Annotated in this window: 52 protein-coding genes and 4 tRNA genes (1 of these 56 running past the window's edge); 34 read left to right on the forward strand and 22 right to left on the reverse strand. The window is 53.7% G+C overall.

Translation table 11 applies throughout. From position 1 onward, the window contains the following. The 3 genes from INT20_RS13505 to INT20_RS13515 form a co-directional block, all read right to left on the reverse strand. Positions 1 to 356: FAD-binding oxidoreductase (locus tag INT20_RS13505; protein ID WP_193057095.1), on the reverse strand; the 356-nt coding region annotated here is incomplete at its 3' end. A gap of 90 nt (positions 357 to 446) precedes the next feature. Further along, positions 447 to 1,028: a DUF4202 domain-containing protein gene (locus INT20_RS13510; protein ID WP_193054872.1), complete on the reverse strand. Its 582-nt coding sequence runs from the start codon at positions 1,026 to 1,028 to the stop codon at positions 447 to 449. Positions 1,029 to 1,102: 74 nt separating this feature from the next. After that, complete coding sequence (locus INT20_RS13515) at positions 1,103 to 2,353, reverse strand: dicarboxylate/amino acid:cation symporter (protein ID WP_193054873.1); 1,251 nt, start codon at positions 2,351 to 2,353, stop codon at positions 1,103 to 1,105. 292 nt (positions 2,354 to 2,645) lie between these two features. Here INT20_RS13515 and serS point away from each other — a divergent pair, with 292 nt between their 5' ends. Continuing rightward, complete coding sequence (gene serS / locus INT20_RS13520) at positions 2,646 to 3,923, forward strand: serine--tRNA ligase (protein WP_193057096.1); 1,278 nt, start codon at positions 2,646 to 2,648, stop codon at positions 3,921 to 3,923. On the opposite strand, the gene INT20_RS13525 is transcribed toward serS, so the two are convergent. After that, entirely contained in the window at positions 3,868 to 4,695 is an 828-nt protein-coding gene (locus INT20_RS13525) for an SIMPL domain-containing protein (RefSeq protein ID WP_193057097.1), read from the reverse strand. The genes serS and INT20_RS13525 overlap by 56 nt on opposite strands. Positions 4,696 to 4,890: 195 nt before the next feature. On the opposite strand from INT20_RS13525, the gene INT20_RS13530 reads away from it, so the two are divergent. Further along, positions 4,891 to 6,042, forward strand: a complete 1,152-nt coding sequence (locus tag INT20_RS13530) for an AI-2E family transporter (RefSeq protein WP_193057098.1) — start codon at positions 4,891 to 4,893, stop codon at positions 6,040 to 6,042. Positions 6,043 to 6,093: 51 nt separating this feature from the next. On the opposite strand, the gene trxA is transcribed toward INT20_RS13530, so the two are convergent. Next, positions 6,094 to 6,477 (reverse strand): thioredoxin, encoded by a 384-nt coding sequence (gene trxA / locus INT20_RS13535; RefSeq protein ID WP_140398967.1) that lies wholly within the window; start codon positions 6,475 to 6,477, stop codon positions 6,094 to 6,096. 256 nt (positions 6,478 to 6,733) lie between these two features. Between trxA and cysB the strand changes: the two genes are divergently transcribed. After that, positions 6,734 to 7,708 (forward strand): HTH-type transcriptional regulator CysB, encoded by a 975-nt coding sequence (cysB, locus tag INT20_RS13540; RefSeq protein WP_172117087.1) that lies wholly within the window; start codon positions 6,734 to 6,736, stop codon positions 7,706 to 7,708. Between the two features lie 225 nt (positions 7,709 to 7,933). Here the strand turns inward: cysB and INT20_RS13545 are convergent, their stop codons facing one another. Then, positions 7,934 to 8,569, reverse strand: a complete 636-nt coding sequence (locus INT20_RS13545; protein ID WP_193057099.1) for a phosphoadenosine phosphosulfate reductase domain-containing protein — start codon at positions 8,567 to 8,569, stop codon at positions 7,934 to 7,936. A gap of 117 nt (positions 8,570 to 8,686) precedes the next feature. Continuing rightward, positions 8,687 to 10,057, reverse strand: coding sequence for an aminodeoxychorismate synthase component I (gene pabB, locus INT20_RS13550; protein WP_193057100.1), 1,371 nt, complete (start codon positions 10,055 to 10,057; stop codon positions 8,687 to 8,689). 233 nt (positions 10,058 to 10,290) lie between these two features. Here pabB and INT20_RS13555 point away from each other — a divergent pair, with 233 nt between their 5' ends. From INT20_RS13555 to prpD, 6 genes are all read left to right on the forward strand, one after another. Then, entirely contained in the window at positions 10,291 to 11,064 is a 774-nt protein-coding gene (locus tag INT20_RS13555) for a GntR family transcriptional regulator (protein ID WP_193057101.1), read from the forward strand. Further along, positions 11,064 to 11,957 (forward strand): methylisocitrate lyase, encoded by an 894-nt coding sequence (prpB, locus tag INT20_RS13560; protein WP_087106685.1) that lies wholly within the window; start codon positions 11,064 to 11,066, stop codon positions 11,955 to 11,957. Before INT20_RS13555 ends, prpB begins: the two co-directional genes overlap by 1 nt. 70 nt (positions 11,958 to 12,027) lie before the next feature. Next, complete coding sequence (gene prpC / locus INT20_RS13565; RefSeq protein WP_193057102.1) at positions 12,028 to 13,155, forward strand: bifunctional 2-methylcitrate synthase/citrate synthase; 1,128 nt, start codon at positions 12,028 to 12,030, stop codon at positions 13,153 to 13,155. A 68-nt stretch (positions 13,156 to 13,223) separates the two neighbouring features. After that, positions 13,224 to 15,833 (forward strand): Fe/S-dependent 2-methylisocitrate dehydratase AcnD, encoded by a 2,610-nt coding sequence (gene acnD / locus INT20_RS13570; protein ID WP_193057103.1) that lies wholly within the window; start codon positions 13,224 to 13,226, stop codon positions 15,831 to 15,833. A gap of 29 nt (positions 15,834 to 15,862) precedes the next feature. Then, positions 15,863 to 17,059 carry a 2-methylaconitate cis-trans isomerase PrpF gene (gene prpF, locus INT20_RS13575; protein WP_193057104.1) on the forward strand — a complete coding sequence of 399 codons (1,197 nt, stop codon included), beginning with the start codon at positions 15,863 to 15,865 and terminating at the stop codon, positions 17,057 to 17,059. A 28-nt stretch (positions 17,060 to 17,087) separates the two neighbouring features. After that, entirely contained in the window at positions 17,088 to 18,572 is a 1,485-nt protein-coding gene (gene prpD / locus INT20_RS13580) for a 2-methylcitrate dehydratase (RefSeq protein WP_193057105.1), read from the forward strand. A 165-nt stretch (positions 18,573 to 18,737) separates the two neighbouring features. Here prpD and INT20_RS13585 read toward each other — a convergent pair whose 3' ends face one another. Beyond that, entirely contained in the window at positions 18,738 to 19,022 is a 285-nt protein-coding gene (locus tag INT20_RS13585; RefSeq protein WP_172117079.1) for a ComEA family DNA-binding protein, read from the reverse strand. Between the two features lie 216 nt (positions 19,023 to 19,238). On the opposite strand from INT20_RS13585, the gene pyrF reads away from it, so the two are divergent. Continuing rightward, the gene (gene pyrF, locus INT20_RS13590; RefSeq protein ID WP_193057106.1) at positions 19,239 to 19,931 is read left to right on the forward strand and encodes an orotidine-5'-phosphate decarboxylase; all 693 of its coding nucleotides are present in this window, start codon (positions 19,239 to 19,241) and stop codon (positions 19,929 to 19,931) included. A gap of 22 nt (positions 19,932 to 19,953) precedes the next feature. On the opposite strand, the gene lapB is transcribed toward pyrF, so the two are convergent. The 3 genes from lapB to INT20_RS13605 form a co-directional block, all read right to left on the reverse strand. After that, positions 19,954 to 21,153 carry a lipopolysaccharide assembly protein LapB gene (lapB, locus tag INT20_RS13595; protein WP_193057107.1) on the reverse strand — a complete coding sequence of 400 codons (1,200 nt, stop codon included), beginning with the start codon at positions 21,151 to 21,153 and terminating at the stop codon, positions 19,954 to 19,956. Beyond that, positions 21,154 to 21,459, reverse strand: coding sequence for a lipopolysaccharide assembly protein LapA domain-containing protein (locus INT20_RS13600; RefSeq protein ID WP_087106669.1), 306 nt, complete (start codon positions 21,457 to 21,459; stop codon positions 21,154 to 21,156). It abuts the gene before it with no gap. A gap of 112 nt (positions 21,460 to 21,571) precedes the next feature. Beyond that, positions 21,572 to 21,868, reverse strand: a complete 297-nt coding sequence (locus tag INT20_RS13605) for an integration host factor subunit beta (RefSeq protein WP_172117076.1) — start codon at positions 21,866 to 21,868, stop codon at positions 21,572 to 21,574. 213 nt (positions 21,869 to 22,081) lie between these two features. On the opposite strand from INT20_RS13605, the gene INT20_RS13610 reads away from it, so the two are divergent. Together INT20_RS13610 and INT20_RS13615 are read left to right on the forward strand one after the other, a co-directional pair. Then, complete coding sequence (locus tag INT20_RS13610) at positions 22,082 to 22,375, forward strand: FAD assembly factor SdhE (RefSeq protein WP_087106665.1); 294 nt, start codon at positions 22,082 to 22,084, stop codon at positions 22,373 to 22,375. Beyond that, positions 22,335 to 22,733: a hypothetical protein gene (locus tag INT20_RS13615; RefSeq protein WP_226912177.1), complete on the forward strand. Its 399-nt coding sequence runs from the start codon at positions 22,335 to 22,337 to the stop codon at positions 22,731 to 22,733. Before INT20_RS13610 ends, INT20_RS13615 begins: the two co-directional genes overlap by 41 nt. Here INT20_RS13615 and nadB read toward each other — a convergent pair. From nadB to uvrY, 7 genes are all read right to left on the reverse strand, one after another. Continuing rightward, complete coding sequence (nadB, locus tag INT20_RS13620) at positions 22,710 to 24,308, reverse strand: L-aspartate oxidase (RefSeq protein ID WP_193057108.1); 1,599 nt, start codon at positions 24,306 to 24,308, stop codon at positions 22,710 to 22,712. The genes INT20_RS13615 and nadB overlap by 24 nt on opposite strands. Positions 24,309 to 24,465: 157 nt before the next feature. Continuing rightward, a tRNA-Leu gene (locus INT20_RS13625) sits at positions 24,466 to 24,552 on the reverse strand. 36 nt (positions 24,553 to 24,588) lie between these two features. After that, positions 24,589 to 24,662: transfer RNA gene (locus tag INT20_RS13630), tRNA-Cys, on the reverse strand. Positions 24,663 to 24,747: 85 nt separating this feature from the next. Next, a tRNA-Gly gene (locus INT20_RS13635) sits at positions 24,748 to 24,822 on the reverse strand. An 83-nt stretch (positions 24,823 to 24,905) separates the two neighbouring features. Further along, positions 24,906 to 25,454, reverse strand: a complete 549-nt coding sequence (gene pgsA, locus INT20_RS13640; protein WP_087106661.1) for a CDP-diacylglycerol--glycerol-3-phosphate 3-phosphatidyltransferase — start codon at positions 25,452 to 25,454, stop codon at positions 24,906 to 24,908. A 97-nt stretch (positions 25,455 to 25,551) separates the two neighbouring features. After that, positions 25,552 to 27,366, reverse strand: coding sequence for an excinuclease ABC subunit UvrC (gene uvrC / locus INT20_RS13645; RefSeq protein WP_193057109.1), 1,815 nt, complete (start codon positions 27,364 to 27,366; stop codon positions 25,552 to 25,554). A gap of 42 nt (positions 27,367 to 27,408) precedes the next feature. Further along, positions 27,409 to 28,059, reverse strand: coding sequence for a UvrY/SirA/GacA family response regulator transcription factor (gene uvrY, locus INT20_RS13650; protein WP_087106657.1), 651 nt, complete (start codon positions 28,057 to 28,059; stop codon positions 27,409 to 27,411). A 180-nt stretch (positions 28,060 to 28,239) separates the two neighbouring features. Between uvrY and INT20_RS13655 the strand changes: the two genes are divergently transcribed. Further along, positions 28,240 to 28,315 (forward strand) — tRNA-Ala (locus tag INT20_RS13655). Positions 28,316 to 28,472: 157 nt separating this feature from the next. Here INT20_RS13655 and argF read toward each other — a convergent pair. Next, positions 28,473 to 29,393, reverse strand: a complete 921-nt coding sequence (argF, locus tag INT20_RS13660) for an ornithine carbamoyltransferase (protein ID WP_193057110.1) — start codon at positions 29,391 to 29,393, stop codon at positions 28,473 to 28,475. A gap of 209 nt (positions 29,394 to 29,602) precedes the next feature. On the opposite strand from argF, the gene grxD reads away from it, so the two are divergent. The 8 genes from grxD (at position 29,603) to INT20_RS13700 (ending at position 35,739) form a co-directional block, all read left to right on the forward strand. Next, a complete protein-coding gene (gene grxD / locus INT20_RS13665; protein WP_172117071.1) occupies positions 29,603 to 29,953 on the forward strand; it encodes a Grx4 family monothiol glutaredoxin in 351 nt (116 codons plus the stop codon). A gap of 140 nt (positions 29,954 to 30,093) precedes the next feature. Further along, on the forward strand, positions 30,094 to 32,193 hold the full coding sequence (gene dnaX, locus INT20_RS13670; protein ID WP_193057111.1) for a DNA polymerase III subunit gamma/tau: 2,100 nt from the start codon (positions 30,094 to 30,096) through the stop codon (positions 32,191 to 32,193). A gap of 60 nt (positions 32,194 to 32,253) precedes the next feature. Further along, positions 32,254 to 32,580, forward strand: coding sequence for a YbaB/EbfC family nucleoid-associated protein (locus INT20_RS13675; protein ID WP_172117069.1), 327 nt, complete (start codon positions 32,254 to 32,256; stop codon positions 32,578 to 32,580). A gap of 3 nt (positions 32,581 to 32,583) precedes the next feature. Beyond that, positions 32,584 to 33,189 (forward strand): recombination mediator RecR, encoded by a 606-nt coding sequence (gene recR, locus INT20_RS13680; RefSeq protein ID WP_172117068.1) that lies wholly within the window; start codon positions 32,584 to 32,586, stop codon positions 33,187 to 33,189. 51 nt (positions 33,190 to 33,240) lie between these two features. Next, positions 33,241 to 34,374: a ribonuclease D gene (gene rnd / locus INT20_RS13685; protein ID WP_172117067.1), complete on the forward strand. Its 1,134-nt coding sequence runs from the start codon at positions 33,241 to 33,243 to the stop codon at positions 34,372 to 34,374. Next, positions 34,371 to 34,673 carry a YcgL domain-containing protein gene (locus INT20_RS13690; RefSeq protein ID WP_193057112.1) on the forward strand — a complete coding sequence of 101 codons (303 nt, stop codon included), beginning with the start codon at positions 34,371 to 34,373 and terminating at the stop codon, positions 34,671 to 34,673. The genes rnd and INT20_RS13690 overlap by 4 nt, the downstream gene beginning before the upstream one ends. An 8-nt stretch (positions 34,674 to 34,681) precedes the next feature. Then, positions 34,682 to 35,281, forward strand: a complete 600-nt coding sequence (locus INT20_RS13695; RefSeq protein ID WP_193057113.1) for an acyl carrier protein phosphodiesterase — start codon at positions 34,682 to 34,684, stop codon at positions 35,279 to 35,281. Between the two features lie 2 nt (positions 35,282 to 35,283). Then, on the forward strand, positions 35,284 to 35,739 hold the full coding sequence (locus INT20_RS13700) for a YcgN family cysteine cluster protein (RefSeq protein ID WP_172117064.1): 456 nt from the start codon (positions 35,284 to 35,286) through the stop codon (positions 35,737 to 35,739). Between the two features lie 396 nt (positions 35,740 to 36,135). Here INT20_RS13700 and INT20_RS13705 read toward each other — a convergent pair whose 3' ends face one another. Beyond that, positions 36,136 to 38,238 (reverse strand): S9 family peptidase, encoded by a 2,103-nt coding sequence (locus tag INT20_RS13705; RefSeq protein ID WP_193057121.1) that lies wholly within the window; start codon positions 38,236 to 38,238, stop codon positions 36,136 to 36,138. A 62-nt stretch (positions 38,239 to 38,300) separates the two neighbouring features. On the opposite strand from INT20_RS13705, the gene INT20_RS13710 reads away from it, so the two are divergent. The 8 genes from INT20_RS13710 (at position 38,301) to INT20_RS13745 (ending at position 49,486) form a co-directional block, all read left to right on the forward strand. Beyond that, positions 38,301 to 38,729, forward strand: a complete 429-nt coding sequence (locus INT20_RS13710) for a hypothetical protein (RefSeq protein ID WP_172117063.1) — start codon at positions 38,301 to 38,303, stop codon at positions 38,727 to 38,729. A gap of 33 nt (positions 38,730 to 38,762) precedes the next feature. Next, a complete protein-coding gene (locus INT20_RS13715) occupies positions 38,763 to 39,542 on the forward strand; it encodes a class II glutamine amidotransferase (RefSeq protein WP_172117062.1) in 780 nt (259 codons plus the stop codon). A 272-nt stretch (positions 39,543 to 39,814) separates the two neighbouring features. Then, the gene (locus INT20_RS13720) at positions 39,815 to 41,500 is read left to right on the forward strand and encodes an AMP-binding protein (RefSeq protein WP_193057114.1); all 1,686 of its coding nucleotides are present in this window, start codon (positions 39,815 to 39,817) and stop codon (positions 41,498 to 41,500) included. 168 nt (positions 41,501 to 41,668) lie between these two features. Next, the gene (hrpA, locus tag INT20_RS13725) at positions 41,669 to 45,673 is read left to right on the forward strand and encodes an ATP-dependent RNA helicase HrpA (protein WP_193057115.1); all 4,005 of its coding nucleotides are present in this window, start codon (positions 41,669 to 41,671) and stop codon (positions 45,671 to 45,673) included. A 112-nt stretch (positions 45,674 to 45,785) separates the two neighbouring features. Then, positions 45,786 to 46,907 (forward strand): beta-ketoacyl-ACP synthase III, encoded by a 1,122-nt coding sequence (locus INT20_RS13730; protein ID WP_172117059.1) that lies wholly within the window; start codon positions 45,786 to 45,788, stop codon positions 46,905 to 46,907. 47 nt (positions 46,908 to 46,954) lie between these two features. Then, positions 46,955 to 47,779: an MlaA family lipoprotein gene (locus INT20_RS13735; RefSeq protein ID WP_193057116.1), complete on the forward strand. Its 825-nt coding sequence runs from the start codon at positions 46,955 to 46,957 to the stop codon at positions 47,777 to 47,779. Positions 47,780 to 47,787: 8 nt separating this feature from the next. Beyond that, on the forward strand, positions 47,788 to 48,978 hold the full coding sequence (locus tag INT20_RS13740; RefSeq protein WP_193057117.1) for a PP2C family protein-serine/threonine phosphatase: 1,191 nt from the start codon (positions 47,788 to 47,790) through the stop codon (positions 48,976 to 48,978). Next, a complete protein-coding gene (locus INT20_RS13745) occupies positions 48,968 to 49,486 on the forward strand; it encodes an STAS domain-containing protein (RefSeq protein WP_193057118.1) in 519 nt (172 codons plus the stop codon). The genes INT20_RS13740 and INT20_RS13745 overlap by 11 nt, the downstream gene beginning before the upstream one ends. A 97-nt stretch (positions 49,487 to 49,583) precedes the next feature. On the opposite strand, the gene tal is transcribed toward INT20_RS13745, so the two are convergent. Both tal and INT20_RS13755 read right to left on the reverse strand, forming a co-directional pair. Further along, positions 49,584 to 50,522 carry a transaldolase gene (gene tal, locus INT20_RS13750; RefSeq protein ID WP_193057119.1) on the reverse strand — a complete coding sequence of 313 codons (939 nt, stop codon included), beginning with the start codon at positions 50,520 to 50,522 and terminating at the stop codon, positions 49,584 to 49,586. Between the two features lie 26 nt (positions 50,523 to 50,548). Further along, a complete protein-coding gene (locus tag INT20_RS13755; RefSeq protein WP_193057120.1) occupies positions 50,549 to 52,213 on the reverse strand; it encodes a methyl-accepting chemotaxis protein in 1,665 nt (554 codons plus the stop codon). 166 nt (positions 52,214 to 52,379) lie between these two features. On the opposite strand from INT20_RS13755, the gene INT20_RS13760 reads away from it, so the two are divergent. The 5 genes from INT20_RS13760 to pstB form a co-directional block, all read left to right on the forward strand. Beyond that, positions 52,380 to 53,567 carry a multidrug effflux MFS transporter gene (locus tag INT20_RS13760; RefSeq protein ID WP_172117053.1) on the forward strand — a complete coding sequence of 396 codons (1,188 nt, stop codon included), beginning with the start codon at positions 52,380 to 52,382 and terminating at the stop codon, positions 53,565 to 53,567. Between the two features lie 179 nt (positions 53,568 to 53,746). Beyond that, complete coding sequence (locus INT20_RS13765; protein ID WP_172117052.1) at positions 53,747 to 54,757, forward strand: substrate-binding domain-containing protein; 1,011 nt, start codon at positions 53,747 to 53,749, stop codon at positions 54,755 to 54,757. 107 nt (positions 54,758 to 54,864) lie between these two features. Then, complete coding sequence (gene pstC / locus INT20_RS13770; protein ID WP_172117051.1) at positions 54,865 to 56,244, forward strand: phosphate ABC transporter permease subunit PstC; 1,380 nt, start codon at positions 54,865 to 54,867, stop codon at positions 56,242 to 56,244. Positions 56,245 to 56,250: 6 nt separating this feature from the next. Then, the gene (gene pstA / locus INT20_RS13775) at positions 56,251 to 57,609 is read left to right on the forward strand and encodes a phosphate ABC transporter permease PstA (RefSeq protein WP_193054902.1); all 1,359 of its coding nucleotides are present in this window, start codon (positions 56,251 to 56,253) and stop codon (positions 57,607 to 57,609) included. 36 nt (positions 57,610 to 57,645) lie between these two features. Then, positions 57,646 to 57,671, forward strand: partial view of a phosphate ABC transporter ATP-binding protein PstB gene (pstB, locus tag INT20_RS13780; protein ID WP_172117307.1) — the 5' end (the start) only. 778 nt of this gene lie beyond the right edge of the window; the window shows 26 of its 804 coding nt (coding positions 1–26); its start codon is at positions 57,646 to 57,648; its stop codon lies beyond the right edge, outside the window.

A 57,671-nucleotide genomic window follows, 5' to 3' on the forward strand; every position in this document is an offset into this window, starting at 1 on the left:
ACATCAATGTCCAGCACCTGATTCATGTGCCTGGAGATATCCACCACGATGCCATCGGTAAGCGACTGACCGTTGGTGCCGGTGCCGCCGCCTCTTGGCGTTAACACTACCTCGCGGTAAGGCGCTTCAGCGGCCAGTTTGGCCAGGCATTCCAGGTCTTCTGCATGGCGGGGAAACACCGCCGCCTGGGGCAGACGCTGATAGATCGAGTTGTCGGTTGCCAGCACCGTACGGTGGGCATAGTCAGGGGCAATCTCACCATCGAAGCCGCGTGTTTTAAGGGCTTCCAGAAAGCGCAGGTAGTGGGAGGCCAAGCGTTTAAACGGGGCGGTCCGAGAGTCCAGCGATGCAATCATAATCGTTCAAGCCGTCAGTGCCGGGGCATCAAAAAAAGAGAGCGCTACTTTACCTCAGTGCCTGCCTGGCTGCACCCTGCGCTAAACATGCTAGCTCAAAGCTTCTTTTACCAGGGCGGCAGAAGCAGGTGACATGGGCAGTGTCAGGGCTAATTCATGAGCTTGGGGTGACATCTTGCGCCAGGTTTTTTGAATAATTCGCACCATATGGTCATGTTCGACCTTGCGCGAGAAATCGGCAAAATAGTTTTCCAAAAATACCAGGCAGGCGCAGTCTTCAAGTGTCTGTACATCGGCATCACGGCCCAACCCCTTTTTGGTGATGAGTGTGATAACCCGCTCGGCGTCCTCAGTGCTATAGCCTGCTTCACGCATTAATTGGGCAGTTGTGTCGCCCGCGCGGATACCCTGGTCGCGCCGCCAGGTTAAGTAGCCTACTCGACCTTCAGGGTACGCTTCGCGTGCTACCTGCCAGCGCTGCAAGTGCTGGGCGCGGACAGCAATCTGTAAGCACTCGCTGGGTGCCTGGTTAAGGTGAGCAAGCCATTTGCTCATGCGCTGTGCGTAAAGCAGCTCGGCGGGGAGCGGCTCATCGGCCACGTTGACTGTTTTGGGGTCTTCGCTATGAAGCTGGTCCAGCGCGGTTAATACCTGTTCAAGGGGGTGGGACATGGTGCTCTCCTGGTTAGCTGTCGCGATACTCTGCAACGGTCTCGTCGCAGAGTATTCTGGCGTGGGGCGGGCGGTCAGGCTTTATTATCGGCGTTATAAACGTCGAGGTTCAATTCGCCTTCGCTTTTACCTACCAGGGTGGTGACCATAATGTCGCCCGCCACGTTAACGCTGGTGCGCGCCATATCGAGAATACGGTCGATGCCTGCGACGACGGCGATGGCCTCAAGCGGTAAGCCAATTTGAGCCATCACGATAGAGAGCATGATAAGACCCGCACCGGGTACGCCCGCGGTGCCAATGGAAGCAAGCGTGCCGGTGGCGACAATCATGCCGTAGTCGACCAGGCTCAGCTCAATACCCAGCATTTGGGCAATAAACAGTACGACGACGCCTTGGTAAAGCGCTGTACCATCCATATTAATGGTCGCACCCACAGGCAGTACAAAGCTTGAAACGCCTTCAGATACGCCCAGGTTTTTCTGTGCACAGCGAATCGATACTGGCAGTGATCCTGCCGAAGAGGCGGAGGAGAACGCTATCATCATGGCGTCGAGGCTGCCCTGGAGATAACGCACTGGATTAAGCCGCCCCAACAGGCGAATAAAGCCTGAGTAAATCACCAGAACATGCAGCGCACAGGCTAAATACACCACGCCAATCAGCTTGGCGAGTGGTAACAGGATTTCCAGCCCGTATTGGCCAGATACATGCGCCATTAGGCCAAACACCCCAAAAGGTGCAAAGGCCATGACGATGCCCGTGAGCTTGTACATTGCCTCGGCAAAGCTATCGAACACCACGACCAGTGCTTCACCCTTTTCACCAATCAGAGTCAGTGAAATGCCCAAGCCAATCGCAAATACAATAATTTGCAAAATGTTGCCGTTGGCCAGCGCATCAATGGGGTTGCGGGGCACCAGGTTAATCAAAATGGACGCCAGGGTAGGCGCCTCGTTTGCATTCACGCCGCTATCAAAACTGATGTTAACGCCTGCTCCAGGCTGTAGCAGTGTCGAAAGCAGCAACCCGATACTGATAGCAAAGGCCGTGGTCAAAAGATAAAGGCCGATGGTACGGGCGCCAATGCGACCCATTTTTTGCGGGTCGCGCATCGACGTAATGCCGACCACCAGCGTTGAGAACACTAGCGGTACGATCAGCATCATGATCGCGTTGATAAAAATATCGCCCAGTGGCTTAAAGATGCTGGCGTTTTCACCCAATAGCGCGCCCGCCGCTATCCCTAGCGCTAAACCTGCGAGAATTTTCTTCCAGAGGGCGATGCCTCTCCACCAGCCGAAGGCGCCTTGTGATGTGCTCACGGATCTCTCTCCTTGGAGTTTTATTTACGGTTGATCAATAGCAGGATTACGATTCGGCGCGCACTTTATCACTTTTTAGTAAGAAGGGCGGGGGCTTGTAATGGGCGAAGTGAGCGCTTACGGGCAGCCGCGGCTTCGAAGCAGTCTCTGGTTATTTAATCGCCGATGTGAGTTGCCGGGCACGTTGCTATAACGCCCCCATAGCTCCCCGCCGTGCTTTTGCCTACAATAGGGGCCTTTGATACTGGCGTTTGGCGCCGTGTTTAACTGAATACAGGCCAAGGAATAACTCATGCTCGATCCGAAACTGCTGCGCGGTGATCTGGACGCGCTAGCGCAACAACTAGCTCGTCGCGGCTTTGTACTGGATAAAGAGGGGCTTCAGACGCTGGAGTCGCGCCGCCGTGAATTGCAAACGCAGACCGAGCAACTGCAAAGCGAGCGTAATACGCGCTCAAAAGCCATTGGCAAGGCCAAAGCCAGTGGCGAAGATATCCAGCCGCTGTTGGATGAAGTCAGCGATTTAGGCGATCGTCTGGATAACGCCAAGTGTGAGTTGGCCAAGGTGCAAGAGGCCTGGGATGACGCGGTCAGCGGTATTCCTAACCTGCCTCATGAAAGCGTGCCGGAAGGTGAAAAAGAAGAAGACAACGTTGAACTGCACCGTTGGGGTACACCACGTGAGTTCGATTTTGACGTGCTCGATCATGTCGATTTAGGCAAAAAATCCGGTTATCTGGATTTTGAATTGGCCGTTAAACTGACCGGTGCCCGCTTTGCCGTTATGCGTGGGCCCATTGCTCGACTGCACCGTGCGCTGGCTCAATTTATGCTGGATATCCAAACCGAAAAGCACGGCTATGAAGAGTGCTACGTGCCCTATATGGTGAATCGCGACTCACTAACGGGCACCGGCCAGCTGCCGAAGTTTGGCGAAGACCTGTTCAAGCTGGATGATGAGCGCGAGTACTACTTGATTCCTACTTCTGAAGTGCCGCTCACCAACTTTGTGCGTGATGAGATTGTGGATCAAGCGGCATTGCCGATGAAGCTTACGGCGCACACGCCGTGTTTTCGTAGCGAGGCCGGTTCGCACGGGCGTGATACTCGCGGCATGATCCGTCAGCATCAGTTTGATAAAGTGGAAATGGTGCAGATTGTAGAACCAGAGAAGAGCTATGAAGCGCTGGATGAAATGCGTGGTCATGCAGAGGCGATCTTACAAGCGTTAGAGTTGCCGTACCGGGTAGTGACACTTTGCACGGGCGATATGGGCTTTGGAGCATCGAAGACCTACGACCTGGAAGTCTGGCTGCCCAGTCAGAGCACTTATCGGGAAATTTCGTCTGTTTCCAACTGCGAAGACTTTCAGGCGCGACGTATGCAGGCGCGCTTCCGTCAACCGGATGTGAAAAAGCCACAGCTCCTGCATACGTTAAATGGTTCTGGCTTGGCCGTTGGCCGTTGCCTGCTGGCAATACTTGAAAATCACCAGCAGGCAGACGGCTCGGTGGTTATTCCTGAGCCGCTACGTCCCTATCTTGGTGGTCAGGAGCGTCTGGCCCTTTAAGCGTCCATTCGACGTTAACCCCGGCATCAATACGGATGGTGCCGGGGCTGTAATCGCTTTGTGATCCGCTACTGGCCATATCACTCTCAGCCCGCATGGCCATCATGCGGGGCTGAAACATAGGCGCTTGCGTCTCTTCAATACGCTGAACGTGGCCGAGTTCGGTTTCCAGCGTGCTGGCCATCAGGTTGGCTTTGTGGCGAGCTTTCTCCAGTGCTTTTACCAGCGCTTCATCGGTGGCGGCTTCTCTGTCCTGTAAATCAAATTGGACGCCGTCCATTGCATTCACACCCACCCCGATCAGCGCGTTGAGCACATCGCCCAATTGATCAAGGTCGGTTAGCTCTATGCTGAACGGGCGTTCAAGACGCGTGCGTTGGAGCATCTCCTGGTCGCCATTTTCGCTGCGTGGCGCAGCGACATGGTCAGGATAAACGTTCAGCGACCCGGCATTAATAGCGCGTCGCTCAATTCCCAGGGCTTCAATGGCTTCGATCAGTTCGCTGGCGCGATTCTCAAGGCGTTCACGTGCTTCTCCTAACGCTTCGCTGTCGGTATCTTCCAGTGAAGAAACGGCAGGCGTGTTTTCCCAGAGGCGCGCTGTGAACGTCGCTTGGTCGGGTTCAACCTCAACCCAGGACTGTGCCTGGACATTTAAGCTGGGCGGTGCAGGCGGGGCCGCAAAGGCGAGGGGAGTGCTCAGAAGCGCCAACAGAGCGCCACTTAAAATTCCATAACGAAAACGCGGTAAACGTGCCGATACTGGGCTCATAGAGAAACTCCTTGAGGTAGAGAAAACTAGCCGGGTATGCGTCAATTAAAAGTATAGACGCTTGTTTGGAATAGCGACTACAGGGAAAGTTCAGCGTAAAAGAGGTGACGCAAAACAGTTGCTTATTATTTGCACGGTTTGTGCAATACCTTTATTGCCGCCATTATGTATGGGTAACGAGCTAAGGATGAGGCTATGTCGAGATTATCGGATGAGGATTATCGAAGTATCCCCTTAAATGCCACGTTGGCGCTAGCGGCATTAGTGGTAATTATTGCGGGAATGAAAGGGGGGGCAGATTTACTTGTACCCTTGCTGCTGGCGGTATTTATCGCGGTAGTGTGTACCTCTCCGGTGCAGTGGCTACACCGTTGTGGCCTAAGCATGAGAGTGTCGGCTTTTTTAACCCTGATGGTGTTGTTGGGGTTTCTTTCACTGATTGGCGTGTTGGTCGTCAACAGTTTTAGCACCTTTGTGGCGGCGCTGCCTGATATTGAGGAGCGGCTTTACGAGCACTATTGGGATTTGCTTAATACGCTCGCTATGCATGGCTTCAATATTGACCCTGATGAGCTTAGCGCCGTCTTTTTCAATGAGGATGAGGAAGGCTCTTCTTGGGTGGCAACGCTGTTGGGTGAACTGGGCAACCTGGTGATGCAGAGTATCATCGTGGGGTTGCTGGTTATTTTTATGCTGTTTGAAACGCTGAACCTTCGCCAAAAAGTTTCGCGTGCCTTGGAAAACCCTGCACCTAGTTTAAAGCGATTTAGCGAATTCAGCTTAACGCTAAAGCGCTATTTGGCCGTAAAAACAATGATTAGCCTAGCCACGGCGGTATTAATTTGGCTCTCCTGTGTGATTGTCGGGGTTGATTTCCCATTACTTTGGGGTGTTCTGGCGTTTGGGCTTAACTTTATCCCTAACATTGGCTCAGCACTTGCGGCTATCCCTCCAGTGCTGCTGCTTCTGGTGTCCCAGGACGGTGGCGCGCTACAGGCGCTGCTGCTGGCGTCCGCTTACCTGGTCATTAACTTTGTACTGGGTAACCTGATTGAACCGCGTGTCATGGGGCAAGCGCTAGGGCTTTCAACGTTTGTGGCGTTTCTTTCGCTGGTTGTTTGGGGGTGGATTTTTGGACCGGCGGGGATGCTGCTATCTGTCGTGTTAACCATGACCCTAAAAATTGCCTTGGATAGCCATCCGCAGACGCGTTGGATTGCCCATTTTCTGGGACCAGGGAGGCACCGCACGGGGCGTTATCTTAGCCAGCAAGATGCAGGTCGCGCACCGTGGAAACGTAAAAATAGTGCTACGCCCGAAGAGCATCTAAAAGAGGGGGAGAGTTAACAGGAGGGGCCGCACGGCCACCACCGGTTGTGCCGGCGGTGGCCAATTTCATCAAGCGTTTTGGTCGATGAATTGCGTTAGTTGAGACTTGGATTGCGCGCCTACCAGTGAAGCGACTTTGGTACCAGACTTGAACAGCATAACGGTCGGTACACCGCGTACGCCTTGTTCTGCGGCAATTTCAGGTGCATCGTCAACGTTTACGCTGACCACTTTTAAGTTATCACCGCGCTCGGCTGCCACTTCATCGACAACCGGTGCCATAACTTTACACGGGCCACACCAGGGCGCCCAAAATTTTAGCAGGACAGGCTGGTCGGCGTTGAGGACTTCTTGCTCAAAATTAGCGTTAGTGACGTCAACATTATTAGCCATTTGCTTCTCCCGTTTGCGTTGCTCTTGCAGTGTCGTTGCCTCAAATGGAGCAACGGTCATTACGCGTTAAACCTGCGCACTTTCATTACGCCAAGTCGGCAGATGTTAGCGGGCGCGGCGTTTGCTGGCAAATATCTGCGCTTATTTTTGTGCTTAATTACAAAATTAATAGATGCTAATAGAGATTATCTCTTATAATATAAGTGAATTATAGGATATTTTTTTATGCCAAATAGTGCTTTGTGGCGAGTGCAAGATAGGCGGTGCCAGCGTTAGATGACCTGCCTGCTATCGGTATAGATAATGAGGTGATGATATGAAGCTACAACAACTTCGCTATATTTGGGAAGTTAACCGACACAACCTAAATGTATCGGCGACCGCTCAAAGCCTGTTTACCTCTCAGCCTGGTATTTCCAAGCAAATACGGCTGTTGGAGGATGAGCTGGGCGTTGAGATTTTCGCGCGTAGCGGAAAACATCTAACCCGGGTAACGCCAGCAGGTCAGTCCATTATTAACCTGGCGGGCCAGGTGCTCAAGCTTACCGAAAATATTAAACAGGTGGCCCAGGAGCATAGCGATGAGCGGCGGGGAAGCTTATCTATTGCGACCACACACACCCAGGCACGCTATGCACTTCCGCCGATTATCAGTGAATTTACACTGAAATATCCGGAAGTCGCGCTACATATGCAGCAGGGTACGCCTAAGCAAATTGCTCAAATGGTGAGTGAGGGGCAGGCCGATTTTGCGATTGCCACTGAATCGCTGGAACTGTTTACAGATCTGGTGCTCTTGCCTTGTTACCGTTGGAATCGCTGTATTCTGGTGCCTAAAGGGCATCCCTTGGCAGCGCTGAGTGGACCTTTAACGCTGGAAGCGTTGGCAGAACATCCGCTGGTGACGTATGTCTTTGGATTTACCGGTCGTTCCCAGCTGGATGATGCGTTTAAAGCGAAGGGTTTGACGCCTAACGTTGTGCTAACGGCGGCGGATGCCGACGTGATTAAAACCTATGTGCGGCTCGGCATGGGCGTTGGGATCGTGGCACATATGGCGGTAGACGATAAGTTGGACGGGGATTTAGTCGCGGTGGATGCCAGCCACCTGTTTGCGAGTTCAACGACTAAAATAGGCATTCGCCGGGGCACGTTTATGCGTGGCTATATGTACGATTTCCTGGCGCGCTTTGCCCCACACTTGACGCGAGACCGTGTGGATGAGGCGCTCATTGCTGGCCCACGCTTTGAACAAGCGCTGTTTGAAGGGATAGAGCTGCCCGAGTACTGATAGCTTGTTACACGTACTTACCACAAGCACTTATTACAAGTACGGATTGCAAGTACCTACTAAAATACTAATGCTTTAAGCGTTCACGTTGTTAGGGGCATGATGCCAGCGAAACCGCTGGCATCATGCCCCTAACAACGTGAGTCGTACGTTTGGCTTGTGGCCTAACCTGGAGCCAAGTCTTTCAATACCTGGTTTTTCAATGACAGATTTTCAGAGAAAGGCTTAATGCTGTAGGTGCAAGCCGCACTCGCGTTTTTCCTCCACCTTGGTGGGGTCGAAGTAATCGAAGTTGTTAGGCAGGTCGTGCGCCTGTAAATATTGATACATCTCTTTAGCACTCCAATGCAGCACCGGCGCCACTTTAACCAGCCCATCACTGTTACGGCTGACGGGCTGCATTTTGGCCCGTTCGGGCGTGTCTTCTGCACGAAGCGCTGTAAACCATACGTCAGGGCGCATCTCACTTAATGCACGTTCAAACGGCTCGATTTTGACCTCTTGGGTGAAGGCCGCATGGCGCGAGTCATCAATGCCCGGCATGGGGCCTTCGAGCGCTTCACGGTGCGCGCGCGTCCGCTTGGGTATATAGCTGACCATGTTCAGGTTCAAGCGCGTTATTAGCTCGTCGGCGAATTGATAAGTGGCTTCGGTGTTATAGCCACTGTCCATCCAGACAATCGGCATGTCAGGACGTACCTGTGTCACCATGTGCAGAATAACGGCTTCAAAAGGGCGAAAGTTCGTCGTACAGATCGCCCTTTCGCCTTGTGTTAACGCCCACTCAATAAGTGCTTGTGGGTTCTTGCTAAAATCGTTCTCGGAAAAATCACGATTGATCGCATCTAGCGATGAGGACATGCTGCCTCCTTGTCATATTAATGAACCATACCGCTAGGCTATCAAACTGTCCGCCGTTCCCCCCAATACCGTTTGGTTTGGCTTTTATATTCCTTTTTGATTTAAGTACGGCGGCTGTTATTCCAGTGCCTTAATAAGATGGCGAATTTTATCCAGTGTCTCCACGTACTCTTCCTCAAGTGCTGAGTCGGCAACCAGCCCACCGCCGCCCCACACGTGAAGCCTCCCGGCATCCGCCGCTAACGTACGAATAGTAATAGAGGTGTCCATGCTGCCACGTATATCAACGTATCCCATGCTTCCGCAGTACACGCTGCGCTGACACGGCTCAAGCTCGGCGATAATCTGCATGGCGCGAACCTTGGGCGCACCGGTAATCGACCCGCCGGGAAAGGCCGCCGCCAATAAGGCAAGAGGGGAGGCGCCGGACGCGAGCTGTCCGCGCACTACGCTCACCAGATGATGCACATTAGGGTAGCTTTCCAGCTTGCAGAGTTGGGGCACATTGATACTGCCCGGCTTACATACACGGCCCAGGTCATTGCGCAGTAAATCAACGATCATGATGTTTTCAGCACGATCTTTAAGGCTGCTGGTTAGATCATTGGCCAGGGCAAGATCCTCAGCAGCCGTAGCGCCCCGTGGTCGGGTGCCTTTTATAGGACGAGCCTCAACCGCGCCATTATTGCTTTTGATAAACCGCTCGGGTGAAAGAGAGAGGACGGCCTGTTGGCCCCAAGCCATGAAGCCTGAAAACGGTGTGGGCGTGGCGTTGCGTAAGCGTAAATAGGCCTGCCATTCATCGCCCTGGTAGGCAGCAGAAAAGCGCTGGGCGAGGTTAATCTGATAACAGTCGCCCGCCAGAATATAGCGCTGAACGGCTTTGAAGCGTTCAGCGTAATCGCTCTGGCTAAGCTCTGCTTGAAAGGGTTCGGTTAAGGCAAAAGGAGGGCGTTTGGGCGGCGCCTGGTCTAGCCACTCTAGAACCTGCTCTCGACGCTGCGCGGTGGCTACCAGCCACGCCCGCTTTGCTACGTGGTCAAGGGTGATGCACCAGTCATAAAGGCCCAGGCGCGCCTGAGGTAGGTGAGTCACCTGAGGTTGTTGGTGGGTCGCCAGCGAGCGCCCAAGGTCATAGCCCCAGTAGCCTATCAGCCCGCCCATAAAGGGCAGCTCGCTATGTAAGGCGTGTTGATCAACCTCTGTAGCCTGGTGCGGTAGCTGATTTAACAGCCACTGCTGCTGAGCAAAGCAATCGCCTGGCGGTAGAGCCGCTATATTGAGCTGTTCACTCGTGAGCACTGACTTGCCTGTGGCGTCCACTTCCAGCGTCGCTAAGGGGTCGCTGCTCAGAATATCGTAGCGCCCTTGAGCGACGGGGCGGCCACTATCCAAAAGTACTGCACCTGGGCGTTGGCGAAGCGAATCAAACAGCGCTAACGGGTCAGAAGAATAGGGCAGCGTAAATATCGACAATGCCGTGGTCATGGAGCAAACGCCTCGCCGGTAAAAGGCTGCTCATTTTAGAGGGCGTTGAAGGCTGACACCAGCAATCTAATCGATGTGCTTCAAACGGTTTTAGCGAGATTGTTGACACTAGCGAGAGGGGTAGACTTTTTGCTTACAACCAAAGATGCATAAAATCGCCAGTATTCTATGGTTGACGCTAGAAAGGCGCACAGCTAAAGTTTGAACACTTTCCTAATTGTCGACAATTCGCCATGAGTTCATCCATTAGCGCCCCTTATTCTGTTGATTCGTCGCTTGAAATAGCGCCGCCTGAAGTGCGCACGCTAGCCGAGCGGGTATTTCATCAACTGCAAAGCGATATTGTGCGTGGCGTCTTGGCGCCAGGCAGCAAAATCACTGAGCCCGGGCTTTCAAAAACGTACGGCATTTCTCGTGGTCCGCTTCGCGAAGCCATGCGGCGTTTAGAGTCTCATCGCTTGATTGAGCGCGTACCTCACGTCGGCGCACGCGTCGTTAAGCTCTCTATGAAAGAGCTGATAGAGCTGTTTGATGTACGCGAAGCGTTGGAAAGCATGGCCGCAAGGCTAGCAGCGGAGCACATGTCGGCAGAGGAAATACAAGGCCTTCGTGATGTGCTGGCACTGCACGAAGGGCAGGCCGATTTACAACGCGGTGAAGCTTACTATCAGCGTGAGGGTGATCTCGACTTTCATTACCGCATTGTGCAAGGCAGCCACAACAAGATGCTAATGAGCCTGCTGTGCAATGACTTGTATTACCTGGTGCGCCTTTATCGTACGCAGTTTAGTGCTAGCGGCACGCGCCCGCAGCGTGCCTTTGTTGAGCACCACCGGATAGTGGATGCCATTGAAGCAGGCGACGCCGAACTTGCTGAGCTATTAATGCGCCGCCACGTCAGTGCCTCGCGTGCCAATGTTGCCGACCGTTATGCCGCGATTCTTAAACAGCAATCATCTGAGCCTGCCGAGGAACGGCAGGCCACTACCCTTCAGGAGACACGCTAATGTCAACGCTCACCCCAGGCGCCCGTTTTAAAGCCGCCCTTGACGCCCAGCGCCCGCTGGCCATTTTAGGCACTATTAACGCGTATACGGCGATGATGGCTGAACGTGTCGGCCATCAGGCGATCTACCTTTCCGGCGGTGGGGTGGCAAATGCCTCGTTTGGACTGCCTGATTTAGGGATGACCAGCATGAACGATGTCGCCGAGGATGCGCGCCGTATCTGTGGTGCAACGGACCTGCCGTTGCTGGTGGATATTGATACCGGATGGGGCGGCGCGTTCAATATTGCCCGTACAGTGAAAGAGATGCAGCGTGCTGGCGTCGCCGCCGTTCATCTGGAGGACCAGGTGGCGCAAAAACGTTGTGGTCATCGACCCAACAAGGCAATTGTTTCCCAGGCTGAGATGGTTGATCGCATTAAAGCGGCCGCCGATGCCCGAATAGATCCCGATTTTTATCTGATTGCACGCACCGATGCTTTTCAAAAAGAGGGCCTGGACGCGGCTATTGAGCGCGCCAATGCCTGCGTTGAAGCCGGTGCGGATGCCATCTTTGCTGAAGCCGTATACACCCTTTCTGATTACCAGGCATTCTGCGAGCGAGTGGATGCCCCGATTCTGGCCAATATCACTGAGTTTGGTGCGACGCCGCTCTTTACTCAAGCCGAGCTTGGCGAGGTTGGTTGTCGCATGGTGCTTTACCCGCTCTCTGCGTTTCGAGCGATGAACGCTGCTGCCCTGAATGTCTATCAAAGCATTCTGGATAACGGCCATCAAAAAGAAGTCGTTAACACCATGCAGACGCGCGATGAACTCTACGATTTCCTCAACTATCACGATTTCGAGCAGAAACTGGATGCGTTATTCGCCGAAAAGGGTGAAGAGCCGCAATGAGGCGCGCACGACAACACTGTCATCTGCAATTAATGATAGGTACAACGATAAGCACACCAGGAGACTCGTCATGGCTGATAAACCGCTAGCGGGAGCAGGGCTGCGTGGACAAAGTGCGGGAACTACCGCCTTGTGTACTGTTGGAAAGACTGGCTCGGGCCTAACGTACCGTGGCTTTGATATCAAAGAGCTGGCTGAAAAGGCTAAATTTGAAGAAGTAGCGTACCTGCTCTTGAAAGGTAAATTGCCCAATCAGGCAGAGCTTGACGATTACATCCGCAAATTAAAGGGCTTGCGTGGGTTGCCCGATGCGCTGAAAACGGTGCTTGAGCAAATTCCGAAAGATGCTCACCCGATGGATGTTATGCGTACTGGAACCTCCATGCTGGGCAATCTGGAAACCGAAGAGAGTTTTGACGAGCAGCAGGACGTTGCCGATCGTCTGTTGGCCGTGTTGCCTTCGATCATTTGCTACTGGTATCGCTACTCTCATGACGGAGTGCGGATTGACACCCAAACCGACGCTGAATCGGTTGGCGGGCATTTCTTGCATCTACTGCGTGGCGAGCCGGCCTCTGAGCTCCATGCGCGAGTGATGAACGTATCGCTTATTTTATATGCTGAGCATGAGTTTAATGCGTCGACCTTTACCGCCCGGGTGTGTGCCTCAACGCTTTCTGATATGCACTCTTGCGTCACCGGCGCCATCGGTTCGCTGCGTGGCCCGCTGCATGGCGGTGCCAATGAAGCGGCCATGGCGATGATCGAAAACTGGAAATCGCCAGAAGAAGCGGAAAGCCAGATCATGGGCATGCTTGAGCGCAAAGATAAAATTATGGGATTTGGCCACGCGATTTATCGCGAGTCTGATCCACGCAACGAGATCATCAAGCAGTGGGCCAAAAAGCTTGCCGATGACGTAGGCGATACGGTGCTTTATCCCGTATCTGAAAGGGTCGAAGAAGTGATGTGGCGTGAGAAAAAGCTGTTCTGTAACGCAGACTTCTTCCATGCCAGCGCCTATCACTTTATGGATATCCCCACCAAGCTGTTCACACCAATTTTTGTCATGTCCCGGCTAACGGGGTGGGCCGCACATGTCTTTGAACAGCGCGCCAATAACCGGATTATCCGTCCCAGCGCCGACTACATCGGTCCTGAAAAAAGCGAATGGGTCCCCATTGAGGCGCGTGATTAATCAGCGTGCGGCCCGGCAGCTTGCTTGCCGGGCGTTTTTTTAGCTCCCTTTTCATGAGTTTGCTTGCTATGAATAGCCAATATCGTCAGCCACTGCCAGGCACCGAGCTTGATTACTTTAATGCGCGCCAAGCCGTTGAGGATATTCAGCCAGGAGCCTACGCCACGCTCCCTTACACATCACGCGTGCTGGCAGAGCAATTGGTACGCCGCTGTGATCCTGAGCTTCTCACCGATGCCCTTAAGCAGCTCATTGAACGCCGATGCGACCTGGACTTCCCTTGGTATCCTGCGCGGGTGGTATGCCACGATATTCTAGGCCAGACGGCGCTGGTTGATTTGGCCGGGCTGCGCGATGCCATCGCTGAGAAGGGCGGTGACCCGGCCAAGGTCAATCCCGTTGTCCCCACCCAACTGATTGTTGACCACTCGTTGGCGGTAGAGCATCCGGGTTTTGAAGAGGGGGCTTTTGAAAAAAATCGCGCCATTGAAGACCGGCGCAACGATGACCGCTTCCACTTTATCAACTGGACCAAAACGGCTTTTGAAAACGTTGATGTTATCCCGCCTGGCAACGGCATCATGCACCAGATCAATCTGGAGAAAATGTCGCCGGTAGTGCAGAACCGGGACGGCATTGCTTATCCTGATACCTGCGTGGGCACCGATAGCCATACCCCCATGGTGGACGCGCTCGGGGTTATTTCAGTCGGCGTGGGTGGCCTGGAGGCTGAAAGCGTCATGCTTGGGCGCGCTTCCATGATGCGCTTGCCGGATATCGTCGGGGTAGAGCTGGCCGGTAAGCTGCAGCCAGGAATCACGGGCACCGATATGGTGCTGGCGATCACCGAGTTTCTGCGTAAAGAGCGCGTGGTCGGTGCCTATCTGGAATTTTATGGCGAAGGCGCCGATGCGCTGACGGTCGGTGATCGCGCCACGATTTCGAACATGACGCCCGAGTACGGTGCGACGGCGGCGATGTTCTATATCGATAGCCAAACCATCGATTACTTGAAGCTCACCGGTCGTGAAGATGAGCAGGTGGCGCTGGTAGAGACCTATGCCAAGCACACCGGCCTTTGGGCGGACAGCCTGACACAGGTTGAGTACGAGCGGGTGCTGAGCTTTGATCTTTCATCGGTTGCGCGGACGTTGGCAGGGCCTTCCAACCCACATGCGCACCTGCCGACCTCCGAGCTGGCTCAGCGCGGTATTGCGGTAGGGCTCGATGCTGCGCGCGAAGAAGAGAAAGCGGGCAAAATGCCTGATGGCGCCGTTATTATCGCCGCCATTACCAGCTGCACCAATACGTCCAACCCGCGCAATATGGTGGCGGCTGGGTTAATTGCGCGCAACGCCAACCGGCTCGGCTTGTTGCGTAAACCCTGGGTAAAGTCATCTCTGGCGCCCGGTTCTAAAACGGTCAAGATGTACCTGGAAGAAGCCGGCTTGATGAATGAGCTGGAGGATCTGGGTTTTGGCGTGGTGGCTTATGCGTGCACCACCTGTAACGGCATGTCGGGTGCGCTTGACCCTGTTATTCAGCAGGAAATTATCGACCGGGACCTTTACGCCACGGCAGTGCTTTCCGGTAACCGCAACTTTGATGGGCGGATTCACCCCTACGCCCAGCAGGCCTTTTTGGCCTCGCCGCCATTAGTGGTTGCTTACGCCATTGCAGGCACTATTCGCTTTGATATTGAAAAAGACGTGCTGGGGATCGACCAGGCGGGGAATCCCGTTACCTTGAAGGATATCTGGCCAGCGGATGAAGAGATCGACGCTATTGTGAAATCCTCTGTGAAGCCCGAGCAGTTCCGCCAGACCTATATCCCCATGTTCGATATTGATAAAAGCGCGCGTGCCCAGGTTAATCCGCTATATGACTGGCGCCCCCAGAGTACCTACATTCGTCGCCCACCTTACTGGGAGGGCAATATGGCGAAAGAGCGTACCTTGAAAGGCATGCGCCCGCTGGCCATCTTGCCGGACAATATCACCACCGATCACCTATCGCCTTCCAACGCCATTCAGCTTAACAGCGCGGCGGGTGAGTACCTGGCGAAAATGGGCCTGCCGGAGGAGGACTTCAACTCCTATGCGACTCATCGCGGTGATCACCTCACCGCCCAGCGCGCTACCTTTGCCAATCCCAAGCTGTTTAACGAAATGGTCCGCGATGAAGAAGGCAATGTCGTTCAGGGATCGCTGGCGCGGGTCGAACCTGAAGGGGAAGTGACCCGCATGTGGGAAGCTATCGAAACCTACATGGCGCGTAAGCAGCCGCTGATCATTATTGCTGGCGCCGATTATGGCCAAGGCTCATCAAGAGACTGGGCTGCCAAAGGGGTGGCGCTCGCGGGTGTGGAAGCCATTGCTGCTGAAGGGTTTGAGCGTATTCATCGCACAAACCTGATTGGTATGGGCGTAATGCCGCTAGAGTTTGAGCCGGGAACCACGCGCACGACATTAGGCCTGGATGGCACCGAAACCTTTGATATTGAGGGGGCTGTTTCGCCGGGCGCGATGCTTACGCTGGTGATCCATCGTCAAAACGGGGGCAGCGAGCGCGTAGCGGTCAAATGCCGCCTGGATACCGCCGAGGAAGTATCAATTTACGCCGCCGGTGGTGTGCTGCAGCGCTTTGCCCAGGACTTCCTCGAGTCAACGGCTGCGTAAGTGCCGGGTTATTTTTCGGAGTGAACAAGATGACTGATGTCGCCAACGCCCGCCATGTGCCGCAAATAAAAATCCCCGCCACCTATATGCGTGGCGGCACCAGCAAAGGCGTGTTTTTTAAATTAAGCGATTTACCCCAGGCTGCTCAGGTGCCGGGAGAGGCGCGTGACAAGCTGCTGCTGCGTGTGATTGGAAGCCCCGACCCGTACGAAAAACAGATTGACGGTATGGGCGGCGCGACCTCAAGCACCAGTAAAACGGTCATTCTTTCCAAAAGCCATTCGCCTGATCACGATGTGGACTATGTGTTTGGCCAAGTATCCATCGATAAGCCCTACGTGGATTGGAGCGGCAACTGCGGCAATCTTTCGGCGGCGGTAGGCCCATTTGCCGTAGCGAACGGGCTGGTTGATCCGGCACGTCTGCCTGAAAACGGTGTGGTCGAGGTGAGAATCTGGCAGGTCAATATCCAGAAAACTATCGTATCGCAGGTGCCCATCGTGAATGGGGAGGTTCAGGAGACCGGCGATTTCGAGTTGGATGGCGTGACCTTTCCCGCCGCCGAGATTCCCGTGGCCTTTATGGACCCGGCTGACGGCGAGGGGGCGACTTTTCCCACCGGCAACCTGGTGGATGACCTGAATGTGCCGGGTGTGGGGGTTCTGAAAGCTACCCTTATCAATGCAGGTATCCCCACGGTGTTTATTAATGCCGCTGATATTGGTTACCGCGGTACCGAGCTGCAAAACGCCATCAATGGCGACGGTAAAGCATTAAGCATGTTTGAGACTATCCGTGCCCATGGTGCTGTACGTATGGGGTTGATAGGGGATGTCAGTGAGGCTGCGAGCCGCCAACATACGCCCAAGGTAGCGTTTGTTGGGCCGCCAGCTGATTATGTTTCCTCGAGCGGTCAGACCGTTAACGCTGACAATATCGATCTGGTGGTGCGGGCGTTTTCCATGGGTAAATTGCATCACGCCATGATGGGCACTGCCGCCGTGGCAATTGCTGCTGCCGCTGCGATAGACGGTACGCTGGTTAATTTGGCGGCCGGGGGCGGAAAGCGTCAGTCCGTTACGTTTGGCCACCCGTCAGGCAGTTTGCGCGTTGGCGCAGAGGCCAACCTGGTTGACGGGCACTGGCAGATTGATCAGGCCATTATGAGCCGCAGCGCACGCGTGCTAATGGAAGGTGCGGTACGCGTACCAGGCGACAGCTTTTAACTCACTGCATTGATCGGGAGGCGACTCCATGAATGTCACAGCGGAGATAAACGAGCGGCCAGAATACGATGATGAGCTACAGCTAATCGCTGATTATGTGCTGAGCTTTGATACTCCCTCGCCGGCGGCACTGTCTACGGCTCGTTACTGCTTAATGGATACGTTGGGCTGTGGGCTTCTGGCGCTGCGTTTTCCAGAGTGCACCAAGCATCTTGGCCCGCTGGTAGAAGGTACCCTGGTTCCATTTGGGGCGCGTGTGCCGGGCACTTCGCTACGCCTTGACCCGGTAAAAGCGGCCTGGGATATCGGCGCAACTATCCGCTGGCTGGATTATAACGATACCTGGCTTGCCGCCGAGTGGGGGCATCCTTCTGACAACCTGGGTGGCATCCTGGCGGTTGCCGATCACCTGTCGCAAAAGCGGGTTGCCCAGGGGGATGCGCCACTGACGATGCGTGATGTGTTGAACGCCATGATCATGGCGCATGAAATTCAGGGAGTGCTGGCCCTGGAAAACAGCTTCAACAGGGTGGGGCTGGATCATGTACTGTTGGTGAAAGTGGCTTCGACGGCGGTGGTTGCCAAGCTAATGGGCGCTACGCGCGAGCAGTTGCTGGCCGCGCTTTCCCATGCGTGGGTAGACGGCCAGAGCTTGCGCACCTACCGACATGCACCCAATGCCGGGTCGCGCAAAAGCTGGGCGGCTGGCGATGCCACTTCCCGAGGCGTTCGTCTGGCAGATATGGCATTACGCGGCGAGATGGGTATTCCCAGCGCGCTCAGCGCACCGCAATGGGGGGTTTACGATGTGTCCTTTAGCCATAGTAATAAAGACCTGAGCCTTAAACCTGAAGCAGAGCGGCGCCTGCGTTTTCAGCGTGAGTTTGGGTGCTATGTTATGGAAAACATTTTATTCAAAATTGCTTTCCCGGCGGAGTTCCATGCTCAAACCGCCTGCGAAGCGGCCGTGCTTCTGCACGCTCAGGTAAAAGAGCGCTTGGCTGATATTGAGCGCGTTGTGGTTACCACACATGATTCAGCGATTCGGATAATTTCCAAAACCGGAGCGTTGGCTAACCCCGCTGACCGCGATCACTGCCTGCAATACATGACGGCCGTGCCGCTTATCTTTGGCTCGCTTACCGCCGAGCACTATGAAGACAGCTTTCATGCGGCTCATCCGCTAATTGATGTACTGCGCGACAAAATGGTGGTCGAGGAGAATAGCGACTATTCAGCGGATTACCACGACCCGCAGAAGCGCTCTATCGCGAATGCGGTACAGGTCTTTTTCCGTGATGGTAGTGCAACAGACAAAGTTGCAGTGGAGTATCCGATAGGCCATCAGCGACGTCGAGAAGAGGGAATGCCGCTATTGGTCGATAAGTTTGAGCGCCATCTCGCCACCCGTTTCCCTGCATTTCGCTGCGAAAAGATTAGCCAGCTCTGCGGTAACCAAGCGACGCTTGAAGCAATGCCGGTGGATCAATTCATGTCACTTTGGATGATTTAAAAGTTTGCCTAGTCACGAGGTCACGGGCAGTAATGCGGAAGAGAGAGGAGTCGTTAGGTGAGCTTTTCAATGTTGGGTATGTGATAAACACTTGCCCGGCAAACAGCAGCTGTGCTGCCGCCGGGCAATAGTAATCCTGCTATGTCGCAAGGCTTACTGCAGGGCTTAGTCTTCGAGTACGATTTGGTCGCGCATGCGATCTACGGTTGCTGCGCCGATGCCGCTGACGCGCGTTAAATCATCAATACTTGCAAATTCTCCCTTGGTATCACGCTCTTCGATAATGGCGGTAGCGCGGCTTGGCCCAATGCCGGGAAGCTCGCTCAACAGCTCGGCGTTGGCGGTATTAACATTGATAGGCGCGACGGCTTGAGCCAGTGCGCTACTGGATAATCCCAGACTTAAACTAAGTAACAGGGCGGCAAACAAGCTTTTTAATGTCATGTTCATTACGCGTATTGTTCCTTCTTGTCGATAAAGAAAAGTAGCATAACCAGGCACTGTGCTAACGGGTGCCTTAACTAACTTAACGCGTTCGCTATCCTATTGTTGTCAGTGATGTAGGACACTGTTTGTAGGATTTTCGCTTGTACTGGTTAGCAAATAGCTTACAAGCGGGTCGTGTTGGACTGATATAATGCTTAAAAATGCGTATGGAGTAGTGTTGTGTCTGAATCCCCGTTGATTATCGCGCTTGATTACCCGTCACTTGACGCCGCCTTGTGCATGGCGGACCAGCTAGACCCCGCCCGGTGTCGTTTAAAAGTAGGTAAAGAGCTTTATACCCGCAGCGGCCCGGCTATCCTTGAAGCGCTGCATGGGCGCGGGTTCGACGTGTTCCTTGACCTCAAGTTTCATGATATTCCCAATACGGTGGCGGGGGCTGTTCAGGCCGCAGCAGAGCAAGGCGTCTGGATGGTGAATGTGCACGCCAGCGGTGGCCGCAAGATGATGGAAGCAGCCGCCGAGCGTTTGGTTAGTCAAGGTTTAGACACGCACCTTATCGCTGTTACCGTATTAACCAGCCTCCAGGAAAGCGACCTGTGCGAAGTGGGGTTAAACGTTTCACCCGCCGAACAGGTGGAGCGCTTGGCGCTGTTGACCCAGCAAAGCGGCCTGCACGGCGTTGTATGCTCAGCCCAAGAGGCGTCACATTTAAAGGCCGTGTGTGGTGAGTCGTTTTTAAAAGTAACGCCTGGTATTCGGCCGAGTTTTGCCGCCGCTAACGATCAGCAGCGTATTATGACGCCGAGCGAAGCGATGCAGGCAGGGAGTACACATTTGGTGATAGGGCGGCCTGTTACTCAGGCGTCTGACCCCATGGCGGCGCTGGCGGCTATCGAAGCAGAGCTTCAGTAGCACGATATGTGTGCGGGTTTGCTTACTCGCCCTCTACGCCGGTAATCGGCTTGGTAGTGCCCCAGCGGCGGCAGCTGGGGCACTGCCAGGCAAGGGCATCACTTGTAAAACCACAGCGCCTGCATTGATGGCGTGGACGATCTTTTAAAAGCGCATCCGTGTGGTATTTAAGCAGTGATAAGCGAGTGTCCGGCGCCGCTCTTCCACTTAGCTTCTGGCTTTCGACATACAGATCCAGCAGATAGTCCAACCCGCCAAGGCTCGGCGCATCACGTAGCCAGTTTCCGGTTAACTCAATGGCGGTATCCACGCCATCCCGCTGGTGAATAAGCTCGCCGAGCATCACGATAACGCTGGTGTAAGGTGCCTGGCCCAGTAGACGGTATAAGTGCTTCTCCAGACCTGCTATATCGTCGTTACGCGCATAGGCCCGCTGAAGGGTTGGCAGCATGGTTGGGATATGCGCGGCATCCTGTTCAGGAATATGGTCAAGACGTTCTATCGCGCGGCCATAGTGGCCGTTATCCATCTCAAGATCCGCCAACAGTAGTGTGGCGCGAATGCAACGTTCATCCAGCAGCAAGGCTTTTTTTAGATGCTTTTTCGCGAGCGCACGGCTGGATTGTTGAATCTCTTCTATGGCCAGCTCACATAGCCAGTGTGACGCTGGGCGCCGCATACCTGGGTGCTGCTTTAGCAGGGGCTGGATTACCTCTAAAGCGGTTTGCCACTCCTTTTCGCGCTCCAGAAGATCCACCAGTAGCTGCTTGGCCGCATAGCGGCGATCATCGTCGGTGGATTGCTCAAGCAGCGAGTGCAGCAGTCTCTGGGCACGGTCATGAACACCTAGCGCTATAAAATCGCGCGCAAGCTCAAGCTGGATGCGTTCGTTGGTGCCATGCGATAGGGCCGGGCGTGCAAGCAGGTTTTGGTGAATACTGACGGCTTTGTCTGCCTCGCCACGCGTGCGAAAGAGCTTACCCAGCGCGATATGGGTATCTACCGTATCGCTATTAACATCAAGTGCACTGATAAACGTGTTAATGGCTTCATCGGGTTGCTCATTCAGCAGGTAATTTAACCCAACGAAATATTCGCGCGACAGTTGAGAAGGCGGCGCTGTTGGCGCTCGCCGGTGGTGCTGGGCAGCGTATCGAATGCCTAGCCCGAAGCCTATGGCAATCGCTACCAATATTAGCCCTAGCAGCATGACATCATGCATTTACGCTAGTTCCTTAAACTCCTGGGTGCGTAAACGATCAAGCTCTTTGCGCTGCTGTTTGTTATGGCGCTCGCTGCGTGCAAGACGTGCTTTCAATCGTACGTATACCCCCATCATTGCGAGCATGCCGAGTATGACGCCAAACGTTAATGTCGCCAGCAGCCATACCGAGAGTGTGATGGGGGGGAGTTCAACCCAGATCAGATTCAAGGCAATGGTTTGCTGATTGTTGACGGCAAACAAGATGCCTACCAGTAGAACAACCAGCAAAATAATGGCGAGAATCAGCCCTTTAATCCAACGCATGAGAGTTTCCTAGTCAGTGACGTTCGCAGTATGACCCTATTGTGTATGAGTCTTGGCGCGACGTCATCCCACAGTCACAGATTATCAAAGTATGGCGGCTTCGGGCTCTGTGTTAGTAACCCAGCGCACGGCTGGCATCTACCTGTTCGCGCAGCTCTTTGCCGGGCTTAAAGTGCGGTACATATTTACCGTCCAGCTCGACCGGATCGCCCGTTTTGGGGTTACGGCCAGTACGCGGCTCACGGAAATGCAGTGAGAAACTGCCAAAGCCACGTATTTCCACACGACCGCCGCTGGAAAGAGCGTCCGTCATATCATCCAGTATAATACGTACCGCCGTCTCGACTTCTTTGGCGGATAGCTCCGGTTGACGCATCGCGATTTGTTCGATTAGTTCAGATTTTGTCATCGGTTGGCTCCCTGTAAACGGTGAAGGCTGCCGTTAATAATAGCGGCTGACCTTGATAACCTCGAATTCAGCATACTGTGCAAATTGATATTAAACAATTCAGATAAAACAAGGTACTAGACTGAATAACAGCATAGGCGAAGCTTGGCGCTGGCGCGACCCTTTAGCTTAGGTATACTGACGCTTCATTTTTACCAATGAAAGAGGCTGACCTTGAACGACGATACATCCCCAGCAGCCGTGCTACGTAAGCGACTCTACTGGCATTCGCGTCGCGGTATGTGGGAGCTTGATCTGTTGCTGATCCCGTTTTTAGAAAAACGCTTTGACACACTTAGCGAAGAGGAGCAGTTGACTTATCAGCGCCTAATTGAAGAAGAAGACCAGGACTTGTTTGTTTGGCTCATGCACCGTGAATGGCCTGAAGACCCAGCGTTAAAGCATATGGTGAAAATGATCGTTGAGCATGCAGAAAACACCGATAATTCTGCCTATCGTACCCTCTAAAACGGCAGGCCTGCTTCACTCGGGTTTGGCGATGGGGCTCTGTTCGTTGAGCTACTGGGTATTGGGGCTTTGGGTGGGCAGCGGCATTACCTTTGTCATCAGCCTTTTGCTGTGGCGTACTCTCCATAGGCAAGTCCATGGCGTGCTTTATCTAAGCAAGCGTGATACGGCTATTTATGGCCGTTGGCGAAAGCCCTATGGAGAGCTGAGCGATGAAGTGGTGGTTCGCTGTGATTACCTGGGGCCTTGGTTGGTGGGCTTGTGGGTGGGGCCACAGCGGCTCTGGCTGTGGCCCGATAGTTTCTCTCGTCATCATCACCGTTTGTTGCGCCGCTTATACCACCGTGCCGGGCATTAAATCCGCTAGCGTTAAACAAGAAATCGCAGGGGCGGGAAGGTGAGACGGCCAATCCATAGAGTAATGTAACCCGCGTGATTCATGCCGTTTCAATGCGGCGATAACGGTTAGCTGAGCCAGCCTGATTGCTTGACGTAACTGCATGTACTCAGGTTGAAACTGGCCGGCTCCTAAGCGTTCCAAACGCTTATCCAATAACGCCAACTGCTCATGGGCGGCAGCCAATCCTGAGTTGCTACGTACAATCGACACCTGTTGGCTCATCGTGGTTCGTAGCTCGTGGCGCCATTGAGCCAGTAGGTCCTGCTCTTCAACGCTTAATAACCGGGCGGACGGTGGTAGGGGCGTAATGGGCGGCGCGTGCCATTCGTTGAGATGTTGTTCTCGAAGCGCGCTTGCACAGCTACGCGCATACACCAGACACTCCAGCAGTGAGTTGCTGGCCATGCGGTTGGCACCATGTAGGCCGGTACAGGCAGCTTCACCGACTGCATAAAGCCCCGGTATGCCTGTCGCGCCCTGATGATCGGTGGCAATGCCCCCGCAGCTATAGTGGGCGGCGGGGACGACGGGGATCGGTTGCTGGATGATATCAATCCCGCGTGAGGCGCAGTGTGCCAAAATGGTTGGGAAGTGGTGGTGAATGGCTTTTTCACCAAGGTGGCGGATATCCAGCCATACGTGCCCTTGGGTGCTTTGCTGAATTTGAGCATCGATGGCTCGCGCAACAACGTCCCTGGGAGCAAGTTCTGCGCGAGGATCAATGGCTGGCATAAACCGCTCACCGGCTTCATTGAGCAAGTAACCACCTTCGCCACGTACGGCTTCGCTAATTAAAAACGCGGGGCCGTCAGGATCATACAGGCTGGTCGGGTGAAACTGCTGAAACTCCAGATTCATTAATCGCGCGCCAAGCTCCGCAGCCATCATCATGCCTTCGCCGCTACCGGGGGTAGGGGTTGTGGTATGGCGATAAAGGCCGCTAGCGCCCCCGGTGGCTAGCGTGGTGTAAGTCGCGGTGAGTGTTTGCCGTTGTCGCTCTGTATCGATGCCATAGGCACCTGTGCAGTGCCCGTGGCAGTTTTGGAGTAACCCTAAAATAGTGATATCGCGGCGCAGGGTAATATTGGCATGCGCGGCGACTTTGTCTTGCAGGGTATCTACAACGGCGCGTCCCGTGGCATCGTCAGCATGAATAATACGCCGGGCGTTATGGCCGCCTTCACGGGTCAGGTGATACGGGTAGCAAGCGTCAGGGGCGGGGTCCGGGGTAAAGTGTACCCCTTGATCAATTAACCATTGGATAGCCGTCGGGCCGTGGGTAACGGTAAAACGTACAGCCTGCTCATCACATAACCCGTCACCAGCGACAAGTGTGTCACGAATATGCGCTTCCAGGTTGTCTTCGGGGGAGAGCACCGCTGCAATGCCACCCTGGGCCCATCGGCTGGCGCCTTTATCATTGTGGGCTGGATTTACCAGCGTCACCGACAGGTGGTCGGCAATGTCCAGGGCGAGGGTTAACCCGGCGACGCCGCCGCCAATAATTAATACATCCGTTGTTGGCGTGCTCATGCGGCCCGCTCCTTGTTTTTGCTATCTGGCGCTATGGCGCATAAAAGGTAAGCGCATCGCGTAGTCATTAGTCGTTGACGATGTATGGACGCAAAAAAATCCGCGTCGATCAAAATGATCTCGCAGATAATAAAGTCATAAGGGGAGATAAAAACAATGGTGCCCGGAGCCGGACTTGAACCGGCACGGAGTTACCTCCGAGAGATTTTAAGTCTCTTGCGTCTACCAATTTCGCCATCCGGGCAGTGCAATTGGTGTATCGTTGCACTTAACACAAAAGTGGAGGCTGGAGTCGGAATCGAACCGGCGTACACGGAGTTGCAGTCCGCTGCATAACCACTCTGCCATCCAGCCTAAAGAGTCGATGGAGTGGGAAGATAGATTCGACCGGGCTGGCGTTCCAGCTCTCGACCTAACCTGCTTGCCGCACAATCCAAGTTGGAGCGGGAAAAGAGATTCGAACTCTCGACCCTCGCCTTGGCAAGGCGATGCTCTACCACTGAGCTATTCCCGCTCGACTCGAGGGCGAATTATACGCATCGTTGAGCGGTTGTCAATCATCAATGATGCAAACATCCCCTTCGAGGAATCAACTGCTTACATGGAGCGGCTAAGGTGCGGCCAGGCAGCCTTTAAATATTGGATCATGGACCAAAGCGTTAAGGCCGCAGCGACGTACAGCACTACCACACCCAGTAGGGCGATCTCGTGTGTGGGCGGCAGCGCCAAAAGGATCAGCAGGGCCACCATCTGGAGCGTGGTTTTAAGCTTGCCTATCCAGGAAACCGCGACCAAACCCCGCTTGCCCATTTCTGCCATCCATTCGCGCAGGGCCGATATGACGATTTCACGGCCAATAATGACAAGCGCAGGCAAGGTCAGAATGAGTGTGTCGTAGCGCTCAATCAGCAGCGCGAGTGCCACAACGACCATTAGTTTGTCGGCCACTGGGTCTAAGAAAGCGCCAAAGGGTGTTGACTGATTCCAGCGGCGGGCCAAATAGCCATCTAGCCAATCGGTCATCGAGGCTAGCGCAAAAAGGCCAGCCGCCAGCGGCATGCTCCAATTAAAAGGCAAGTAGAACAGCACAACGAGCAAGGGAATAAAGGCAACTCTTGCCAGTGTAAGTACGTTGGGTATATTCATCGCGACTGGCGATCCTTACCGGAGAGTCATTAAATTCGAAATGTAGTAAAGGCTATTCTATCCGCCTTAGCGACTAGCATCTATGCCCAATGGTGGTTTATCCATTCAGGGCCAAATAAATACTCTCTGCAAGTGCGGCGCTAATGCCAGGGACTCTTGCCAGCTCGGCGCGGCTCGCTTTCTGCACACCTTGCAATCCGCCAAAAAAACGTAACAACTCACGGCGCCGTTTAGGACCAATGCCGGGAATGTCTTGCAGAGTAGAAGTGCGCCTGGCCTTGTCGCGCTGGGCTCGGTGGCCTGCAATTGCAAAACGGTGCGATTCATCCCGGATATGCTGAATTAAGTGCAGAGCAGGGGACGCGGGATCCAAGGGAAGTGGGTTATCCGATGTTTCCAAAAAGAGTGTCTCAAGCCCGGCTTTGCGTGTGGTGCCTTTGGCAACGCCTAGCAAAATGATCGTGGTAATGCCGAGTTGGTTGAGCACCTCTCGGGCCATATTAAGCTGACCTTTGCCGCCATCGACAATCACAATATCCGGGGCGATGGCTTCGCCGCTTTCTACGCGTTTCAGCCTTCGCGTCAGCGCTTGCTGCATGGCGGCGTAATCATCGCCCGCCGCCACGCCTTCTATGCGGAAATGGCGATAGTCGCTCTTGCGCGGTCCTTGATGGTCAAAGACCACGCAGGAGGCCACGGTGGCTTCACCCTGGCTATGGCTGATATCGAAACACTCAAGCCGTTCGGGCATGGATTCAAGGCCCAGTGCTTTCTGAAGCGCTGCAAAGCGTTGGGTGAGCTGCGTATGGTTCGCCAATTGAGACGCTAACTGCTGCTCAGCATTGGTCATCGCCAGTTGCTGCCACTGGGCGCGATGCCCGCGTACCTGGCTTGTCACACGAATACGCTTGCCCGCTTGCTGTGTGAGCGCCTCGGCAATCAGGTCGCTGTCATCCAGCGCATGGCTGGTAATGACTTCACTGGGCACGTTATGCGGCTGGCCAAAATAGTACTGGCTCACCACCTCGGTCAGTAGGGTTTCTGGGGAAAGGTCTAGACCGTTTTTGGGCGCATGGTGGCGGGCGCCGAGCATGCGCCCATCGCGAACGCTTAACACCGAAACGCCTAGCGCGCCTGGCCGTTGGGCGAGCGCGAAAATATCGGCATCGCCGTTCTGGTTATCGACAAACTGGCGCTGCTGTAGCTGGCGTAATTGCTGTATCTGGTCACGGAAGCGGGCAGCCTCCTCAAAATCCAGGTCTTGGCTGGCGGCTTCCATCGCCTCGGTCAGCGCTTGGGTTACGTGCTCACTTTTGCCTTCCAGACACATAACGGCGTGTTCAACGTCGCGGCGGTAATCCTCTTCTGCAATGTAGTCTACGCAAGGAGCGCTACAGCGCTGGATTTGATGCTGTAGGCACGGACGAGAGCGATGGGCAAAAACACTGTCTTCGCAGTTGCGAATGCGGAAGATTTTTTGCATGAGTGACAGGCTTTCGCGTACCGCGCCGCTGCTGGGATAGGGGCCCAAATAGCGGCCGTCGTCACGCCGTTGACGTGCGCGTTTATATTCAAGTCTGGGATAGTTGTGGCGGTCGGTGACGAAGATAAACGGGTAGGACTTATCATCCCGTAATAAAATATTGTAGGGTGGGCGAAGCTCCTTGATCAGGGTTTGCTCAAGGAGCAGTGCCTCGGTTTCGCTGCGGGTTACGGTGATTTGAATATCCGCAATCCGTGCCACCATCGCCTGCGTTTTAGTGTTCAGCTGGCCACGAAAATAGCTGGCAAGGCGGGCTTTTAAGCGTTTCGCTTTGCCTACATAGAGCGTATCGCTGTGTTCATCAAGCATACGGTAAACGCCGGGGGAGGTGCTTACCGAGCTTAAAAACTGTTTTGCATTAAATGTCATTGCACCGTATCGAACGCCGAGGAGTGGCTAAGGATGTTAGGTTTATCCCTGACTGGCGTCAAAGCCATCCACTAGCCCATGACGTAGTGCCAGGTGTGTCAGTTCGACATCGGTGGCCACCTGAAGTTTATCAAATAGCCGATAGCGGTATGTATTCACGGTTTTGGGACTCAAATGCAAGCGGTCAGAAATATCCTGAACGCGCTGACAGTTGACGATCATTAATGCAATTTGTAGCTCGCGATGGGAGAGATGGCTAAACGGGTTGTCTTCGTTAGTAAAGTGAGACAAGGCCAAGCGCTGGGCTATCTCTTGGCTGACGTAGCGACGACCATGAAATACCTGGCGGATCGCATCGGTCATTTCTGTTGCGCCGGCGCCCTTGCTTAAAAACCCTGATGCGCCAGCCTCCAACATGCGGCGTAGTACGCTGTCTTCCATGTGCGCCGTTAAGATCAGTACCTTGATATCTTCCATCGTACGATGGATGCGGCGCGTTGCTTCCAGCCCGCCTATCCCCGGCATGCGTATGTCCATCAGGACAATGTCCGGTTTTAAATGACGGCACTGGGTGACTGCGCTTTCGCCATCGTCGACCTCACCGACAATTTTGATATCGCTCTCTTCATTTAGCAGATGAGCAATACTGGTTCTTACCAGATGATGATCATCGGCGATTAGAACGTTGATCAAGGGGGCTGGCTCCTGCGTGGAAACATAGTGGGCTCAGAAGGTAGCCTCTGACGCTGACCCATAGAGTGCCACAGCTGACTATAAAGTAGAATTAGCAAATGCGTATTTGAATGGGTTCTTGACCTTGGTCCGGTTTCATAATAGCATGCGCCTCGCTTAGTCCGTAAGGGCGACGGCATTGGGGCCTTAGCTCAGCTGGGAGAGCGCAACACTGGCAGTGTTGAGGTCAGCGGTTCGATCCCGCTAGGCTCCACCAGAATTAATCGAAAAAGCCTCGCTATTCATAGCGAGGCTTTTTCGTATGTGTGTATCAATGGCTCTTGGGTGATAGTTGCCTAAAACTCGCCATCTGATGCAAAACATCAATATCAATAGCCACCAAACAGGGTTCTTTGGTGGCTATTGATGCGGGTTTATTCGCTAACCTGGCCAAGCAGTAAAAACTCGATTAACGCCTTTTGCGCGTGCAAGCGGTTTCCAGCTTCTTGCCACACCACTGCGCGGGGGTCATCAAGCAGCGTATGGCTGATCTCTTCGCCACGGTGTGCAGGCAGACAGTGTAAGAACAGTACATCGCTTTGCGCCTGATCCAGCATGGTTTCTGTGACCTGGAAGCCGGAAAAATCCGCTTCACGCTTGGCCTGCTCTTCCTCTTGACCCATGGACGCCCAAACATCGGTGGTCACCAGGTCTACGCCCTGAATGGCTGCCTGCGGGTCGTGCATTAGTGTGACATGATCCCCAGCGGCCTCCATGATGTCGGCGCGTGGTTCGTAGCCTTTCGGGCAGCAAATGCGAAGATGGAAATCAAACTGGCGCGCCGCGTTAATCCACGAGTGACACATGTTGTTGCCGTCGCCAATCCAGACGGCGGTGCGGCCCTTAACGCTTCCGCGTAGCTCGGTCCAGGTCATCACATCGGCCAGTAGCTGGCAGGGGTGATAGTCATCGCTTAACGCGTTAATGACGGGAACGCTGCTGGCGCTGGCATAGGTTTCAAGGCCCGCATGAGAGAAGGTGCGGATCATAACGGCATCGACCATCTCGGAAAGCACGCGAGCGGTGTCTTCGATTGGCTCGCCGCGCCCTAACTGAGTGTCGCGCGGAGATAAGAACAGCGCGTGCCCGCCAAATTGCGCCATGCCGGTTTCAAACGATACGCGTGTACGTGTCGACGATTTTTCAAAGATCATCGCCAGCGTTCGGTTCGCCAGCGGCGCATACTCCGGCCCGTTGGCTTTAAGATCTGTTTTAATTTTAATGGCACGCTGAATCAAATAACTCAGTTCATCAGGCGTCAAATCCAGCAGGGTAAGGAAATGGCGTGTCGCCATGGTTGCTTCTCTCCGCGTAAAAACACCATCCTAGCGAGGCGGCGGGGGATGCGCAACGCGAACGGCACGCGTAGAATGGCCTCCAAAGATTAAGGCCGAGTACCGTACTCAGGTATTAAGGCAGGCGTCAGGCGCCTGGGTGATCTACGGTTTATTTCGTGCGTATACTGACCTTCGTTGCGCTAGTTCTTTACTTAAGGAGTACTTTTATGAGCACAACAGCCGAAAATATTCAGCGTCAAATTAGCGAAAATCCCATTTTGCTTTACATGAAAGGCTCGCCTCAGCTGCCGCAGTGTGGCTTCTCAGCCCAGACGGTCCAGGCCTTGATGAACTGCGGTGAGCGCTTTGCGTTCGTTAATATTTTGGATAACCCGGATATCCGTGCTGAGCTGCCTAAAATCGCCAATTGGCCTACTTTCCCGCAGCTGTGGGTTGAAGGTGAGCTGGTCGGTGGCTGCGATATCGTCGTGGAAATGCATCAAAACGGCGAGCTCGAAAAGCTGGTTAAAGAAGCTGCCCAGCGGGCAGGTGCGGAAGACGGTGCAGATAACGCCTAACGATAACGCCCGAGTTCCTCGCTCGGGCGGTTGGCGGGCTGCGGCGTAGCCGCTAGAATGGCGTTTTATCACGCATTGTGGCACCTGCTGTTATTGAAAGATGCATCATCAGGACAGCCCGCCGAAGGAAGTATTGCTCAATGAGCTATCAGGTTCTGGCCCGCAAGTGGCGACCACGTACATTCCACGAACTCGTGGGTCAGGCCCATGTTCAGCGCGCCTTGGTCAATGCGCTTGACCAGGGGCGTCTTCACCACGCCTATTTATTTACCGGCACCCGCGGTGTCGGTAAAACCACACTTGCCCGCATATTGGCCAAATGCTTGAACTGCACAGCTAACGGGCGCGGCGATGAGGGCATTACCTCAACACCGTGTGGTCAGTGCGATAGCTGCGTAGCCATTGATGAAGGGCGTTTTGTCGACTTGATCGAAGTCGATGCGGCGTCGCGCACCAAGGTAGAAGATACCCGCGAATTACTGGATAACGTGCAGTACGCGCCCACCCAGGGGCGTTACAAGGTGTACCTGATTGATGAGGTGCACATGCTTTCAACCAGCAGTTTTAACGCGCTATTGAAAACGCTGGAAGAGCCGCCTCCTCACGTTAAGTTTCTGCTTGCCACTACTGATCCGCAAAAGCTGCCTGCAACGGTGCTGTCGCGCTGCCTTCAGTTCACGCTTAAACACATGCCGCCTGAGCGAGTTGTTGAGCATCTCACCTATGTACTGGGTGAAGAGGGCGTGGCCTTCGATGAAAGCGCGCTATGGCTATTAGGCAAAGCAGCTGAAGGCTCAATGCGTGATGCCATGAGCCTGACCGACCAGGCGATTGCCTTTGGGCAGGGCGCCGTCCGTCATGCCGATGTAGCGGCGATGCTGGGAACCCTGGATCACCGGCATATTTTAGCGCTGGTAAGCGCGCTGGCGGATGTAGATGTGCAGCAACTGCTGGCTGAAGTAGCACAGTTGGCAGAACAGGGCCCTGATTTTGCTGCCGTGCTAGACGAGCTGTCGGCTATTTTGCACCGTCTCGCCGTTGCCCAAATGGTGCCGGACGCCGTGAATAACAGTCATGGTGATCGAGAGGCTATTTTACAGCTCGCCAGCCGCTTTACCGCTGAAGATATTCAGCTCTACTACCAGATAGGGCTTCAAGGCCGAGGCGATATGGCACACGCGCCTGACTTGCGCAGTGCGCTGGAAATGACGCTACTGCGCATGCTGGCGTTCCGGCCGCAGGGCGTGCCCAAGCCGCCCCGCACGCCGCTACCGCTGCGTGCTGAGCCAACAGGGTCGGAGGGCAGTCAAAGCATGGGGCAGGGCGCAGCGCCAGCCAGTACGGCGCCTCAGCCACCTGCTTCAGCCTCGGCCAGCAATTATGTTCAACCAGAGCCCGAAGCGTCTGCCGCGTCTGCGGTTAGCTCTTTACCCGCTGCTCCCGTACCAGGGACTGGGGATCAGCCAAAGGCAGACACAGACTATATAGACACGCCGCAAGCAGAGCTCGAAAAAAAACATGCCCAGCAGCCAGCGTCTGATACACGTGTTGAAGGGGAAGCACCTGGCGATAGTCCTGCTATGCAAATGGATTCAACGGGCTTTAAGGTAGGCGGTAACGAGGTGCCTTCTGCGGATAGCCCAATGCCGCCGCCATGGTCACTTGATGACGTAGAGCAAGCCGAAGCACATGAAAGCGGCCAAGCGGAAGTGCCTTCGCCAAGTGTTCGCAAAGCACCCGCTTCAGAGGCTGTGTTGGCTTCAGCGCCGGTATCAACCTCTGAGTCAGAAGCCGTGCCAGCCCCTGGGCAGACAGCGCCCATCGCTGACGTCGGCAATGAAGTGCTGGACCATGCAAAATGGCTGCTATGCTTTGATTCTTTAGGCTTGGGCGGCTTAACGCGCAGTTTGGCGGCGAACTGTCTGCTGGAGAGCGACGATGGCAATACGTTGACGCTGCGCCTGGATCCAAGTCAGGCGGCCATGCAGGCAGAGATTCATAAAACGCGCATCGAGCGCGCATTAAGTGAACAAGGGGTGCCGCGCCGGGTCGAATTCGTGGTGGCCGAGCTGTCGACACAGAGTGAGACACCGCGTCAGCGTGAAGAGCGGTTGAATCAAGAGCAGCATGCGCAGGCTGTTGATCTCTTGAACCACGATCCCAATATACAGAAGTTACAGCAGGCGTTTGGTGCGACGCTGATAGAATCAACCGTCAAGCCCGCGGCCGCCAAGCGTTAGCATTGCACCGGATACTCGTTTTTTAACAACCCCGTCTTTAATTAGCCAGGAGAGCACACCATGTTGAAAGGTGGAATGGGCAACTTGATGAAGCAAGCCCAAGAGATGCAGGAAAAAATGCAGCGCATTCAGGAAGAAGCCGCTCAGTCAGAAGTATACGGTGAAGCCGGCGCAGGCATGGTTAAAGTCACCATGAACGGACGCCATGACGTGAGTCAGGTCAGCATCGATCCAAGCGTAATGGAAGAAGATAAAGAGCTGCTTGAAGATCTTTTAGCCGCCGCGGTGAATGATGCTGTACGTAAAGTTGAAACAAACTCTAAAGCTCGGATGGAAGAAGCAACGGCTGGATTGAACCTGCCGCCTGGTTTCAAGATGCCGTTCTAAGTAATGCGATTTTCTCCTCTTATTGAACAACTGATGGATGCGTTTCGTGTGTTGCCAGGGGTTGGGCCGAAGACGGCCCAGCGTATGGCAATGCATTTGCTTGAGCGTGAGCGGGCAGGCGGTCAGCGTCTTGCTTCGGTCATTCAAAAAGCGATTGACGAGGTCGGCTACTGTCAGCGCTGTCGCACGCTGACCGAAGCTGATATTTGCGCGATATGCGAAACGCCTCGCCGCGACGATGCCTTATTGTGTGTGGTTGAGTCACCCGCTGATCAGCTGGCGATTGAGGAAGCGGGTGGCTTTCAGGGCCGCTATTTTGTGCTTCATGGGCACTTGTCGCCTTTGGATGGTATCGGTCCTGACGCGATTGGGCTTGAGCAGTTGGAAACGCGTGTAGCAGAAGGCCATATCGAAGAAATTGTACTGGCGACCAACCCAACCGTCGAAGGTGAAGCAACCGCGCACTATATCGCCGCTCAATTGGCCCACTACGGCGTGAAGTTTTCACGTTTAGCTTATGGTGTTCCTATGGGTGGTGAGCTTGAGTATGTCGATGGCGGTACCTTAAGCCGTGCGTTTAATGGCCGACAGCCCTTTACCAGCGATTAACCCATCAACATTGCAAGCGCAATCGCGGTTGTAGCAACCTGGAAGTATGCTTTGTCTTCTCTAGCCTCCCCCGTATACCAGTGGATTGACAGCCCCGAGGCGCTTGATGCGGCCTGCGCACAAGTGGCCAACGCCCCTGTCATCGCGCTGGATACAGAGTTTTTCCGTGAAAACACGTTTTTCCCCGTCCCTGCATTAATTCAATTTGCTGCCGGGGACGTTGCGTACTTGGTTGACCCGCTGGCCACGTCCTGCACGCCTGCCTTTCGGCAGTTACTGCAAAATAGCGCCATTAAACTGCTGCATGCGTGTAGTGAAGATTTAGAAGTTTTTCAGCATTGGGCCGGGGTGTTACCAACGCCATTGGTGGATACGCAGGTTGCTCAAGGGTTTCTCGGTGAAGTGCCCTCGATGGGGTATCAAAAGCTGGTGGAGTTTTGGATAGGCGAAACGCTGCCCAAAGAGGAGACGCGCTCCAACTGGCTAGAGCGGCCTTTGACGCCCTCTCAGTGTGACTATGCGGCGTTGGATGTTATTTACCTGCTTCAAGTATGGGCGCATCAGGCTGAACGACTGGAAGGGTTAGGCCGCGGCCAATGGCTGCATGAAGAGTGTGCCAGTTTGATCGAACAGGCCGGGCGCAGCGTTGAAGCGGATGGCCAGTGGTACGCCCGTCACCGTCAGCTATGGCGGCTTGATCCGCGCCAATTAGAGGCTTATCGGCTGATGACCATTTGGCGGGAAGGCGAAACACGGCGGCGTAATTTGCCGCGCAATTGGCTTATTAGTGACAAGTTGCTGTTTGCAGCTGCTGACGCCATGCCGAAAAATCGCTATGAGTTGGCCGAGGTGGAAGGCTTTAAGCCAGCGTTGGTCAAAAAAGAGGGCGACACGCTATTGGCAATGGTTAAAAAGGCCCAGCACTGCGACGAAAATGAGCTGTTGGCGCGCTGGCCGGACCCGATGCAGCCCGCCTTTAAACAACGTTTCAAAGCCCTAAAATCCGTTATTAACACGAAAGCGGCCGGGCTTGGCATGGCGTCTGAAGTGTTGATGCGCCGCCGTGATATTGAGGCGTTGGTCATGCAGGACATGGCAAGCCAGCCTTTAACTCTGCCACAAGGATGGCGGGGCGAATGTTTGGCCGATGAGCTTGAGCAGGCATTAAAGGAGTTGTCTAAATGAGTGACAAGCTGCTTTGTGAGATTTTTAAAAGCTCGCGAAAAGATGAAATGTATTTATACGTTGATAAGCGCAAAGGGCTCACGCCCGTTCCTGAGGCGCTGCTCGCAACGTTTGGAAAGCCCGTCGCGGTATTCACCATGATTCTCACCGCCGATAAAAAACTGGCCCGAGTAAATGTGGATGACGTTATAGCCGCTATTGATGAGCAGGGTTTTTATCTGCAGATGCCGCCTGCAAAAGAGGATTACTTGCTTGATGTACATCGCGCGCAATTAAACGCGCGCGATGCGGCGCAGTAGCCGCTACCGTGAATTTCCTGGCCCATGCCTGGCTTGCCTGTGAAGGGAGTGATGATTTTCTTTACGGCAACCTGATTGCCGATGGTGTTAAAGGTAGCCATCTGGGTGATTGGCCAGCGGATGTCGCGAGCGGCATACAGCATCACCGTAAAGTGGATGCCTGGGTCGACCAGCATCCAAGCGTGCTAAATGCGAAACATCGGGCGCCTGCAGGTAAGCGACGCTACGCTGGTATTGCGCTGGATATTGTGTGGGATCATTTTTTAGCGCGAGATAAGGCCGGCTTGCTTGAGCAGCAGCAAATGGTAGAGCGCTGTTATCGCCTGTTGTCAGCGAGACCGGCGCCCAATCGGCTGGAGGGGATGATGCCCTTTATGATCAAGCACGATTGGCTAAGAAATTACGCCGATTTTGATTTTACCTGCAAGGCAGTTGCGGGTCTTGGTCAGCGCTTGTCAGGACCAAATCGGCTTGCTGAACTCATCCCTTGGCTGCAAAGCGACTATCGTTTACTGGAAGCGGATTATCATTCGCTATGGCCAGCGTTAAGCGCCACGTTAAGCAGCGATGGGGCTGTAAATTACGCGTATAACCCGCAAGAGGAGTAAGGATGGAAACCGGAATGCGCGAGCGCTTTTGGGAGCGTTACACGCTGGAAGAGCTTACCCCGCAAGAGTGGGAGGCACTTTGCGATGGCTGCGGGCAGTGTTGCCTGTTAAAGCTACATGATGATGAAACGCAGGAGCTGGCTGTCTTGAACGTCGCCTGCCGCCTGCTGGATATTCAAAGCTGCCAATGCAGTGATTACCCGAATCGCTTTGATAGTGTGCCTGACTGCACCCAACTGACGCCTGCACTGGTAAAAGAGTTTACCTGGCTGCCCGCTTCGTGCGCGTATCGCCGAGTATCCGAAGGGCGGAAGTTAGCTGGCTGGCATCCGCTGCTGAGTAATGATGCCGAGCGCGTGCACCGTAAAGGCATCAGCGTGCGTAGCTTTGCGGTCTCTCAGGATGATGTGCCTGAACGAGAACTTGAATCCCACATTATTGCTGTACTGCCCATGTAAGTAACCATCCTGCAAGTGGCAGCCCCAGCCCTCTCCTTTTTGACGACATTAAGCCGGTCCACACAAATATCCAGCCTGACGTGATCGTTAGGCGACGGGCTTGTGCTTGGCTATATTTCTTAAGGCAAGCATTATGCCTTTGAACAAGGATGGTTGAGCCGCTCTGTTTTTAGCTGCTCTGTTTTTATTCGGCTTGGCGGACGGTTGCTTAAGCGGCATGTCCCAAATGGTTGGGAAGTGGTCCTGGTGCTTCATTGCTTGCTCCAATAGTAAAGGTAAAAGCATTCGACTAAAGTTGAGTATGAAGCAAAATGGTTTTTGTGGAAAGTATTTTCAAAAAAATAAAAGGCAGCGCGAAGGCTGCCTAACGGTGGGAGGTTTAAAGCAGTGGGCTGCTTAGATGGCGCTATCCTTGAAATCGGCGGCTAACCCCAATGCCCAAAGGATAAACGCGTCCTGCCTAGCGGTATCTTGCCACGCTTTAAATCGGCCGGATGCACCGCCATGCCCGCTGCTCATATCGGTATGCATCAAAACAGGGGCGCTGCCTAGCTGCTGTTGGGTGACTTGCGCGTAATATTTGGCAGGCTCCCAGTAGCTCACCCGTGTATCAAACCAACTGCCTTCAATCCAAAGCGCGGGATACTCTTGGGCCGTTATATTGTCCATGGGCGAGTAGTGACGAATGCGTTCGGCCACTTCGGGTGTTTCGGGGTTTCCCCATTCGCTGTACTCAGCGGTGGTTAGGGGAAGTTCGGGGTTTTGCATCGTGCGTAAGACATCCAAAAACGGCACATCAAGCACAGCGGCACAAAAAGCCTTGGGAGCACGATTAACACACGTGCCGACCAATAAACCGCCAGCGCTGGCGCCGTAAGCGACTACTCGCGCAGGATCACTTACTCCGCACTCCACCAGCGCATCCCGCGCGGCCAGAAAGTCGTTAAAGCTATTCTCTTTGTGCGCCATTTTACCCTGCAAGTACCAGGGTTCACCCCGCTCGCCACCGCCGCGCACATGGGCAACTGCAAACGCGGCGCCGCGTTCAAGCAACTCCAGGCGGGCAATAGAAAACCACGGGTCAAGCGCTTCCCCGTAAGCACCGTAGCCATAAAGTAGCGTGGGTAATGGCTCGCCGACCAGGTCCGCACGCATTACGATAGAGACCGGTACTTGCTCGCCATCTGCGCTGGTGGCCCATATTCGGCGGCTTACCAACTGCTCCGGTGTTAAACCACCATAAACGGGAACGCGCTTAAGGAGTGTTCGCTCGCCATTGGCAAGATCAAGCGCAAACCAGCTGGGGGGCTGTGTAAAGGACTCCTCGCGTAAGCGTAATTCCTGGGTGTCAAAATGCGGCGCATCTTCAAGTGATTGGGAACAAGGTTGCTCTGGCAGGCTAAGGTAGTCGTCAACCAAGCGATGATGCTGTGCATCCAACACCCAGCGACGCAGCACTACCTGCGCTTGGGTATGGTCGCGCTCTGCGATAATCAGCCCCCAGGAAAACGCATCAATACCTTCCAGTGTGGTGTCATCGCGCGGCGCAATAAGCGGCTGCCAGCGTGCTTCAGGGTTGCCCAGGGCTGGTTCGTCCAGGAAGTCGAGCTGAAAATGCGCGCTTGTCTGGTTATGGACGCGGTAAAAGGTGCCTGGCCGGTGATCAATCGTGTACTCAACGCCGGATTGACGGGGCTGCACACAGAGTGGCACGGCCGATGGCCGATGCGCGGGCAGCGCGTAAATCTCGTTGGTATCTTTCGAGCCGCTTTCGATCAGTAACCACTGGCGCGAGCGGGTTTTGCCAATGCCCAGCCAAAACTCAGGGTCCTTTTCACGCAGCACCAGAGTAGGCGCTGAGTGCTGTGCAGGTGCGTTAAAAGGGAGCGATACTTGCCAAATACTGTCAGGGCGTTGGGTTGCATCAAATCGAGTAAAAAAGAGAGTTGCCGAGCTTGCTGTCTGGTCTTCAGCCCAACATAAGCCCGCACCAATATCGCTGAGCAGAGAGACAGGCTCGCCGCTGGGCAGCGATTTTATCCAAAGCGTGTAGCGCTCGTCTCCTTGTGTGTCCTCTGTCCAGGCGAGCCACTGCTCGTCAGGAGAGAGTGCCATATCGCCCATGTCATAAAATTCTTCATCCGCAGCACGGGCTTGAACATCAAAAAAACATTCACGCTGTGCCGGTTGCCCGTTTGGGAAACGCCACCAGTGAGGGTAATCATCGTCGGCGCCGGTCTCGCTCCAGAACGTAAAGTGGTCAAGCGCTGTCTCAAGGCTGGTGACGGCAAGCTCACGGCGCGCAAGATGGCTTTTATAGAGCGTTTCGGCCAGCGGAGCCAGCGGTGCAAACCATTGGGCCTGCTGCTGGTTGGCGGCTTCTAAAAATGCGCTAACATCAGGCGAATCTCGTGCTTCCAACCAGTGCCATTTGGGATCATTAGCGCGATAATAGCGCGCGACGGGTGAGCCTGCGAGCGTGTCTGGCTGTGCTTTCATAAATTGATAGGTACCATAGCGGGAAATTAACGTCGGGTGCATGCACCCACATGAGGGGTATTATGCTGTTTACAGGTTCAATGTCACAGCTGTGGCTAAGTTATTACGGTATTTCGCTGCTGGTCGTCATTGCCATCTATTTTGCGGTGGCGTTTCTACCGCGTTTGCCGCGCCTGGTGGTGACGTGGGGAATGGCGGGCGCCATGTGGACGCCAGCGATGTTTCGTCTACCGCTAGTAGAAGAGGGTGAGTTCTATACCGGTTGGGCGCCTGCGGCGATGGTGGCCGCGGTTGGTTTTCTTGAGCATAACGTTAATGCGCTGCGTGGCAGCCTGTTGTGCCTGGTCGCTGGGATTGCTATCGGCGCAGCGATAGGCATCGCTCTCTGGTGGTGGCGTCGGCCGCCAAGTGCGCCGCCCGCCAAGCGCGTGAAACAGGAGGAAGCTGAAGACCCACAGCCTACGCGTCGTCGCGAACCGGTTATTGGTTAATGCAGATAATGAAAAGCGGAAGGAGGCGCGGTTATGTGTGAGCTGTTGGGGATGAGCGCTAACGTCCCGACCGATATCTGCTTTAGTTTTTCAGGCTTTTTACATCGTGGTGGCGGCACTGGGCCGCACCGCGACGGGTGGGGTATCGCTTTTTATGAAGAGGGCGGGTACCGCGAGTTTCGTGACCCGCATCCTTCTGTCAACTCGCCCATCGCACGGCTAATCTGCGACTACCCGATTAAATCAAACGTAGTGATTAGCCATATCCGCCAAGCAAACGTTGGCGGTGTGCGCCTGGCGAATACTCACCCTTTTACGCGTGAAATGTGGGGCCGCCCTTGGTGCTATGCGCACAATGGTCAGCTAAGCGAATGGCAGCACTTACCGTTGGGGGTGTACACGCCGGTTGGCAATACCGATAGCGAACATGCTTTTTGTTGGCTAATGGGTCAACTGCGAGACGCTTTTCCAACGGCCCCGGCATCGCCTGAATCTTTATGGGAGACGCTGCATGCACGATGTGAACAGCTACGTGCTTTGGGCGTGTTTAACTTGTTGCTGTCCGATGGTCAGTATCTCTATACCTACTGCTCGACGAAGCTTGCGCATATTACCCGGCGAGCACCCTTTGGTGATGCCGAGCTTTCTGATGCCGAACTTACGGTTAATTTTGCCGAGCACACGACACCCAATGATGTGGTTTCTGTTATAGCCACCGAGCCGCTAACCCACAATGAAGCCTGGTGCACCATGGTGCCCGGCGAGCTTTTAGTGTGGCGTGAAGGAGAAATCGAGGCGCGTTACTGTCCATAAGGGCTTGTCCATAAGAACTGGCCATAAGAACTGTCTATAAGAACTGTCCATAAGAACTGCCCATTACGCTACATTGTTACGTAGACATTTAGAAAAGATGGGAGGAAGGTTAGGAGGAAAGTTAAGAGCTCGGCCCTTTATCGGCTAAAGTTGAAACACAAGTTTCAATCGATCGTTTTACAGCATGTCTGGGGTCGTATATCGTTGGCCCTCTTGCCTCGCGACAATAACAAGGTCGGTTATAACATCGACATGGATAGCGGAGATTGCCCATGAGCGAACACGCCACAGCGCCTATTTTACGCGGCCCAGCGCTTGAAGGGTTGGATAAGTACAACTCTGTCACAGATGTTTTTCACGCGGCAGTAAGCCGGTATCAGCAAAAGCCTGCTTTTAGCTGCATGGGCAAAACGCTTACTTTTGCTGATCTTGACCGTCTTTCAGCAGACTTTGCCGCTTGGCTTCAGCACGAGACTGATTTGAAGCCGGGCGACCGGATCGCCATTCAACTGCCCAATGTCTTGCAATTCCCCGTGGCGGTGTTTGGCGCCATGCGGGCAGGTCTGGTCGTGGTAAATACCAACCCGCTTTACACCGAGCGGGAGATGACCCACCAGTTTAAGGATTCTGGTGCCAAGGCTGTGTTGATATTAGCCAATATGGCTAAAAAGCTTGAAAACGTCGTTGATAAAACCGATATCAAACATGTGCTGGTCACCGAGTTGGGAGACCTGCACGGCCTGCCCAAACGGTGGTTGATTAATGCGGTCGTGAAGCATGTGAAAAAGATGGTGCCTGCCTACTCGCTGCCCACCGCGTTAAGCTTTCGTGATGTTTTGAAGAAGGGCGCTTCTTTAAATCACACTGAGGTAAGCCGAGAACAGGATGATTTGGCCGCGCTGCAGTACACCGGCGGTACAACCGGCCTGCCAAAAGGGGCGATGCTAACCCACCGTAACTTGATTGCTAATATGCTGCAGGCGCGTGCCGCTATTGGTACGCATCTAAACGTGGGCGAGGAGTTAGTAATAGCGCCACTGCCGGTTTATCACATCTACACCTTTACAGTGAACTGCCTGTTTTTAATGGAGTCGGGCAATCATTCGCTGCTGATTACCAACCCCCGTGATCTGGACAGTTTTATAAAAGAGCTTAAAGGGCTAAAGTTCACAGCGTTTATTGGCTTAAATACGCTGTTCAATGCGCTGTGTAATCGTGACGACTTTAAGCAGCTCGATTTTTCCCATCTAAAGCTGACTATTTCTGGTGGTATGGCACTAACCAAGGCAGCCGCCCAGCGTTGGGAGCAAACGACAGGTTGCCCAGTTGCTGAGGGGTATGGATTGACAGAAACCTCGCCAATTGTGAGCTTTAACCCAACCGATGCTATTCAGTTGGGTACGATCGGTAAGCCCGTTGCAGGCACCTCGGTAAAAGTAGTGGATGCTGATGGCAATGATGTGGCTCTGGGCGAGCCGGGCGAGCTTTGCGTGCAGGGCCCTCAAGTGATGAAGGGATACTGGCAGCGCGACGATGAAACCCGTAACTCCATCGATGAGGGCGGCTGGTTCCATACCGGTGATATCGCCGTGCTTCAGGATGACGGCTACATCCGTATCGTTGACCGCAAGAAGGATATGATTCTGGTGTCGGGCTTTAACGTCTACCCCAATGAGGTGGAAGACGTGGTCGCCGCCCATCCGGATATTATCGAAGCGGCGGTAGTCGGTGTGCCGGACGACGACGCAGGTGAAGTCATCAAGCTGTTTGTCGTCTCCAAAAACAGTCAGTTGGATGCCGAAACGCTGCGCAGCTGGTGCAAAAAAGAACTTACCGGCTATAAAGTGCCCAGGTTCATCGAGTTTCGTGATGAACTGCCCAAAACCAATGTGGGCAAAGTATTGCGTCGTGAACTGCGCGATGAAAATAAGCCTGCGGCCAGTGAGGCAGATAGTTAGAGGAAGCGTCTATAGTGACGAAAATAGATAACGCACTGATGAGCGATTACGCCACTGGTTAGGCGTCGCGTTGGTGAAAGCGTTACAATATTCGGCCCGCTCGCGTAGCGGGCCGAATAGTTATTTGCCCTACCGATATCCATTGGTACATCTGCTTTTCAATAACGAATGGAAACTGAGCCTAACGTGACCACCGATATGCCTTCTGATCTTACCGATAATCAACGCTTGGCTACGCTTAATGAAACCATAAGCAACGTTATGCTGCGTGATGCCCAGCGCCTTGAGCGGCGCGTAGCAGGGCTGGCGCGTCGCCTGCGCGACAACAAGCCGATTGGTCACGGTTTGCACGAGGTGGAGCGCGATATTCACCGGGCACAGCAAGTGTTTAACCAGCGCGAGGCGTTGAAGGTGACCTTTAACTATCCGGCTGAGTTGCCGGTGGTTGAGCGTCGGGAAGATATTTTAAACGCCCTTCGTGACCATCAGGTGGTGGTAGTGGCGGGGGAGACCGGGTCGGGCAAAACGACTCAGCTCCCCAAAATGTGCCTGGAGTTAGGCCGTGGACGTAAAGGACTTATCGGTCATACACAGCCGCGGCGTTTAGCGGCGCGCAGTGTTGCCGGGCGGCTGGCCGAAGAGCTTGAGGTGCCGCTTGGTGAGCAGGTGGGCTATCAGGTACGTTTTACGGATCAAAGTAGCCCCACCACGTTAGTGAAGCTAATGACCGATGGTATCTTGCTGGCTGAAACCCAGCACGATCCCTTGTTGCTGCGCTACGACACCATCATTATTGATGAAGCTCATGAACGTAGCCTGAACATCGATTTTCTGCTGGGCTATTTAAAAAGGCTGTTGCCTAAACGTCCTGACCTTAAAGTGATTATTACCTCGGCAACCATTGATGTTGATCGTTTTGCCGCGCATTTCGGTACGCCTAAAGCATCCGCACCCGTCGTTGAGGTATCAGGACGTACGTATCCGGTCGACGTGCATTATCGCCCTTTGGTGCGTGATGAAGAAGATGAAGAGGATCGCACCTTACAAGAAGGGATTTTGCACGCCGTTCTCGAAATCGAAGCCATCGAGCGCGAAAAAGGCTGGCTACATGGCCCCCGGGATGTTCTGGTATTTTTGCCAGGCGAGCGAGAAATTCGTGAAACAGCCGATACGTTACGCCGGGCTGATTTGCAAGGGACGGAAATACTGCCGCTGTACGCACGTCTCTCCAATGAGGAGCAGAACCGGGTTTTTTCTGCCCACCGTGGAAGGCGCATTGTGTTGGCCACTAACGTTGCGGAAACCTCGTTGACGGTGCCCGGCATTCGTTATGTGGTGGACCCGGGGCTTGTCCGGATTAGCCGCTACAGCTATCGGGCAAAAATTCAGCGCCTACCGATTGAGCCGGTAAGCCAGGCCAGTGCCAATCAGCGCAAGGGGCGCTGCGGTAGGGTGGCAGAAGGGGTGTGTATTCGTCTTTACGACGAAGAGGACTTCGTCTCGCGTCCAGCCTTTACTGATCCTGAAATTCAGCGGACCAATTTAGCCTCGGTCATTCTGTCGATGCTGGCGCTAAAACTGGGTGATATTGAAGCGTTCCCCTTTGTAGACCCACCGGACAGCCGCTTTGTAAAAGATGGTTTTCGGCTATTGTTTGAGCTGGGCGCGGTCAACGAAAAGCATCACCTGAGCGAGTTGGGGCGAAAGTTAGCGAAACTGCCCATCGACCCGCGCTTGGCACGGATGGTGTTAGCAGGTGCGGAGCGCGGTAGCCTGCGTGATGTGCTGGTGGTGGTGTCCGCGCTTGCCATTCAGGACCCGCGAGACCGTCCGGCCGATAAACGCCAGGCTGCCGATCAGGCGCACCAGCGTTGGCACGACCCGGATTCGGATTTTGTCGCGCTGCTCAACTTGTGGCATGGCATTGAGAATGCCCGCGAAGCATTATCCGGCAATCAGCTGCGCCGCTGGTGTCGCGAGCACTATATTAATTATCTGCGCATGCGTGAATGGCACGATACGTTCCGTCAGCTTAGGCAGTTGCTGCGCGATATGCAGATCGATGTTCCCGCTCCGCTACCGCGCAATGACGAGGAGAGCGAAGAGCAGGCGCGTCAGGCCAGACGCAAGACCTCAGGTAAGTTACACCAGGCGCTTCTTTCAGGCCTTTTGTCTAACCTGGGCACGGTAGTGGAAAATCGCGAGTACCTGGGCGCACGTAATCGTAAATTCATGATTCACCCCGGCTCGGGGCTCGCCAAAAAATCGCCCAAATGGCTAATGGCATTTGAGCTGATTGAAACCACAAAACTGTATGCACGCACCGTTGCCAAGATCGATCCCCAGTGGATCGAACCGCAGGCTCAGCACTTGGTGAAACGCAGCTATAGCGAGCCTCATTGGGAACAAAAGCGTGCGCAGGTCGTTGCTTTTGAGCAAGTAACGCTGTTTGGCCTGCCTATTGTCGCGCGTCGGCGTGTGCACTATGGGCCAATTGCCCCCAAAGAATCGCGCGAGCTGTTTATCCGTCGTGCGCTGGTGGAAGGCGAGTTTACGACTCAGGGCGCGTTTTTTGCTCATAACCGCGCACTCATTGACGAAGTGGAGGCGCTTGAAGACCGCGCCCGCCGCCGTGATATTCTGGTCGATGAAGAGGCGTTGTTTGCGTTTTACGACGCGCGTATTCCAGACGACATTGTCAATGGTAAAGGCTTCGAGCACTGGCGTAAGCAGGCTGAACGCCAGACGCCTGCGCTGTTGAATTTTGATCTGGATGCGCTGAAAGCGCGTGACGCCGCCGATGTCACCCAAGCGCAGTACCCTGACCATTTAACACTTGCCGGGGTGGCTTATCCGGTGAGTTATCACTTTGATCCCAATGCAGACGATGATGGCGTTACATTGACCGTACCTGCCGCCATGCTGCCTCAATTGCCTGTGCACGCATTAGAGTGGTTGGTGCCTGGGCTTTTAAGAGAAAAGTGCATTGCGCTTTTAAAGTCGCTGCCTAAAAGCATTCGCCGCCAGGTGGTACCCATTCCTGATTGGGTCGATGCAGCGTTGGAAACCCTGGTGCCCGATCAGCGCCCGCTCACAGAAGCATTGGGCGAATTTATACGTCGACGTACCGCAACGCGTGTTCATCCGGATGACTGGCGGCTGGATTTACTCGATGCCCACCTGATTATGAACATTCGAGTCATCAATCATGCTGGTGAGCTGCTGGGTCAAGGGCGCGATGTCAGAGCGCTGGAGCAGCGCTTTGAAGCGGCGGCCAGTGCCGGTGCCCAGGCGTTGGCCGAGCAGGCAAACCAGGCGCCTACGCTTGACGGCCTGCCTGAGGAGCCATTGCCTGATTCGCGTGTGACTACGCAGGCGGGCATTCGTGTCGAGGCCTACCCGGCGTTGGTGGCTGAAGCCAGTGAGTTTAAGGTCGCGCTTTTTGATCATCCGGCAAAGGCATTGGCGGCGCATCAAGAGGGCGTTGCCCGGCTGGCAATTGCCAAACAGCCTGACCAGGTAAAAGCGATTAAGCGCCTACCCGGTGTTGAAAAATGCGCGCTGCTGTTTGCCAAAGTGGGTAGCAAGCAAGCGTTGCTGGATGACCTGATGTTAGCCGTCTTTACTCAAGTCGTTGCCCAGCATCCTTTGCCGCGCTCATCGGCCGAATTGAGCGCTCGCCTGGACGCTACCAAAGCAGAATTGGTTGATTACGCGACTTCCCTGCTTGAGCAGGTCGAGGCGGCGCTAAAAGGTCACTTGGCAGTGAGTAAAGTGCTTAAAGGCAAGCTCAATTTTGCGCTTGCCCTAGTGTATAACGATATCAGCGTACAGATGCAGCGGCTGGTCTACCCGGGGTTCATTCGTGATGCAGGCCAATGGCTGACAGAGTATCCTCGTTACACCGAAGCCGCGCTCATCCGCCTTGAAAAAGCTGCACGTGAGCGCGGGCGTGACCAGATGCTGATGCATGACGTTCAGGCCCTTGAAACTCGCTTTGATGCGCGGCGTAAAAGCGAGCGTCGGGGGCGTGTTGAAGATCCCGAGTTGGTGGAATTTGGCTGGTGGATACAGGAGCTTCGCGTTTCCCTTTTTGCTCAGCAGTTGGGAACGCTGATGCCTGTATCGGCAAAGCGCCTTGAAAAGCGTTGGCAAGAAATAATTAGCGTTTAAAAGATGACTGGTAAACCCTGCAAATAACGCACACAGTAATATTAAGCGCGAGCCTTGGGCCTGAGTCTAAACAGCAAGCAATAGGGGCAAAAGCCGCTTAGAGGAGATAGGCATGACAAACGTGGTGATAACCGGGACAGGGCTTTATACACCGGAACACGCCATTGATAATGCGGCGCTGGTGGCTGCATTTAATACGTGGGTGGATAACGAAAATGCGTGTCATGCGGATGCGATTGCACGGGGTGAGCGTGAGCCGCTAGCCCACTCCAGCAGTGAGTTCATCGAAAAAGCCTCTGGTATTAAAAGTCGTTACGTATTGGATGCTTCAGGTATTTTAGATCCTGAGCGGATGTGTCCTCGGCTGCCATTACGTCAAAATGACGAGCCCTCTATTCAGTGTGACATGGCCGTCTCTGCCGCACGCCAAGCGCTGGAAAAGGCCCAGGTAGCACCTGGTGACATCGAACTGGTGATTGTGGCTTGCTCCAATATGGAGCGTGCCTATCCTGCGTTAGCGGTAGAAGTGCAGCAGATGCTGGGTGCCAAGGGTTATGGATTTGATATGAACGTGGCTTGCAGCTCTGCTACGTTCGCCCTTGAATCGGCCGCTAATGCTATTGCGTCCGGCAGTATTAAGCGCGCCCTGGTAGTGAACCCGGAAATCTGTTCGGCACATTTAAACTTTCGAGACCGTGACAGCCACTTTATTTTCGGCGATGCTTGCACCGCTGTGGTCCTGGAAAACAGTGTCGATGCAGTGGCCGATGAGCGCTTTGAAATTATAGGTACGCGGCTTGTTACCCGGTTTTCCAATGCCATTCGCAATAATGCCGGCTTTTTAAACCGTGTGACGGACAGTGATCCGTTAGCAATTGATAAGCTCTTTGTGCAAGAAGGGCGGCGAGTTTTCAAAGAAGTGTGTCCCATGGTAGCCCAGTTGATTACAGATCACTTGACCTCGTTGGAGCTATCGGGAAGTGATCTCAAAAAAATGTGGCTGCATCAGGCTAACCGCCATATGAACGATCTTATCGCTCGCAGGGTATTGGGTTTTGAGCCCAGTGAGGCGCAAGCGCCCATCATTTTAGACCGCTATGCAAACACAAGCTCCGCTGGTTCCATTATTGCCTTTCATTTACATCATGAGGATATGGTGGAGGGCGACATTGGTGTGATTTGCTCCTTTGGAGCAGGCTACAGCGCAGGGTGCGTCGTAGTTCGACGTCAGTAACAGTACGACGTCAGTGACAGTACGTTAGTTTTTGAAGAGGAATAACCATGCTGCGGTTGTTAGCCAGGCAAGCCACCACTTTTTCACTGCGTAACGCAGCCCTACCAGCTGTGCTGCTTATCACCATGGCGGCTAGCGGTTGTGCCAGCACGCAAATGGCTCAAGATGCGAATCCGGATGATCCGTGGGAGGGCTTTAATCGCCGCGTTTTTGCCTTTAACGATGTCGTTGATCAGTATACGTTGAAGCCGGTAGCCCAAGGGTATCGCACGATTACGCCGAGCCCTGTACAAACCGGTGTCAGCAACTTTTTCTCCAACCTTGGCGAAATTCGTACGACTATAAATAGTCTTCTTCAAGGAAAACCGGCGAACGCTGGGTTGGCAACATCCCGTTTTTTGATCAACACAACGGTGGGTATCGGTGGGTTGCTTGATTACGCGACGTTGATGGAGATTAACGCAAGCGACGAGGATTTTGGGCAAACGCTGGCGGCCTGGGGGTGGGATGACTCACGCTACCTTGTCTTGCCGTTTTTGGGGCCCAGTACGTTACGTGATGCTACGGGGCGGCCTGCTGATATCATGACCTACCCCATCGTTTACGTGGATGATAACACCACCGAGCTTGTATTAAGCGCGCTCAATATTATTGACCGACGCGCCGCGTTACTTGATCGGGAAAACTTGATTAGTGGTGATCGCTACAGCTTTGTGCGCGACGCTTATTTGCAGAGCCGCCAGTTTGAAATTAGTGACGGCGAGTTAGGCGATGACCCGTTTGCAATGGATGATTTTGACTTTAACGACAGCGATTTCAATGACAGTGATTTCGACGACAGCGATGCTAGTGACGACGATTTCGCCGATTGAGGCTTGATATGGATCATTCCAGGCAACTGGTTGCGGTAATTGACGCGCCCGGTCCGGAGCGCGATGCGCTGGCAGAAGCCATCACGTGTGATGGTATGGGCGTATATGCTGCAGATAATATCGACTATCTTCCAGCAGAAACCGCTTTGATTGTTGCGCATGCGCACTCGGTGCCTCAGCAGCAGTGGTCGCAGTTGACGCGTCGCTTACCCACGTTGGTGGTAAGCGACTCACGTCAGGATGCGGACCTGATCAAGGCGATTGACATAGGGTTGGTGGACTATATCGTTCATCCTCTACGCCATGCTGAACTGCTGCGACGAATGATTCGTAAGGCTATTGAGCTCAATGAGTTAGCCATTGAGCGAGACCGTGATAGAGAAAGACTCGCTGAATTAAACGAGAGCCTGGAGACACATCTGGCGCTGCTGCGCATGGACCAGCAAAGTGGGGGGCATATTCAGCGTCGGTTATTGCCTGCTCACCCCAAGGTGGTGAACGGCGTTTACTATGATTATTGGTTTGCGCCCTCGCTTTATCTATCCGGCGACTTTCTGGATTATCAGCGTTACAACGACCGTTACAGTGCGTTTTATTTTGCAGACGTTTCTGGGCACGGCGCATCCTCGGCGTTTGTGACCGTGCTGTTAAAGTATTTATGCAACCGTTGGCTAAATGAGTGGGACGGCCACAAGCCCGAGTGCTTGGCGCCGGACTGGTTGGCCGCTATGAATCGAGAGTTGCAGGGGACCGATATCGGTAAACATGCAACGTTGTTTGTAGGTGTTATTGACCATCACTCTCATACTCTTCACTATTCGCTCGGTGCACAGCTACCGATGCCTTTTTTGGTTGCGGGCGGTAAGCTCTCCCGGCTTGAAGGAGAGGGGATGCCAGTAGGCCTTTTCCCCGATATAGAGTATCCTTCGCTGAGCTGTGCCTTGCCGGCCGAATTTCGATTATGGCTGTGTTCAGATGGTGTATTGGAATGCTTGCCGGGTAAAACGCTCGACACGCGGCTCAAGGAGCTTGAGCAATTAGTAAGCGAAAGTGTCACGCTTGAGCAGTTGCGCGAACGGCTAGCCAAAACAAGTGTCCTGCTGGCAGCAGGGGAGACGGGTGAGGCGAACCAGGAACGCGGTGCTTTACCCGATGATCTAACAATCATGATGGTGAGCGGATTTGTTCATGCTGATTGATGAAGGCCGTATTAAAGCGGCGTTCGACTCCGGTGTTTTTGTCTTAAAACTCTGTGGCGATGTGCGGTTAACGCTTTGTGCCACGCTGGATACCCAGGCACAACATCTGGCTGAAACGCCTGGGTTACGTGCGGTAATGATTGACTTGCGTGAAGCGACCAATGTCGATTCAACGGCATTGGGTTTTCTTGCAAAGGTGGCGATGGCTGTAAAAGGGCGCTTGGCCCACCCGCCTACTATCATTGCGGATAATCCTGATGTTCGTAAAATGCTCGATGTTATGGGCTTTGCGCGTTTTTTTACCTTGATGGAGGCGCCGCTTCAACAGCCGCCAGCGCTTAGCGATGCGCTTGTTGAGCTGCCTGAAGAGCCTGCGGATGAAGATGGGCTGCGCGAGCGAATTCTTGAAGCGCATCGTATTTTAATGCACATGAATGAGCATAATCGCGAGCAGTTCCAGCCGTTGGTTGAGATGTTGGAAGCGCAGAATACAGAACCCCACCATTAAAAAAGCCTCCCTGATAAAGAAAGGGAGGCTCCGACGACTGACAACCCCCCCCCACTTTTGTGGGGGGTGTCGTTTAAGCGTGGCGCAATTTAATAACTTATGACTTTCGCAGTGTGCCGAGCAATGTTTCCAGCTCACGCTGGTCGGCCATAAATTTGCGAATACCTTCCGCTAGTTTATCAGACGCCATTTCATCTTCATTCATGGCCCAACGGAAATCGCTTTGCGTTAATGGCTCGTCCGCTGAGCTACTCGCGCCCATCGGCGTTAGCTGGCGAGTTAGTTCACCCTGCTGTTCATCCAACTCGGTAAGCAACTTGGGCGAAATGGTCAGACGGTCACAGCCTGCCAGAGATATAATCTCGCCGATATTACGAAAGCTTGCGCCCATTACGATGGTGGCGTAGTTATGGCCCTTGTAGTAGCTGTAAATCTGTTTGACAGACTGTACGCCTGGGTCATTGTTACCGTTAAAATCGGCTTCAGGCTGACGAGATTTATGCCAATCGAGGATGCGCCCGACAAACGGCGAAATCAAAGTGACGCCTGCATCGGCACATGCTTGAGCCTGAGCAAAACCAAACAGCAGCGTGAGGTTGGTACGGATGCCTTCACGCTCAAGCTGCTGCGCTGCCTGAATACCCTCCCAAGTGGAGGCCATCTTGATTAGTATGCGCTCAGGACCCACGCCCTTTTGGGCGTACCGCTCAATCAATGAATGCGCGCGCGCAATAGTGGCATCACGGTCAAATGAAAGCCGAGCACTTACTTCGGTGGATACGTAGCCGGGCACCAGTTCACTAATTTCACTGCCAATCTCGACAGCCACGCGGTCAACCGCATCATCAATATCCTTGCTTTCCTTGGCAATAGCGGCCAAGTGGGCGCGGCGCTGCTCTTGCTGAGCGGCTTGTAGGATGAGCGAAGGGTTCGTCGTTGCATCTTGTGGCGCAAAACGTCGGATGGCTTCAAGGTCGCCGGTATCGGCGACTACCGAGGTCATTTCTTTAAGCTGTGTTAGCAGGCTAGTGGCCATTCATTACTCCTTGCGTCGTTAGTCCTTTACTGTAGCAAGGCAGGCGCTCGCTGAATATTATCCGATGTGGGGGTATTGGATAAGTCAGGTGTTGGCGGAGAGGCTTGCCAAATAAAATCATCGCTGGATATCTCTCCGATTTTAAAGCGTGCGGCTTGTTCACGCATCCTTTCTGCAGCGGCTTCAAGCGACATTGCATCCTGAGCAGTAGCTTCAACCTGCTTGGTATTGGCCCTATTCACCTGGGTCTGTTCGTGCAGTGTTGAATTCAGATGTTCAATGTGGCGGTGCTGCTCATTAGCCGCATCAGCGATCTGAAGCATGATGCTATTGGCCTGTTCGGTCGTTTCAACAATCGCGTTCATGCCGTGGCTGGCCTTGTTGGATAAGGTATGGCCACGCTCAATACTGTTGCCTGATGCGGCAAGCAAGGTTTGGATTTGGCGCGCAGCTTCAGCGCTTCGTGAGGCTAGTTGGCGTACTTCGCCCGCCACTACGGCAAAGCCTCGGCCTTGTTCGCCAGCGCGAGCGGCCTCTACAGAGGCGTTTAACGCAAGAATATTGGTTTGAAAAGCGATGGAATCAATAACGTTAACAATCTCATCGACTTCTTTTGAGCGTGCGTGAATCTCCTCCATGGTGGTCAGGAAGTTGGTCATTATCTGGCTACCGTCTTGGGTTTGTAATGCCGCCGTAGACGTTAGCTGGGTTGCATCGGCGGCAAAACCAGCGGTGGTGGCAACGTTCTCTGTCAGCTCATCCAGGTTAGCCGCGGTCGTTTCGTGGGATGCGTTTTGCTGGCGCGTTCGGATAGCAAGGTCTTCATTGCCTAGCGCCAGGCGTTGAGCGCTATCGAAAATATGGCGGCTATTACTATGAAGCTCTGAAACGGTTTCAATGAGTGCACGCTGCATATTATCCAGCTCTTGGTAGAGCTGGCCTATTTCATTATTGCCTTGAGCCGGGACCTTAACGCTTAAATCACCCTCGGCCATTGTACGAAAGTGTGCGACCAAGCGGTTAATAGGTAATAGAACATGACGCTGTCCAATCCAGGCCATTAAACCTAGCAGTGCCAAGGCAATAGCAATGCCTCCTGACAGCAATTGACCAATCAACTGACCGCGGCGTTGAGCGTTAGTCATTAGCTCTGTACCCTGACGGTCAGCCAGTTGATAAAAGCTACGTGCCTCTTCGGTTAGGGCTTGGCTATGTGCTAACGCATCAAGCGTCAATTGCCGGTAGCCGCCGCGGTCACCTGTCTGAACGGCGTTTAATTGTTCATTCATCGTGCCAATAAGCGCTGTTGCCTGCTGCTCTATAGCGTCTCGAAGTGTCGGGTGAGGTGTTTCAGCGGTTGCTTCCAAAAACGTTGCCAGTGCTACTGCCATTTCAGAGAGCTCATTTTCGACCGCTTGAAGCGCCTCTGTCGGGTCTCCTAGCGAGGGGCGCAATTGGCGTTCAAGCGCTCTGTCCAAACGGTGCAACCCCTCAAGGCCCGCTATATGAAGCCGGTTTAGCGATGACGACTGTTGAACATTAACCTGTTCAAGAAGCGCTAAATCGTTCTGGCTCTGCTGCATCATTTTCCATGTCAGTAGGGCAAACATGAGCACACACAGTGCTACAAGCAGTAAGGCGGATAGGCTTAGCCAGCGTAGTGGGATATTTTTCAGCGCTCTAAAATTCATAGTGCTTCCATGAGTTGGTCTTGGAAAAGGCTTATGAATCCTAGGCTAAGCAGTTTATGTTTCAGTTTTTCGGGGCTGCGGTGCTTAATTTTCATCACCGCGTTACTATTAGCGGCCTATCGATTGCTGCCGTGCTTGATGGTGGCTAATTAATTCAGGGAGTCCTATGGAACTTAACCCACGACGGGTTGCTTTGTTGGTTGCTGCCAACACAGCGCTTGCCCCTTTTGCGATTGACGCCTATTTGCCTGCGATTGGTGTGTTAGCGGAATCTGTTAATGCCAGCATTCATCACGCGGAGCTTTCGATTAGTGTGTTCCTGTTTGGTTTTGCCATTGGTCAACTTGTCTTTGGACCGCTATCTGACCGGATAGGACGCAAGCCGGTACTCATGGGTGGTTTAGTCGTATTTATGCTGGCAAGCCTGATGATTACCACGGCTGATAGCCTCAACTCGCTTTTGTTTTGGCGATTTATCCAGGCGCTGGGTGGCGGAGCCTGCGTGGTTAACTCTGCCGCCATTGTACGCGACTGCTTTAGCGGCCGAGAGGCTGCCAAAGTGATGTCGACCATGGCCATGATCATGATGTTGGCTCCCCTGGTGGCACCGGCGGTGGGGAGTATGCTGCTGCATGTGGCAGGCTGGTGGCTGATTTTTGTTTTTCTTGCGGCATATGCCGGTTTTTTGCTTTGGCTGCTGGGGACGCGGTTACCCGAAACCCGTGATATGACACTGCCTGCAGCGTCGCCTCGTCAGGTGCTCGGCAATTATGTAAGCGTGCTGCGGCATAAAGAAGGCATGGGGTATATCTGTGCAGTGGCCGCCTCTTTTGCCGGTCTTTTCGCCTTTGTAACAGCATCGCCCTTTGTCTATCTTGATTATTTTGGTCTCTCTCCGGGGATGTATCCGCTGATTTTCGGGGTTAACGTCGTTGTTATTGCGCTCTCCAACCGCGTTAATATTTATATGCTGCGTCAACGCACACCCCAACAAAACCTGCGCTTGGGGTTAATGATCCAGATGATCGCGGGCTTGGGCTTGGTGATCGTTACAGCGCTGGATATGGTCACTCTATATACCGTTGTGCCTCTGGTGATGGTATTTACTGGCATGATTGGCTTGATCACTCCGAATGCCATCTCGTCACTGCTGGATCACTTTGGGCATATCAGTGCGACCGCAACGGCGTTGCTGGGTGGCATCCAGTTTAGCTGTGGCGCGCTTGCCGGGGTGTTGGTCGGGGCGTTTGAAGTCGCCCACCTGTGGCCCATGGTATTGACCATGCTGGGGGCGTCATTACTTGGAAATATTGGTGTGCGGATGCTAACCGCCAATTCAGAACAGAGTCGCTAGTCGTTTTACCCTGTCGTAGTGTTCTCCTTTGCTATACGACGTTTTGCGTATTTAACGATTTAGAGATTGTCATATTTCTGCAATGATACGTGTGCAAACTCTCTTTTGTGAAAGGCCAGAAGGCCAACTCTTCCGGTAAGCATCAGCTGGCCGGATATCAAACCAGAGGGGAACACGACGTGAAAAAGCATACGCTAAGTGTTGCAGTAGTAGCCGGTCTAGCGGTAGGTGTTTCAAGCGCTGCCATGGCTCGCGACACAATCCAAATTGCGGGCTCTTCTACTGTACTGCCGTTTGCAGGTATCGTGGCTGAAGAGTTTGGCAATACGTATTCTCAGTTTAATACGCCGGTAGTTGGTTCTGGTGGTTCAAGTGGCGGCCTTCGTCAGTTCTGCCAGGGCGTTGGTGAAAACACCATCGATATCGCTAACGCTTCTCGCTCAATTCGGAGCGGTGAGGTTGAGAGCTGTGCCGAAAACGGTGTTAACGAAATTATTGAAATCCAATTCGGCTACGACGGCATTGTATTTGCCTCGCGCCTTGATCGTGGCGAGTTTGCACTAACGCCTGAGCATGTTTTCAAAGCAGCTGCTGCTCAACTGCCGCAAAACGGCGAATTGGTTGATAACCCCTACACCCGCTGGTCTGAAATCGACAGCAACCTGCCTGACCAGGAAATCGTACTGGTTATCCCGGCTTCCAACCACGGTACACGTGAAGTCTTTGAAGAGAAAGTCGTTCACCCGGGTTGTGACACTGTTGCTGAAGTAGAAGGCGATGCTTGCATCAACCTGCGTGGCGATGGCCGTATCGTTGAAATTGCCGGCGATTACACCGAAACCCTAGCACGCCTGGATGCTCAGGAAGATGCAGTAGGTGTCTTCGGTCTTAGCTTCTACGATCAAAACCGTGACCGCTTGCAAGTGGCGACCGTTGATGGTGTAACACCTAGCCTGGAAACGATTGGCTCTGGTGAGTATCCGGTTTCTCGTCCGCTGTTCTTCTACGTGAAAGGCGAGCACATTGACGTGATTCCTGGCCTGGCGGAATACACGGAGTTCTTCCTGAACGAAATGACCTCTGGCTATGGCAGCCCGCTGGAAGACGCTGGTCTGATCCCGATGGATGAGAGCGAGCGTAGCCAAGTGCTTGAGCAGTTCGAATCCCGTACGGTCGTAAGCGTCGACTAAGTGCGGCACTGCTTCAGATTCGGTGTACCTTATTAAGTTTGTTTTTGCGCCAGCATCATGCAGTTGATGCTGGCGCTTAAACGTAGCAAGTCAAAGGCGGAAAGATAATGAGCAACTTTGCCTTGATAGCCACGCTGTTGGTGTTGATGGCCTTGGCATACCATTTAGGCTTGACGCGCAGCCGTGCGGTTGCGGCAACTCAAGATGTACGAATGCATTCGCGGCCGGGCTATTACGGTACGCTTGTGGCGCTTTGGTGCGGCTTGCCTGCACTCGCTATATTTTTGTTATGGTCATTTTTAGCCCCTCAGTTAATCGATATGCTGGTTATTCAGCAGTTGCCTACTGACATGGTTGCCAGTATGAGCGACCGTGAAATGCAAACGTTTCTGGATCGTGTAACTGCCTTGGCAAACGAACGTGGCGTAGCGGGTGGTGGTAGTCCTGAAGAGTGGGCCGCTGCGGCACATATGGCAAGGCTTCAGACGTTTGAAAATTTTAGCCTGGTGGCATTAGTCGCCGTGCTATCTGTGGCGGGCCTGGTCATTGCACGGCGGCGTATCACGCCCCAGTGGCGCGCCCGTAACCAGGTTGAACGGGTTATTATGTTTGCGCTAGCCGCAAGCTCGGCTGTCGCTATATTTACAACGATTGGCATTGTGCTCTCCATGCTGGGCGAGGCAATGAAGTTCTTTAGTTTTATTAGTCCCGTCGACTTCTTCTTTGGCACTACCTGGAACCCTCGATTTAGCACCTCTGGTACCTCTGACCAAGGGGAGTTTGGTTTATTACCCCTCCTCTGGGGCACCATAATGGTCAGTGGCATTGCACTGTTGGTAGCGATTCCTGTTGGGTTAATGACCGCAATCTACATGGCAGAGTACGCGCCGCCCTGGTTGCGCAATGTGGCCAAGCCGGTGATTGAGATTTTGGCGGGTATCCCGACCATTGTTTATGGCTTTTTCGCGCTGATGGTTGTGGGCCCCTTTCTCTCCGCTTTTGGTGATCTGATTGGCATTAATATTCGCACAACCAGCGCGATAACAGCGGGCCTGGTCATGGGGATCATGATCATTCCTTTTGTCTCTTCGCTGTCTGACGACATTATTACCCAAGTGCCTAAGTCGTTGAGGGATGGTGCATTAGGTTTGGGCGCCACCAAGTCTGAAACGATTCGACAGGTGGTATTGCCCGCCGCGCTTCCCGGCATTGTGGGTGCTTTTTTGCTGGCAGCTAGCCGCGCGATTGGGGAAACCATGATTGTGGTATTGGCCGCTGGTAATAACCCTGTACTGCATGCCAACCCTTTCGAGGCGGTATCGACTATTACCGTAACGATTGTTAACCAATTGACCGGGGATATGGATTTTGCAAGCCCCCAGTCACTGGTTGCGTTTGCCCTCGGTCTTACCCTGTTTGTGATCACCTTAGGCCTAAACGTCATCGCACTGGTTGTCGTGCGTAAATATCGCCAGCAATACGAGTAAGTGACTATGTCCATAACGATTGAGCAGCGCCGGCAACACCGGCTGATGACGATAGAAAAGTCGCTGGCGAAACGGCATCGTAAAGAAAACAGCTTTCGGCGGATGGGACTTGTCGCTGTTATTACCGGTATGGTGCTGGTCGCCATCCTGTTTATCAGCATACTAATGCGTGGTGTGCCGGCATTTTGGCAGGCCACCATGTACATGGATGTGTATTTCGACCCCGAGATTATCCAGCTTGAGCCTAAGCCTGAACGCGCTAGTGGCGAGAGCCAGTTTGAGTTTGAAGAGCGTTTTTTACAGTGGGAAACACAAGCAGGGCTGGCCAATTGGCAATCCTTAATTGATAACGCACTGGAAGAGGCGTTGGGGGTAGAGGTAGAGGGGCCGCAGTTACGTGATCTGCGTGCGCTTGTCACCTCTGGCGAGCGCTACGCGTTGCGTGATCGGTTTATTGAAGATCCTTCGCTGTTGGGGCAAACCGTCGAACTCAAGATGCTGGCGAGTGCGAACGTGGATGTCTGGATCAAAGGCAATATTGATCGTGATTTGCCGGATGCACGCCAACAGCTAAGTGCTCAAACGCGCGCCTGGGCTGACCAGCTTGAAGCGTCTGGCGTCATTCGTAACGCGTTTAGTACCTCGTTATTTTTAAATACTGACTCACGCAGCTCTTTGGCATCAGCGGGCCTGGCCGGTGCCTTTATGGGTTCGCTGTTTATGATGATCATCGTCATCGCGCTGTCTGTGCCGTTAGGGGTATCAAGCGCTATTTATCTGGAAGAGTTTGCGCCCAAGAATCGCTTAACCGATCTAATTGAAATCAATATCAATAACCTGGCAGCGGTTCCTTCCATTGTGTTTGGTTTGCTGGGCGCATCTATCTTTATTGGCTATTTAAGACTGCCTATTTCAGCGCCGCTGGTAGGGGGGCTGGTGCTTACGTTGATGACGTTACCGACCATTATTATCGCTACGCGGGCATCGTTACGCTCCATTCCGCCCTCTATTCGTCAAGCGGCGTTGGGGATCGGGGCATCGCGAGTGCAGACGGTATTTCACCACGTATTGCCCTTGGCGCTTCCCGGTATTTTGACAGGCTCTATTTTGGGTGTTGCTCAAGCATTGGGGGAAACAGCGCCCTTGCTTCTGATCGGTATGAACGCGTTTGTCGCGAGTGTGCCAGCAACACCGTTGGATCAATCAACCGCGCTGCCAGTACAGATTTATCTATGGCAAGGCAATGAGCTGCGTAATTTCTTCGAAGCACGCACGTCTGCGGCCATCATTGTATTGCTGGGACTAATGTTAAGCTTGAATGCATTGGCGATTTGGTTGCGTAAAAAATTCGAGACGAGGTGGTAAGTGAATACTTCAACAGAGCCGATGACAACAACTCCCATGGTTAGCGTCGGGGGCGGTGAAAG

Source organism: Halomonas citrativorans, from assembly GCF_014898005.1.
GTDB lineage: Bacteria > Pseudomonadota > Gammaproteobacteria > Pseudomonadales > Halomonadaceae > Vreelandella > Vreelandella citrativorans.

Coding starts and splice junctions, on each gene's coding strand:
- INT20_RS13510 (WP_193054872.1), bottom strand. CDS start 1,028: ATGTCCCACCCCCTTGAACAGGTATTAACCGCGCTGGACCAGCTTCAT.
- serS (WP_193057096.1), top strand. CDS start 2,646: ATGCTCGATCCGAAACTGCTGCGCGGTGATCTGGACGCGCTAGCGCAA.
- INT20_RS13525 (WP_193057097.1), bottom strand. CDS start 4,695: ATGAGCCCAGTATCGGCACGTTTACCGCGTTTTCGTTATGGAATTTTA.
- INT20_RS13530 (WP_193057098.1), top strand. CDS start 4,891: ATGTCGAGATTATCGGATGAGGATTATCGAAGTATCCCCTTAAATGCC.
- trxA (WP_140398967.1), bottom strand. CDS start 6,477: ATGACCGTTGCTCCATTTGAGGCAACGACACTGCAAGAGCAACGCAAA.
- cysB (WP_172117087.1), top strand. CDS start 6,734: ATGAAGCTACAACAACTTCGCTATATTTGGGAAGTTAACCGACACAAC.
- INT20_RS13545 (WP_193057099.1), bottom strand. CDS start 8,569: ATGTCCTCATCGCTAGATGCGATCAATCGTGATTTTTCCGAGAACGAT.
- pabB (WP_193057100.1), bottom strand. CDS start 10,057: ATGACCACGGCATTGTCGATATTTACGCTGCCCTATTCTTCTGACCCG.
- INT20_RS13555 (WP_193057101.1), top strand. CDS start 10,291: ATGAGTTCATCCATTAGCGCCCCTTATTCTGTTGATTCGTCGCTTGAA.
- prpB (WP_087106685.1), top strand. CDS start 11,064: ATGTCAACGCTCACCCCAGGCGCCCGTTTTAAAGCCGCCCTTGACGCC.
- prpC (WP_193057102.1), top strand. CDS start 12,028: ATGGCTGATAAACCGCTAGCGGGAGCAGGGCTGCGTGGACAAAGTGCG.
- acnD (WP_193057103.1), top strand. CDS start 13,224: ATGAATAGCCAATATCGTCAGCCACTGCCAGGCACCGAGCTTGATTAC.
- prpF (WP_193057104.1), top strand. CDS start 15,863: ATGACTGATGTCGCCAACGCCCGCCATGTGCCGCAAATAAAAATCCCC.
- prpD (WP_193057105.1), top strand. CDS start 17,088: ATGAATGTCACAGCGGAGATAAACGAGCGGCCAGAATACGATGATGAG.
- INT20_RS13585 (WP_172117079.1), bottom strand. CDS start 19,022: ATGAACATGACATTAAAAAGCTTGTTTGCCGCCCTGTTACTTAGTTTA.
- lapB (WP_193057107.1), bottom strand. CDS start 21,153: ATGCATGATGTCATGCTGCTAGGGCTAATATTGGTAGCGATTGCCATA.
- INT20_RS13600 (WP_087106669.1), bottom strand. CDS start 21,459: ATGCGTTGGATTAAAGGGCTGATTCTCGCCATTATTTTGCTGGTTGTT.
- INT20_RS13605 (WP_172117076.1), bottom strand. CDS start 21,868: ATGACAAAATCTGAACTAATCGAACAAATCGCGATGCGTCAACCGGAG.
- INT20_RS13615 (WP_226912177.1), top strand. CDS start 22,335: ATGCAGAAAACACCGATAATTCTGCCTATCGTACCCTCTAAAACGGCA.
- nadB (WP_193057108.1), bottom strand. CDS start 24,308: ATGAGCACGCCAACAACGGATGTATTAATTATTGGCGGCGGCGTCGCC.
- pgsA (WP_087106661.1), bottom strand. CDS start 25,454: ATGAATATACCCAACGTACTTACACTGGCAAGAGTTGCCTTTATTCCC.
- uvrC (WP_193057109.1), bottom strand. CDS start 27,366: ATGACATTTAATGCAAAACAGTTTTTAAGCTCGGTAAGCACCTCCCCC.
- argF (WP_193057110.1), bottom strand. CDS start 29,393: ATGGCGACACGCCATTTCCTTACCCTGCTGGATTTGACGCCTGATGAA.
- grxD (WP_172117071.1), top strand. CDS start 29,603: ATGAGCACAACAGCCGAAAATATTCAGCGTCAAATTAGCGAAAATCCC.
- dnaX (WP_193057111.1), top strand. CDS start 30,094: ATGAGCTATCAGGTTCTGGCCCGCAAGTGGCGACCACGTACATTCCAC.
- INT20_RS13675 (WP_172117069.1), top strand. CDS start 32,254: ATGTTGAAAGGTGGAATGGGCAACTTGATGAAGCAAGCCCAAGAGATG.
- recR (WP_172117068.1), top strand. CDS start 32,584: ATGCGATTTTCTCCTCTTATTGAACAACTGATGGATGCGTTTCGTGTG.
- INT20_RS13690 (WP_193057112.1), top strand. CDS start 34,371: ATGAGTGACAAGCTGCTTTGTGAGATTTTTAAAAGCTCGCGAAAAGAT.
- INT20_RS13700 (WP_172117064.1), top strand. CDS start 35,284: ATGGAAACCGGAATGCGCGAGCGCTTTTGGGAGCGTTACACGCTGGAA.
- INT20_RS13705 (WP_193057121.1), bottom strand. CDS start 38,238: ATGAAAGCACAGCCAGACACGCTCGCAGGCTCACCCGTCGCGCGCTAT.
- INT20_RS13710 (WP_172117063.1), top strand. CDS start 38,301: ATGCTGTTTACAGGTTCAATGTCACAGCTGTGGCTAAGTTATTACGGT.
- INT20_RS13715 (WP_172117062.1), top strand. CDS start 38,763: ATGTGTGAGCTGTTGGGGATGAGCGCTAACGTCCCGACCGATATCTGC.
- INT20_RS13720 (WP_193057114.1), top strand. CDS start 39,815: ATGAGCGAACACGCCACAGCGCCTATTTTACGCGGCCCAGCGCTTGAA.
- hrpA (WP_193057115.1), top strand. CDS start 41,669: ATGGAAACTGAGCCTAACGTGACCACCGATATGCCTTCTGATCTTACC.
- INT20_RS13730 (WP_172117059.1), top strand. CDS start 45,786: ATGACAAACGTGGTGATAACCGGGACAGGGCTTTATACACCGGAACAC.
- INT20_RS13735 (WP_193057116.1), top strand. CDS start 46,955: ATGCTGCGGTTGTTAGCCAGGCAAGCCACCACTTTTTCACTGCGTAAC.
- INT20_RS13740 (WP_193057117.1), top strand. CDS start 47,788: ATGGATCATTCCAGGCAACTGGTTGCGGTAATTGACGCGCCCGGTCCG.
- INT20_RS13745 (WP_193057118.1), top strand. CDS start 48,968: ATGCTGATTGATGAAGGCCGTATTAAAGCGGCGTTCGACTCCGGTGTT.
- tal (WP_193057119.1), bottom strand. CDS start 50,522: ATGGCCACTAGCCTGCTAACACAGCTTAAAGAAATGACCTCGGTAGTC.
- INT20_RS13755 (WP_193057120.1), bottom strand. CDS start 52,213: ATGAATTTTAGAGCGCTGAAAAATATCCCACTACGCTGGCTAAGCCTA.
- INT20_RS13760 (WP_172117053.1), top strand. CDS start 52,380: ATGGAACTTAACCCACGACGGGTTGCTTTGTTGGTTGCTGCCAACACA.
- pstC (WP_172117051.1), top strand. CDS start 54,865: ATGAGCAACTTTGCCTTGATAGCCACGCTGTTGGTGTTGATGGCCTTG.
- pstA (WP_193054902.1), top strand. CDS start 56,251: ATGTCCATAACGATTGAGCAGCGCCGGCAACACCGGCTGATGACGATA.